Origin of the sequence: Micromonospora sp. NPDC005252 (assembly GCF_042872475.1) — a bacterium.
GTDB lineage: Bacteria > Actinomycetota > Actinomycetes > Mycobacteriales > Micromonosporaceae > Micromonospora.
Map to the genome: position 1 here is coordinate 721,370 of NZ_JBIAKN010000001.1, position 56,491 is coordinate 777,860.

Below are 56,491 nucleotides of genomic sequence, written 5' to 3' on the forward strand. Positions count from 1 at the left end.
CGTACCAGGCCGCCCCGCAGTCCGCGCCGCCGTTCCAGGCCGCCCCGCAGTCCGCGCCGCCGTTCCAGGCCGCCCCGCAGTCCGCGCCGCCGTTCCAGGCCGCCCCGCAGTCCGCGCCGCCGTTCCAGGCTGCTCCGCAGTCCGCCCCGCCGTTCCAGGCTGCTCCGCAGTCCGCCCCGCCGTTCCAGGCTGCTCCGCAGTCGGCGCCGCCGTTCCCGCAGTCCGCGCCCCCGGCCAACCCCGCTCCGCAGTCGGCGCCGCCCGCGCCGCCGTTCGGGCAGCCGCCGTCGGCCGACCCGACCCAGACGATCCCGCGTCAGTCCGCCGAGCCGGCGTCGGCCGACCCCACCCAGGCCATCCCGCGCCCGGCCGGCCCCGACGCCGACCGCACCCAACACATCAACCCGGGCGAGCACCCCGACCAGACCCGCTGAGCCGCCAGCCCTCCGGGCTGGTGATGTTCGGGTCCTCCTTTGCTCTGCTTCAACCGAGGCAACACCCGGCGTCCGAATATCGGACGCACGGTGTTGCGTAGGTTGAAGCAGAGCAAAGGAGCCGCAGGTGGTGCCCGCCCCCTCCACCGACGCATCAAGTGATCATGGGGTGCGGTTTCCCACGCTGCGGGCCGGGTCTGGTGGGTCGGGCCCGCGCTGCGCATAGGCTGAGCGGATGGTTGATCGCACCCACTCCGGTCCGAGCGAGGCGAGCGTGCGGCGGGCCCTGGGCCGGGCCGCGACCGGGCGCGCGCTCGACGTCGACGAGGCGACCGCGCTGCTCGCCGCCCGTGGCGACGCGCTCGACGAGCTGCTCCGGACCGCCGGTGGGATCCGCGACGCCGGGCTTCGTGACGCCGGGCGGCCGGGCGTGGTCACGTACTCGAAGAAGGTCTTCATTCCGCTGACCCGGCTCTGCCGGGACCGTTGCCACTACTGCACGTTCGCCACCGTGCCGCACCGGCTGCCGGCGCCGTTCCTGGACCGCGACGAGGTGCTGGCCATCGCCCGGGCCGGTGCCGCCCAGGGCTGCAAGGAGGCCCTGTTCACCCTCGGTGACCGGCCGGAGGAGCGCTGGCCGGCGGCCCGGAGCTGGCTCGACGAGCGCGGCTACGACTCCACTCTGGACTATCTGCGCGCCTGCGCGGTGGCCGTGCTGGAAAAGACGGGCCTGCTGCCGCACCTCAACCCGGGCGTGCTGTCCTGGTCGGAGCTGCAACGGCTCAAGCCCGTCGCCCCGAGCATGGGCATGATGCTGGAGACCACCGCGACCCGGTTGTGGTCCGAGCCGGGCGGCCCGCACTACGGGTCGCCGGACAAGGAGCCCGCGGTCCGGCTGCGGGTGCTCGACGACGCGGGACGGGTCGGGGTGCCGTTCACCACCGGCATCCTCATCGGCATCGGGGAGACCCCGGCCGAGCGGGTGGACGCGCTGTTCGCGATCCGCCGCGCGCACCGGGAGTACGGCCACCTCCAGGAGGTGATCGTGCAGAACTTCCGCGCCAAGCCGGACACGGCGATGCGCGGCATGCCCGACGCGGAACTGCACGACCTGGCCGCCACGGTGGCGGTGGCCCGACTGCTGCTCGGCCCGAAGGCCCGCATCCAGGCCCCGCCGAACCTCATCGCCGGCGAGTACGCCCTGCTGCTGCGCGCCGGCATCGACGACTGGGGCGGCGTCTCCCCGCTCACCCCGGACCACGTCAACCCGGAACGCCCGTGGCCGCAGATCGAGGAGTTGGCCCGGCACACCGAGCTGGCCGGGTTCACGCTGCGGGAGCGGTTGACCATCTACCCGGAGTACGTGCGCGCCGGTGACCCGTGGCTCGACCCGCGGCTGCTGCCCCACGTGAACGCCCTCGCCGACCCGGCGACCGGCATGGCGGTCGAGTCGGCCCTCCCGCAGGGGCGCCCCTGGCAGGAGCCGGAGGAGACGTTCGGCGGGCGCACCGACCTGCACGCCACCATCGACACCACCGGCCGCACCGACGACCGGCGCGGCGACTTCGACAGCGTCTACGGCGACTGGTCCGAGGTCGCCGGCAAGGTCACCCCCGAGGCGGCGGCGCAGCGAGCGGGCGTACCCCCGGCGCTGGCCGGCAGTGGTGCGGACCGTGACCTGGCGGCCGGGCTGCGGCTGGCGGCCGACGACCCGGCGGCCCTGCTCGATCCCCGGCACACCGACGCGGCGCTGGCGCTGTTCGGCGCGGACGGGCCGGCGCTGGACGAGCTGTGCCGGCTCGCCGACGACGTGCGCCGCGACGCGGTCGGCGACGACGTCACCTACGTGGTCAACCGCAACATCAACTTCAGCAACGTCTGCTACGTGGGCTGCCGGTTCTGCGCGTTCGCCCAGCGTGAGCGGGACGCCGACGCGTACCGGCTCTCCGTCGACCAGGTCGCCGACCGGGCCGAGCAGGCGTGGGCGGCCGGTGCCAGCGAGGTGTGCCTCCAGGGCGGCATCGACCCGAAGATGCCGGTCACCGGGTACGCCGACATCGTGCGCGCGATCAAGGCCCGCGTGCCGGAGATGCACGTGCACGCGTTCTCCCCGATGGAGATCGTCACCGCCGCCGCGAAGGCCGGTGTGCCGGTGCGCGAATGGCTGACCCAGCTGCGCGAGGCGGGGCTGGACACCATCCCGGGCACCGCCGCCGAGATCCTCGACGACGACGTGCGCTGGGTGCTCACCAAAGGCAAACTGCCGGCCGCCGCCTGGGTCGAGGTGGTCAGCACGGCCCACGAGCTGGGCATCAGGTCCAGCTCCACCATGATGTACGGCCACGTCGACCACCCCGGACAGTGGCTGGCGCACTTCCGGGTGCTGGCCGGCGTGCAGGACCGCACCGGCGGGTTCACCGAGTTCGTGGCGCTGCCGTTCGTGCACACCAACGCGCCGATCTACCTGGCCGGCATCGCCCGCCCGGGGCCGACCTGGCGGGAGAACCGGGTGGTGCACGCCATGTCGCGGCTGCTGCTGCACGGCCGGATCGACAACATCCAGTGTTCCTGGGTGAAGCTCGGCGACGAGGGCACCGTGGCGATGCTCCAGGGTGGCTGCAACGACCTGGGCGGCACGCTGATGGAGGAGACCATCTCCCGGATGGCCGGCTCCGGCAACGGGTCGGCGCGTACCGAGGAGCAGTTGCGGGCCATCGCGAAGGCCGCCGGTCGTCCGGCGCGCAAGCGATCGACTGCGTACGGTCACGCTCCGCGCTGAAGTCGAACCTTTTCCCGCCGTCGGCCGTACCAAGCGGTGCCGGCGGCGGTCGCGGCGAGGACCGCCGCCGGTGTTCCCTCAGGGGCCCGGCGGCGTCACCTCGACGGCACCGGACCCGTCCGTCACCGCGGGCGCGTACGCGCCGCCGCCGGAAAGGTTGCCCATGACCAGTGATCAGCGGAAGCGGCCCTGGCCGCGACTGACCCGCCGGCAGACGTTGACCGCCGCGGCCAGCGCCACCCTCGGCGCCGCCGCACTCACCGTGCCGGGTCTGTCGGCCGCGCAGAACGCGCCGGGCGCGGCAGGTCGGGACGACGAACCGATCGTCGTGCACCTGCGCGACGCCGCGTCCGGAACGATGGACGTCTTCGTCGGTGAATCCCGGATCGAGGTACGCGACCGCGGCCTGGCGGACCGACTGCGGCGCGCAGCCCGGCGCTGACCCGCACGCTCCGCCCGCCATCAGTCCCCGCCCAGTGAGGTTGGTCCGCCATGTCTTCCCACCGCGAGGCTCCGGAGATTGCCAAGGATCCGGTCGCCGACAGCTCCGACCTTTACGCGTTCGTCAGCCCCGACAAGCCCGACACGGTCACGTTGATCGCCAACTACGTGCCCTTGCAGCTCCCGTCCGGGGGGCCGAACTTCTTCGAGTTCGGCGACGACGTGCGCTACGAGATCCACATCGACAACGACGGTGACGGTCAGCCCGACGTCACCTACCGGTTCGAGTTCACCACCGAGATCACCAACCCGAACAGCTTCCTCTACAACACCGGGCCGATCGACTCGCTGGACAGCAAGAACTGGAACCGCCGGCAGTTCTACAGCCTGACCCGGGTGACCGACGGCCGGGAGCACCGGCTCGCGCACAAGCTGCCCTGCCCGCCGTGCAACGTCGGCCCGCTGTCCACCCCGAAGTACGCCGACCTCGTCCGGCAGGCCACCTACACGCTGTCGACGGGGGAGCGGGTCTTCGCCGGCCAGCGCGCGGACGGCTTCTTCGTCGACCTGGGGGCGATCTTCGACCTCGGCACGCTGCGGCCGTTCCAGCAGCTGCACGTCGCCGGGAAGAAGATCTTCAAGGCCGAGGGGGAGCCGGTCAACGCCACCGACCGGATGAACGTGCACAGCCTCGCCGTGCAGGTGCCGCTGAAGCAGGTGCGCCGCCGCGCCAGCCGGTACGGCGCGGGCGACCCGGCGTCGGTGCTCGGTGTGTGGACGTCGGCGTCGCGCCGGCAGGTCCGGGTGCTCGGCGACCGGGTCGCGCAGGACACCTCCACCGGCCCGCTCACCCAGGTCTCCCGGCTGGGCAATCCGCTGTTCAACGAGGTCATCGTGCCGATGTCCAAGAAGGACCTGTGGAACTCGCTGCCACCGTCGGAGGACAAGCGGTTCGCGCAGTTCGTCGAGCGGCCCGAGCTGGCCGCGCTGCTGCCGGCCCTCTACCCGGACGTCTTTCCCAACCTGGACAAGCTCAACAAGTCGAAGAAGGCCCGGGCCGACCTGGTGGCGATCCTGCTCACCGGCGTACCGGCTGGGCTGATCGAGGGCTTCACCAACGCGACCGGTGACGTGCAGGCCGACATGCTGCGGCTGAACACGGCGATCCCGCCGACCCGCCGGCCGGACCGGTTCGGGGTGCTCGGCGGTGACCTGGCCGGCTTCCCCAACGGGCGGCGGGTCGGCGACGACGTGGTCAGCATCGCGCTGCGGGCGATCGCCGGGGTGACCGTCCCGCTGGTCGACAAGACGTTCCGCCCGGACGCGGCGGCCGCCGCGGTCACCCCCGGGTTGAGCGCCGCCGACGTGACGGCCCCGTTCCTCGCGAACTTCCCCTACCTCGGTACGCCGTACGACGGGTTCAACAACCCGCCGGCGTCGTCCTGACCTTCGGCGGGGGAGCAGCGGATGCACGAGCACACGTACGGGCCGTCGGAGACGGGGAGTGTCGTCCTCGAACTGGGTGGTGACACCGGTGCCCTGATCGTCTACACCGGTCGGGAGTTGCACGGCCGGGAGATCGAGATCAGCCGCGGCGATGATTGGCGGGTCCACTCGGCGGTACGGGAGCGTCGGGTGCGGGACGGGTCGTTCCACAGTGCGGTCTATCCCGATCTGCCTGCCGGTCTGTATACCGTCTGGTGGGACGAGGACACGTCCGCCGGCATCGTTTCTGTCCATGGTGGAGGGATAGCCGAGTTCGCGTGGCCCAGCAGCGGTTTTGGGGCCGCCGGCTGACCTCGAAGCGCCACTTTTCACTCGCACCCCGTCCACATTGTGGGCGGGGTGCGAGTGCTGTCCACGGCTCGACGGGCGGTCTGCGCCGCGCCGCGTTAACCTGTCCCCCACCAAGATCAGCTTTGCGAGAGGGGGCTGGTGCTCTCCCGGCGGTGGCCCGTCGGGGGGAGCGCCACGGCAGAAAAGTCGGGCAACTCGCCGGAGAGGGCGTTACTCGGCCGGGGTCTGAATCGATAGGGCAGGTTGCGAGGCTGGGACGGTCCTGGTGGCCGACCAGGGGTGTCGGGAGGGCGACTCCATTATCAAGTTTGGCTTGACGGCGCACGCATTACACGCGTGTAATTTGAATGGGGTTGTTCGCACGGAACGCAACAAAAGGGACCGGACGAACAAACACGCCTTTCGCGTGGGGGGTTGCAGCGGCGATGACGCCGGTGCGCGACAAGGAGGCATTTGATGGACGGCCAGCTTGAGGTGGCCGACCTGCTCGGAAACGCGCCGGAGTGGCAGGAGCGGGCCCTGTGCTCGCAGACCGACCCCGAGGCGTTCTTTCCCGAGAAGGGCGGCTCGACCCGCGAGGCGAAGCGAATCTGCTCGCGCTGCGAGGTCAAGACCGAATGCCTCGAATACGCTCTCGGCCACGACGAGCGGTTCGGCATCTGGGGTGGGCTCTCCGAGCGGGAGCGGCGCAAGTTGAAGCGGCGGGCCGCCTGAGCGGTGCAGGGTCGGGGCGGTGGGGGCCGCCCGGCTCAGCCGTCGTACGGGCGCGTACGGCTCAGGCCAGCTCGTCCGGGTCGACCCCGAGCAGGTTCGCCACCTGTTCGATGATCACGTCGTGGACGAGGTCGGCGAGATCCTCGCGGTCCATGGCGCGGAACTCCAGCGGTCGCCGGTACAACACGATGCGCGGCGGCACCTCCTGGCGGCCGGGGCGGCCGGGCAGCAGCCGGGCCAGCGGCACCTCGCCGTCCTCCAGCACGTCGGAGTCGTAGACGTTCAGATCCGGTGGGACGTCCTCGACGGCGAACTCGACACCGGCCAGCTCCTTGGCGAACCGCCGCTCCAACGTCTCGACGGTGTCCAGCACCAGATCGTCGAAGACCTCGGCCTTGGTCCGCGCCAACGGCACGGTCGCCGGCACCAGACGCCCGCGCAGGCCACGCCCGTGCCGGTCGCGGTGCGCACGCCGGCCGGGGCCGGGGCGGCGGTGTTCCGGGCTCGTCATGACGCAAAGGGTAGTCCCCGTGCCGGGCCGGCCAGCGGCAGCGGCACTCCTCTGGCGCGGCGCGACCCGAACCGGGAATTGTGATCACCGCGACGGGCGTGTCGCAACGCGAAGCGATGCGCCGGACCCGGTAATGGAGATACCCTGCCGCCGTGAGGTCACCACGGCGCTGCTCCCGTAACGGCTGCCCCCGGCAAGCGGTCGCCACATTGACCTATGTCTACAACGAGTCGACCGCCGTGGTGGGCCCGTTGGCGGCGTTCGCCGAGCCGCACACGTACGACCTGTGTGAGCAGCACGCCCGCAGCCTCACCGCGCCGCGCGGCTGGGACGTGGTGCGGCACGAGGGTGAGTTCGAGCCGCCCCCGCCCACCACGGACGACCTGGTGGCGCTGGCCGAGGCGGTTCGCGAGGCCGCTCGCCCGGCCCCCCGCCCCCCGGAGCACGACCAGGCCCACCCGGAAGGCCCCCACCAGACGGGCCGCCGAGGCCACCTCCGAGTAATCCCCCCAAACCACTAACCCCCCACCCGGCCCGCCCAGCGCGGTCAGTGCCCCAGGAGGCGGGACAGGGTTTTGGCGCGGTGGGAGGGGCGGTTGGTTCGGTTCTCCTTGGCGTCGGCGCTGGTCATGACGCGCAGAGCCGTGTTCATCGCCAGCCAGCGCAGGGGTTCCGGCTCCCAGCGGGGCGAGCTGTGGTTGACCCAGGGCAGGCTGGTCAGCTCGCTGCGCTCGCCGCGGATCAGGTCGGCCAGGGTGCGGCCGGCGAGGTTGCTGGAACCCACCCCGTCCCCGACGTAGCCGCCCGCCCAGGCCAACCCGCTGGCCCGGTCGAATCCGACCGAGGCGGCCCAGTCCCGGGCCACCCCGAGCGGGCCACCCCAGGTGTGGGTCACCGGAACGTCCGGCCCGAGCACCGGGAACAGTTCACCCAGCGTCCGCCGCAGCGCCGCGAAGACCCGTGGCTCCCGGTCCTGGCCGGGAGAGACCCGGGACCCGAAATGGTACGGAGCACCGCGCCCGCCGAAGGCCAGCCGACCGTCCGCCGTCCGCTGGCCGTAGATGATCACGTGTCGGTGGTCGGAGAACGTCTCCCGATCCGCCAGGCCGATCCGCTCCCAGGTCTGCGCCGGCAGCGGTTCGGTGGCCACCATCAGTGAGTACACCGGCGCCACCGTGCGTCGCAGGCCGGGCAGCATTGGCGTGTACCCCTCGGTGGCCCGTACCACCACCGACGCCCGCACCGTCCCCGACGCGGTGACCGCCGCGCCGGACCGGATCGCGGTCACCGTGGTCTGCTCGTGGATCCGCACCCCGAGTCGCTCCACCGCCCGCGCCAGACCACGCACCAGCTTCGCCGGGTGCACGACCGCGCAGTGCGGGGTGTACGTCCCACCGCGTACCCCCTCGGCGCCGCACCGGGCCGCGGCCTCGTCGGCGTCGAGGAGCGCCAGGTGGTCCGCGCCGAAGCCGAACGCGCGGGCCTCGTCCACGGCGGCCCGGGCCCGGGCGAGCTGCGGGCCGGTGCGGGCGAGCGTGACGGTGCCGCCGTCGGCCCAGTCGCAGTCGATGCCCTCGGCCGCGACCACCCTGCCCACCGCACGGACGGTGTCGTGCAGTGCCCGCTGCATGGCGACAGCCGCGTCGCGGCCGTGCCGGCGGGCCAGCCCGGTCAGTGACGTGGGAAAGAGCGCCGAGCACCAGCCGCCGTTGCGCCCGGACGCCCCGTACCCCGCGATCTCCCGCTCCAGGACGACGACCCGCAGCGTCGGATCGGCCTGGGCCAGGTGGTACGCCGTCCACAGCCCGGTGTAGCCGGCGCCCACGATCACCACGTCGGCGTCCGTGTCGCCGGGCAGCGCCGGCCGCGGCGTGAGCGGCTCGTCCAGGCTGGACAGCCAGTACGACAGATTCTCGTAGCCCATGGTCAGAGCCGCGACCACGCCTCGGTCAGCACCGTGCGGAGGATCTGCTCGATCTCGTCGAAGTGCTGCTGCTCGGCGATCAGCGGCGGGGCGAGCTGGATGACGGGGTCGCCCCGGTCGTCGGCCCGGCAGTAGAGACCGGCCTGGAACAGCGCGGTCGACAGGAAGCCGCGCAGCAGCCGCTCCGACTCGGCCTCGTCGAACGTCTCCCGGGTCGTCTTGTCCTTGACCAGCTCGATGCCGTAGAAGTAGCCGTCGCCCCGCACGTCGCCGACGATCGGCAGGTCGTGCAGCTTCTCCAGGGTGGCGCGGAACGCGTCCTCGTTGGCCCGTACGTGCCCGACGAGATCCTCGCGGGCGAAGACCTCCAGGTTGGCCAGGGCCACCGCGCAGGACACGGGGTGTCCGCCGAACGTCACCCCGTGGGCGAACATCCCGGTCTCGGTGAGGAACGGTTCCATCAGCCGGTCGCTGGCGATCATCGCGCCGAGCGGGGCGTACCCCGAGGTGATGCCCTTGGCGGTGGTGATGATGTCCGGCTGGTAGCCGTAGCGCACGGCGCCGAAGTACTCGCCGAGCCGACCCCAGGAACAGATCACCTCGTCGGAGACGAGCAGCACGTCGTACGCGTCGCAGATCTCCCGGACCCGCTCGAAGTAGCCGGGCGGGGGTGGGAAGCAGCCGCCGGAGTTCTGCACGGGCTCCAGGAAGACCGCGGCGACGGTGTCCGGCCCCTCGCGCTCGATGGCCCGGCCGATCTCGTCGGCGGCCCAGCGGCCGAACGCCTCGGCGTCGTCGCCGTGCTCGGGCGCCCGGTAGAAGTTGGTGTTCGGCACCTTGATCCCACCGGGCACCAGCGGCTCGAAGTCGCTCTTGATGCCGGGCAGGCCGGTGATCGACAGCGCGCCCATCGAGGTGCCGTGGTAGGCGATGTAGCGGCTGACCACCTTGTGCTTGTTGGGCTGACCGGTGCGCTTGAAGTAGGCCCGGGCCAGCTTCCACGCGGCCTCGACGGCCTCCGAGCCGCCGGTGGTGAAGAAGACCCGGTTGAGGTCGCCCGGGGTGAGCGAGGCGATCTTCTCGGCCAGCTCGACGGCCTTCGGGTGCGCGTACGACCACAGCGGGAAGTACGCCAGCTCACCGGCCTGCTTGGCGGCGGCCTCGGCCAGCTCGGTGCGGCCGTGACCGGCGTTGACGACGAACAGCCCGGCCAGCCCGTCGAGGTAGCGGCGGCCCTGCGCGTCCCACACGTACGCGCCCTCGCCGCGCACGATGGTCGGCACCTCGCCGGCGGTGTAGCTCGCCATCCGGGTGAAGTGCATCCAGAGGTGGTCGGTGGCGTTGGCCATGTCAGCCCCATCGGTCGTCGGGCCGGTCAAAGGGGTGAAGCCGGCCGCTCTGCCAACGGTTATCGCACAGCACGACCCGGGAAAGCAAGTGTGATCGGTAGTGCCTAAGCCTAAGGACGACGGATTCGGCGAGAAATTGCCCTAGCTGCGACGGAATCCGCACGGGCGTCGGCCCTGCTCGTCGTGCCCAGCGGGCGCGCCGGGCTGCCCGCTGACCCCTGGTCGGCCTCCTTTGCTCTGCTTCAACGGACGCAACAGTGCACGTCCGGTATCCGGACGCGGGGTGTTGCGCCGGTTGAAGCAGAGCAAAGGACGCGAGCGATGCCCTGCCGGCCCGGCTCGCCGGCCACGATCCACTCCGTATCGCCGATGTCGCGGTGTCGGGGCGGAGTTGATACCGCGATATCGGCGATGTCGAGTGGATCAAGTGAGTCGATCAGAGGAGTGGAGCAACGGGTCGAGCAGCCGGGACGGGGGTGGGGCGCCCTGGGGGCAGTTGCGGAGCGTTCTGGATGCGCGTCAACACGTCCACCGCAACACGCCGGTAGGCGGCGGACAGCGACACGCAGCGTGGCTATCGTGCGCCGCAGTGTGCACCCGGCGGGCGGGAGGATCCGGTGGCGAACGAGGCGTTGCGGGTGGCGATGGCCGTGGCAGGGGAGACGGTCGAGTCGCTGGCCGAGAAGGTCGACGTCCACCCGAAGACGGCGGCGCGGTGGCTCGCCGCGGGGCACATCCCGCATCCGCGTACCCGGATCGCGGTGGCCGAGGTCCTGCGCCGGGACGCGGCCGATCTCTGGCCGGAGCCGTTCCGCCGTCGATACCTGCCGTGGTTCCGACCGTGGGCCGAGCTGGAACAGGACGCCACCTCGATCCGCTCCTACCAGCCGCTGCTCGTGCCGGGCCTGCTCCAGACCGAGGGGTACGCCCGCGCGATCCTGAACACCGGCGGACTGGTCCCGCCCTCCGAAGTGGACCAGATCGTGGCCAGCCGCATCGACCGCCAGGCGGTGCTTCGCCGCGACGCCCCACCCCAGCTCGTCGCGGTGCTCGACGAGGTGGTGCTCCGCCGGCCGGTCGGCGACGGCTCGGTGATGGCCGGGCAGCTCCGGCACCTCGCCTCGGCGGGGGAGTGGGAGCACGTGCAGGTCCGGGTCATTCCCGCCGAGAACCCATGGCACACCGGGTTGGCCGGCCCCTTCGTGCTGGGCAGGCTGCCCGACGGGACCGAATTGGCGTATCTCGACAACCAGCTCCGCGGTCAGATCGTGACCGATCCTCTCGACGTCGCTAACCTGGGACGCAGGTGGGAGAGCGTCACCGGTGAGGCGTTGCCCCAACGTCAGTCGATCGAGCTGATCAGGGAAGTGGCTGCGACATGGACATGACCGACGCGCGCTGGCGCACTGCGACCCGTAGCAGCAACAACGGTGGCGACTGCGTCGAGGTGGCCGACAACTTGCCCGGTCGGGTGCTGGTGCGCGACAGCAAGGACCGCGACGGTGGCACCCTGACCTTCGCGCCGACCGCCTGGACGTCGTTCGTCGACGCAGTCCGGGCAACGGCACGCTGATCCACTCGGGTTCACGGAAACCGGGGTATCGGAGCGGCAGGGACACCCCGACTTCCTGAAAGCCGAGTCGATCAAGCCCCTAGTCGATCAAGCGCCATCAAAAGCGCGTCAGGCCGTACCCCAGGTGTAGGTCTGCTTGCGGAGTTTGAGGTACACGAACGCCTCGGTGGCGAGCACGCCGGGCACCGCGCGCAGCCGTTGCAGGATCTCCAGCAGGTGGTCGTCGTTGCGGCAGACCACCTCGGTGAGCAGGTCGAACGACCCGGCGGTGATGACCACGTAGTCGACCTCGTCCAGCTCGGCCAGCCGGTCGGCCACCGCCTCCAGGTCGCCGTCGGTACGCAGCCCGATCATCGCCTGGCGGGGGAAGCCGAGCTGGAGCGGATCGGTCACCGCGACGATCTGCATGACGCCCGAGTCGAGGAGCCGCTGGACCCGCTGGCGGACCGCCGCCTCGGAGAGGCCGACCGCCTTGCCGATCGTCGCGTACGGCCGTCGGCCATCCTCCTGGAGCTGTTCGATGATCTGCTTGGCCACGTCGTCCAGCAGAGCGTGACTGGCACCTTCACGTACGGCGACGCGTCGACCGCCGTTGCCGTTCTCGTGCTGCCGGTTCGTCATCGTGCGCTCCCCATGTCCCGAATCGTGATGTCGTGCGTGTGTCCCCGCGCAGTCTGGCGTATTTCGTCGTGCATCGCTAACCCCGCAACGGAATCCCTTGTGAGAGAGGGTCTCTCATGTCAGGATCAGTCGTCCCTGGTACTTGAGCCTCCCGACATTCCCGCCGGCGCGCGCCTCCCCCGTCCCGCCCGCCGACGATGACCCCTAGGAGTCGTCATGCGTACTCCCCTCCGGCCCCTCTCCCGGCGTGGACTGCTCACCGGCACTCTCGGATCGGCCGCCCTGCTCGCTGCGGGCGGCAGCCTCGCCGGCTGCGGCACCAAGGGCGCCCAGCAGACCGAGGCCGGCTGCGTCAGCGAAGACCTGTCCGGCACCGAGAAGAAGCTTGCCTTCTCCAACTGGCCGCAGTACATGGACGTCGACGAGAAGGACGAGTCCAAGCGGCCGAGCCTGGACGAGTTCATCACAAAGACCGGCATCCAGGTCACCTACACCGAGGACATCAACGACAACAACGAGTTCTTCGGCAAGGTGCAGAACCAGCTGGCCGCCTGCCAGAGCACCGACCGGGACATCATCGTGCTGACCGACTGGATGGCCGCGCGGATGATCCGGCTCGGCTGGATCCAGAAGCTCGACGCGGCGAAGATCCCGAACGTCCAGGCGAACCTGTTGCCGTCGCTGCTCAACCGCTCGTTCGACACCGAGAACCGCATCTCGATCCCGTGGCAGTCTGGCCTGGCCGGGTTGGCGTACAACGGCAGCGTCACCAAGGAGCTGCGGACCGTCGACGAGCTGCTGACCCGCCCCGATCTCAAGGGCAAGGTGACGGCGCTCAGCGAGATGCGCGACACCATGGGCCTGCTGCTCGGCTCGAACGGGCACGACCCGTCGAACTTCACCGCCGCCCAGTTCGACGACGCGCTCAACAAGCTCAAGAAGGCCGTCGACTCCGGGCAGATCCGCAAGTTCACCGGCAACGACTACGCACCCGACCTGGCCAAGGGCGACATCGCAGCGTGCATCGGCTGGTCCGGGGACGTCATCCAGCTCTCCAGTGAGAACGAGAAGGTGCAGTTCGTCGCCCCGGACTCCGGCGTGATGCTGTTCAGCGACAACATGATGGTCCCGAACAAGGCCACCCACAAGGGCAACGCCGAAGCGCTGATCAACTACTACTACGAGCCGGCGGCAGCGGCGAAGCTCGCCGCGTACGTCAACTACATCTGTCCGGTCAAGGGCGCCCAGGCCGAGATGGAGAAGATCGACCCGGAGCTGGCCGCCAACCCGCTGATCTTCCCCGACGAAACGCTGCTGGCGAAGTCCAAGGTGTTCATGGCCCTGGACGAAAAGCAGGAGAAGGAGTACGAGGGCAAGTTCCAGCAGGTCATCGGGGCGTGACGGGGATGACACGCGAGACACCCGCAGGCGATCTGCGCCTGGCCGACCTCACCAAGCGGTTCGGCATCTTCACCGCCGTCGACGACCTCAGCCTGACGATCCCGCAGGGCTCGTTCTTCGCGCTGCTCGGCGCGTCCGGCTGCGGCAAGACCACCACCCTGCGGATGATCGCCGGGCTGGAGGAGCCGACCAGCGGCCAGGTGCTGCTCGGCGACACCGACATCGCCCGGCTGCGGCCGTACAAGCGGCCGGTCAACACGGTCTTCCAGAGCTACGCGCTGTTTCCGCACCTCACCATCTTCGAGAACGTGGCCTTCGGGCTGCGGCGGCGCGGCATCCGTTCGGTCGACGACCAGGTCCGGCGGATGCTGTCGCTGGTGCAGCTCGACGGCTTCGGCCCGCGCCGTCCGGCGCAGCTCTCCGGTGGCCAGCAGCAGCGGGTCGCGCTGGCCCGCGCTCTGATCAACCAGCCGCAGGTGCTGCTGCTCGACGAGCCGCTGGGCGCGCTCGACCTCAAGCTGCGCCGGCAGATGCAGATCGAGCTGAAGCGCATCCAGACCGAGGTCGGTATCACCTTCGTGCACGTCACCCACGACCAGGAGGAGGCCATGACCATGGCCGACACCGTCGCGGTGATGAACGCCGGCCGGATCGAGCAGCAGGGCGCCCCGGCCGACCTCTACGAGTTCCCGGCCACCGCGTTCGTGGCGAACTTCCTCGGCCAGTCCAACCTGCTCGCCGGCGAGGCCGCCGGCACGAGCGGCGGCGAGGTCGCGGTGACGGCGCACGGCGCGCGCTTCTCGGTGCCCGCCGGCCGGTCGCGCGCCGACCGGGGTCCGGTCCACCTGGGGGTACGCCCGGAGAAGCTGCATCTGGTCGGCTCCGCCGACCAGGTCCCCCAAGGACACCAACACCTCACCGGGGTGGTCACCGACGCCTCCTACGTGGGGGTCAGCACGCAGTACCTGCTGCGCACCGGTTGGGGCACCGAGCTGTCGGTCTTCGTGGCGAACAACGGCGCGGAGGCGCGGGTGCCGGTGGGCAGCGAGGCCGTGGCGTACTGGGATCCGCGCCACGCGTTCCTGCTGGCCCGCGACGCCGCCGACACCGACCGGACCACGCCGGTGCTCGACGAGCCGGTGGGCGCGTCGTCATGACCCTCCTGGCCCCCACCAAACCGGGGCAGCTGCCGCCGCCACCGGCCGCCCGGTCCGGGCGGTTCCGGCTCCTGCCGTACCTGTTGCTGCTGCCCGGCGCGGTCTGGCTGCTGGTGTTCTTCGGCGTGCCGCTGCTGCAGCTCGCCGCGGCGAGCCTCTACGACCCCAGCGGCTCGCTCTCCACCGGGTACGCGATGACGTGGGCGTTCGGCAACTACCCGGACGTCGTGCAGGCGTACTGGCCGCAGCTGCTGCGCTCGTTCGGCTACGCCGGGCTGGCCCTGGTGCTGGCGCTGCTGCTCGGCTACCCGTTGGCGTACGCCATCGCGCAGAAGGCCGGCCGGTGGAAGAACCTGCTGCTGGTGTGCGTGGTCGCGCCGATGTTCACCAGCTTCCTGGTCCGCACGCTGGCCTGGAAGACGATCCTGTCGGACAACGGCGCGCTGGTCGGCCTGCTGCGTGACGTGCACCTGCTCGCGCCGGACGGCCGGCTGCTGGCCACGCCGTTCGCTGTGGTGCTCGGCCTGACGTACAACTTCCTGCCGTTCCTGGTGCTGCCGCTGTACGCGAGCCTGGAGCGGCTGGACCCCCGGCTGTTGGAGGCGGCGAGCGACCTGTACGCGAGCGGCGTCCAGGCGTTCCGCCGGGTGACCCTGCCGTTGTCCATGCCCGGCCTGGTCGCCGGCACGCTGCTGTTCTTCATCCCGGCCAGCGGCGACTACATCAACGCCGAACTGCTCGGCACCCCGAACGAATACATGATCGGCAACGTCATCGACTCGGCGTTCCTGGTCCGGCTGGACTACCCGCAGGGCGCCGCGCTGTCGTTCCTGCTGATGGCGGCGATCCTCGCGGTGGTCTTCGGCTACCTGCGCAGGGCCGGCACGGAGGAGGTGCTCTGATGCGGGTCTCCCGTTGGCTGGCCGATCGCTGGGTGATGATCGTGGCGCTGCTGGTGCTCGGCTACCTCGCGCTGCCGATCCTGGTGGTGGCCGGGCTGTCGTTCAACCGCCCGTCGAGCCGCCTGTCGTACGACTTCAACGAGTTCACGCTGGACAACTGGCGGCAGCCCTGCGCCACCTCCGACATGTGCGACGCGGTCGTGCGCAGTGTGCAGATCGGTTTCATCGCCACGGTGGTCGCCACAGTGCTCGGCACCCTGATGGCGTTCGCGCTGGTCCGGCACCGCTTCCGCGGCCGGTCCGGCATCAACGTGCTGATCTTCCTGCCGATGGCCACCCCGGAGCTGGTGATGGGCACGTCGCTGCTGGCCCTGTTCGTCTCGGCCGGGGTGCCGCAGGGCTTCTGGACCATCGTCATCGCGCACGTGATGTTCTGCGTGTCGTTCGTGGTGGTGACGGTCAAGGCGCGGCTCGCCGGAATGGACCGGCGGCTGGAGGAGGCCGCCATGGACCTCTACGCCAACGAGTGGCAGACCTTCCGGCGGATCACCCTGCCGCTGGTGCTGCCCGGCATCGTGTCCGCCGCGCTGCTGGCGTTCTCGTTGAGCTTCGACGACTTCATCATCACGAACTTCAACGCCGGCACGACAGTCACGTTCCCCATGTACGTCTGGGGCGCCGCCCAGCGGGGCATCCCGCCGCAGGTCAACGTCATCGGCACCGCGATGTTCGCCATCGCGCTGCTGCTGGTCGGGCTCAGCTCGCTGCGCGGGCGGCGTGCTCGCCGCGCCGCGCTGCTGGCCGGCCCGGTGCCGCAGGCGCGTCGCTCGTCATGACCGTCCTGGATGCGGGCCGCCCGACCGGGCCGCCGTCATGACCCTCCCGCATACCGGCCGGGCGCTTGCCGACGCGGCGCCCGTGCCGTACTGGCTGGACCGCCCGGAGCGCCCCGACCCGCTGCCGCCGCTCACCGGCGCGCAGACCGCCGACCTGCTGGTGATCGGCGGCGGGTACGGCGGGCTCTGGGCCGCCCTGGAGGCCAAGCGGGCCGAGCCGGACCGTGACGTGCTGCTCGTCGACGCCGGGACCTGCGGGTGGGCCGCCTCCGGGCGCAACGGCGGGTTCTGCGCCGCCTCGCTCACCCACGGCCTGGCCAACGGCGTCGACCGGTTCCCCGGCGAGATCGGCGAGCTGGAACGCCTCGGCCGCGCCAACCTGGACGCGATCGCCGCCACCGTCGCGGAGTTCGACATCGACTGCGACTTCGAGCGCACCGGCGAACTGGCCGTCGCCGTCGAGCCGTACCAGCTCGACGGGTTGGCCGCCGACGCCGAGCTGGCCCGCCGGTACGGCCACCGGGTGCGGCTGCTCGACACCGACGAGGTGCGTGCCGAGGTGAACTCGCCGACGTACCTGGGTGGCATGGTCGACGCCGACCGGGTCGCCATGGTGGACCCGGCGAAGCTGGCGTGGGGTCTGCGCCGCGCCTGCGTCGACCTCGGCGTACGCGTGCACGAGCACACCCGGGTCACCGGGCTGCGCGCCGACGGCCCGGCCCTGCGCGCGGCGACCGCCGGCGGGCTGGACAACGCGCCCGGCTCGGTACGCGCCCGCCGGGTCGTGCTGGCCACCAACGCGTTTCCGCCGCTGCTGCGCCGGCTGCGCGCGTACGTGGTGCCCGTCTACGACCACGTGCTGATGACCGAGCCGCTCAGCCCGGCGCAGCGCGACGCGATCGGCTGGCGCAACCGCCAGGGCCTGGCCGACACCGGCAACCAGTTCCACTACTACCGGATCACCCGCGACGGGCGGATCCTCTTCGGCGGCTACGACGCCGTCTACCACTACGGCAACCGGGTCGCCCCGAAGCTGGAGCAGCGCCCGGCCACCTTCACCGCTCTCGCCAACCACTTCTTCACCACGTTCCCGCAGCTCGCCGACGTGCGCTTCAGCCACCGCTGGGGCGGCGTCATCGACACCTGCACCCGGTTCTGCCCGTTCTACGGGACCGCGTTCGGCGGTCGACTGGCGTACGCGGCCGGCTACACAGGCCTCGGCGTCGGCGCCACCCGCTTCTCGGCCCGGGTGCTGCTCGACCTGCTGGCCGGCGGGGACACCCCGCTGACCCGGCTCGATCTGGTCCGCCGCAAGCCCCTGCCGTTCCCGCCGGAACCCGTCCGCGCGGTCGGCATCAATCTCACCCGCCGGTCGATGGCCCGCGCCGATGCGCGTGAGGGCCGTCGCGACCTGTGGCTCCGTACTCTCGATCGTCTTGGTTTGGGGTTTGATTCCTGATGCGTGTCCTGCTCGTCGGCGCCGGTGGCGTCGGCTCCGCCGCCGTAGCCATCGCCGCCCGACGCTCCTTCTTCGAGACGATGGTGGTCGCCGACCATGACCCGGACCGCGCCGCCCGCGCGGTGGCCGGGCACGGCGACCGTTTCGTCGCCGCCCAGGTGGACGCCTCCTCGGCCGACGCGGTCACCGCGCTGTGCCGGGAGCACCGGATCACCCACGTGCTCAACGCCGTCGACCCGCGCTTCGTCATGCCCATCTTCGACGGCGCGTTCGCGGCCGGCGCGGACTACCTCGACATGGCGATGTCGCTGTCCCACCCGCACCCGTCCCGCCCCTACGCCGAGACCGGGGTGAAGCTCGGCGACGACCAGTTCGCCGTCGCCGACCGATGGGCGGCGGCCGGCCGGCTCGCGCTCGGCGGCATCGGCATCGAGCCCGGCCTGTCCGACATCTTCGCCCGGTACGCCGCCGACGAGCTGTTCAGCGAGATCGACGAGATCGGCGTCCGGGACGGGGCGAACCTGACCGTCGACGGCTACGACTTCGCACCCTCGTTCTCCATCTGGACCACGATCGAGGAGTGTCTCAACCCGCCCGTGGTCTGGGAGGCCGACCGGGGCTGGTACACCACCGAGCCGTTCAGCGAGCCGGAGGTCTTCGACTTCCCGGAGGGAATCGGCCCGGTCGAGTGCGTCAACGTCGAGCACGAGGAGGTGCTGCTGATCCCGCGCTGGGTGAAGGCGAAGCGGGTCACCTTCAAGTACGGCCTCGGCGACGAGTTCATCGACGTGCTGAAGACGCTGCACAAGCTCGGCCTGGACTCGACGACGCCGGTCAGCGTGCGCGGCGTGCAGGTGTCGCCGCGGGACGTGGTCGCGGCCTGCCTGCCCGACCCGGCCACCCTCGGCGACCGGATGCGCGGCAAGACCTGCGCCGGCACCTGGGTGCGTGGCCTGGGCCCGGACGGGCAGCCCCGGGAGGTGTACCTCTACCACGTGGTCGACAACGAGTGGTCGATGCGCGAGTACGGCCACCAGGCGGTCGTCTGGCAGACCGCGGTGAACCCGGTGGTGGCGCTGGAACTGCTCGCCACCGGCGCGTGGTCCGGCGTCGGCGTGCTCGGCCCGGAGGCCCTGCCCCCGGTGCCGTTCCTCGACCTGCTGACCAGCTACGGCTCGCCCTGGGGGATGGAGGAGCGATGAGCCGCTACGGTGCCATGTACGGCCCGGACATCACCTTCCTCGGGGTGGACCGGTGCGCACTCGACGACCCGTCGTCGTACGCGGACGCCGACATCGTCATCGTCGGCGCACCCTTTGACGGCGGCACCTCGCACCGGCCCGGCACCCGGTTCGGGCCGTCGGCGATTCGCCAGGCGTGCTACCTGGCCCACGACGGCTCCCGCCCGTCCCTCGCGCTGCGCGTCGACGCGCTGCGCGACCTCCGGGTGTACGACGCCGGCGACGTCGAGATGTTCTCCGGCGACATCGAACGGTCACTGGCCGCTCTGGAGGCGGCCGTCTACGCAGTGTCGTCCTCCGGCGCCATCCCGATCGTGCTCGGCGGGGACCACTCCATCGCGCTGCCCGACGCGACCGGCGTGGCCCGCCAGCACGGGCACGGTCGGGTGTCGCTCGTGCACTTCGACGCGCACGCGGACACCGGCGAGATCGAGTTCGGCTCGCTGCACGGGCACGGCCAGCCGATGCGTCGCCTCATCGAGTCTGGCGCGGTACGCGGCGACCGGTTCCTCCAGATCGGGCTGCGCGGCTACTGGCCCGGCCCGGACATCCTGTCCTGGATGGCCGAGCAGCGGATGCGCTCGTACGAGATGACCGAGCTGGTCGCCCGCGGGCTGGACCCGTGCCTCACCGAGGCGTTCACGATCGCGGTCGACGAGTGCGAGGGGGTCTTCCTCTCCGTCGACGTGGACGTCGTCGATCCCGGGATGGCCCCCGGCACCGGCACCCCCGAACCGGGTGGCCTGACCTCCCGGCAACTGCTCGACGCGGTCCGCCGGGTCTGCTACGAGCTGCCGGTGGTCGGGGTGGACGTGGTCGAGGTCGCGCCGCCGTACGACCACGCCGACATCACCGCCTACCTGGGCAACCGCGTGGTCCTGGAGGCACTGTCGGCGATCGCCCGACGCCGGCGCGACGCCGCGGGCGGGTCACCGTGGAACCCCCACCAACCCCTCCTGGACGCCCGCTGACCAGCGCATTGACGGCAACTCGACACGTCGACGCCGGACCCGGACCTCCTCTGTGGAGCGGTCGTTATCGTGGCCAATAATTGGTGATTCGCGGATTTGCTGCCTGAATGCGCGGCACGATCAGCCGTGCCCGGTCCGGCCAAGTGGTTGCCTGACCTGTCGTCCCGTCGCCGGTCACGAGCGCGATGGTGGATATTGCACGCAGTGTTTGCGACGACACTCATCGACGTGACGATGCAACCACCGCCGAATCCTGGCCCGCCGCACGTGCCGCCGTTCGGCCCTGGGCCCCGCCTGCCCGCCGCCCAGAGCTGGTTCCGCCGGGCCAGTCCCGCCAGCCGCGTCGCCGTCATCCTCGGCTCGGTGGCCCTGTCGTTCCTGCTGCTCTGCTGCGCCGGCACCGCGATTGTCAGCGCCCTGGCCGGCGAACCGGAGCCCACCCGCACCGGCACCGCGGCCGAGCAACCGCAGCAGCCCATCGTGGCGGCACCCGCCGAGCCGACCGAGGAGGCCCCCGCGCAGGAGGTGTCGCCGGTCGCCGCACCCTCCACCGCGTCGGTCTCGCCGAGCCCGTCCAGCGCCGCGCCGGTGGTGCAGGTGACGACCGTGACGGAGCGGGCCACGATCCGGTACGCCGAGCGGACCGTGAAGGACTCCTCCCTGGCCGAGGGCAAGCGGGTCGTCCGAACCAAGGGCGTCAACGGTACGAAGACACTGACGTACGAGGTGACCACCACGGACGGGGTGCGGACGGCCCGGAAGCTGGTGAAATCCGTTGTGACGAAGCAGCCGTTGACCCAGGTCGTCGCCGTCGGCACCAAGAAGGCCGCGCAGGCGAAGTGCGACCCGAACTACAGCCCCTGCGTCCCGATCGCCAGCGACGTCGACTGCCTGCCAGGCAGCGGCAACGGCCCCGCCTACGTTCGCGGCCCGGTCAAGGTCATCGGCACCGACATCTACGACCTCGACCGCGACAACGACGGCTACGGCTGCGACTAACCGCGCCGCGTCAGCCCTGCCCCGGTTGCCCTGAACCGAGTCGATCATGGAGTTGTGGTGCCCGGTAGACGATGGTTCAGGAGTTCTGTCCGGCACCACAACTCCTTGATCGACGCTGTGGTGGAGGTCGATGCGCATAGCACGGGTGGGCTTTGTTTGGGGGTTGTGCACAGGGCGCTCGGGTATCCACAGATTCCTGGGTCGGGGCGGAATGCCTGGGGCGGGGCGCGGCAGTCTCTGCCGCATGGCACAGGATCAGTATCGATACGCGGAGTTACTCGCCGCCGGCCTCAGTCGGGAGCAGGTGCGCAGGCTGGTTGGGCTGTCCCGCCTGCACCGGTTGACGCGGAGCGTCTACACGCCCTCGGCCGACCCAGCCGCGCGACTGCCGGCGATCTTTCGGCGGTTGCCTGAGACTGCCGTCGTCGGCTTCCATACCGGTGCACAGTTGCACGGCTTCGGCGACGTCCGCAGTTTCGACGTGCACATCATTGTGCCGGCCGGCGAGAACGTCCCGCAGATGCGGGGAGTCGTCGCCCACGAGGCGGTGCTGCCGGTACGCGATACGGTGCTGCTGGGCGGAGTGCCCTGTGCCCCGGCCGCCCGTTGCGCGGTCGACCTAGCCCGGTCACTGCGCCGAATGGACGCGATGCCGCTGCTGGACCTGTGCCTTCGCGTGGGTGCCTGCCGATCCGAGGAACTCAGGGCGGAGGTCGCTCGGCACAAACGCCTCCGTGGCGTCTGCCAGGCGCGTGAACTCGTGCCACGCGCCGACCCGCGGGCGGAGTGCCGGCAGGAGAGTCAGCTTCGCCTGGTGTTGATAGATGGCGGCCTGCCACCGCCGGAGCCACAGGTCTGGGTCCCGGACGGTCATGGAGTGCCGCTCTACCGCCTCGACCTCGGTTACCGGCGCCGCAAGGTCGGCGTCGAGTATGACGGATCGTCCCATTTGGACCGCGACCGTCTCCGGCATGATCGTTCCCGATCGAACTGGCTAGCCGCAAACGGCTGGAAAATCCGCCACTTCACGGACCTGGACCTCTACCGCCGCCCCAACCACATCATCAAAACCCTGATCCCCCTCCTCCACCCCTAACTCCCTCCCCGCCCCACGCTCCCCAGGGCCGATCATGGAGTTGTGGTGGCTGACGAAAGGTGTAAAGCATCCCTTGCTGCCCACCACAACTCCATGATCGACGGGGCGGGGGCGGCCCACACGCAGCGGTCGCGGGTGACCTAGGCGGCGAGGCGGGAGCGGATGAGGAAGCGGAGACCGTCGGGGGCCTCCAGGGAGAAGCCGCTGCCCCGGCCCGGGACCACGTCGACGGTGAGCCTCGTGTGTTTCCACAACTCCCACTGGGCCGACGACATCCAGAACTCGACCGGCTCCGGCACACCGTCCACGGCGAGCGAGGCGAGCAGGACATCGGACGATCCGGTGCGGAACTCGCCTGCCGGGTAGCACATCGGGGCACTGCCGTCGCAGCAGCCGCCGGACTGGTGGAACATCAGCGGCCCGTGCCGCTCCCGCAGCGACCGGATCAGATCGGCCGCCGCGGGGGTCACGGAGACGATGGACATCAGAAGAAGCCGAGCTTCTGGGTCGAGTAGCTGACCAGCAGGTTCTTGGTCTGCTGGTAGTGCTCCAGCATCATCTTGTGGTTCTCCCGGCCGATGCCGGACTGCTTGTACCCGCCGAACGCGGCGTGCGCCGGGTACGCGTGGTAGCAGTTGGTCCACACCCGCCCGGCCTGGATCGCCCGCCCCGCCCGGTACGCGGTGTTCATGTCCCGGGTCCAGACGCCCGCGCCCAGCCCGTACAGGGTGTCGTTCGCGGTCTTCACGGCGTCGTCGAGGTCGGCGAAGGAGGTCACCGAAACCACCGGTCCGAAGATCTCCTCCTGAAAGACCCGCATCGAGTTGTCGCCCTCGAAGATCGTCGGCTGGACGTAGTACCCGCCGGACAGCTCCCCGCCCAGATCCGCGCGGGCGCCGCCGGTGAGCACCTTCGCACCCTCCTGGCGGCCGATGTCCAGGTAGGACAGGATCTTCTCCAGCTGGTCGTTGGAGGCCTGCGCGCCGACCATCGTGTCGGTGTCCAGCGGGTGGCCCTGCACGATCCGGCCGGTCCGCTCCACCGCCGCGGCGAGGAAGTCCGAGTAGTGGCCCTGCTGGATCAGCGCCCGCGACGGGCAGGTGCAGACCTCGCCCTGGTTGAGGGCGAACATGGTGAAGCCCTCGAGCGCCTTGTCGAAGAAGTCATCACGGGACGCGCTGACGTCGTCGAAGAAGATGTTCGGGCTCTTGCCGCCCAGCTCCAGGGTGACCGGCTTGATGTTCTCACTGGCGTACTGCATGATCAGCCGCCCGGTGGTGGTCTCACCGGTGAACGCCACCTTGGCGACCCGTGGCGAGGACGCCAGCGGCTTGCCGGCCTCCACGCCGAAGCCGTTGACGATGTTGAGCACGCCCGGCGGCAGCAGGTCCGCCACCAGCGACAGCCAGTAGTGGATCGAGGCCGGGGTCTGCTCGGCCGGCTTGAGCACCACGGCGTTGCCGGCGGCCAGCGCGGGCGCCAGCTTCCAGGTGGCCATCAGGATCGGGAAGTTCCACGGGATGATCTGCCCGACCACGCCGAGCGGCTCGTGGAAGTGGTACGCGACGGTGTCGTCGTCGATCTCGCCCAGCGAGCCCTCCTGCGCCCGGATCGCCCCGGCGAAGTAGCGGAAGTGATCGATGGCCAGCGGAATGTCGGCAGCCAGCGTTTCGCGGATCGGCTTGCCGTTCTCCCAGGTCTCGGCGATGGCCAGCGACTCCAGGTTGTCCTGCATCCGGTCCGCGATGCGGTTGAGGATCAGCGCCCGCTCGGCCACCGAGGTGCGCCCCCAGGCGTCGGCGGCGCCGTGCGCGGCGTCCAGGGCCTTCTCCACGTCCGCGGCGGTGCCCCGGGCCACCTCGGTGAAGGTCTGCCCGGTGACCGGGGTCGGGTTCTCGAAGTAGCCACCGCCGTGCGGCTTGACGTACTCGCCGCCGATGAAGTGGTCGTAACGGGACTGCCAGTGGGTGGGCGCGTCGTAGCGCGTCATGGTTACCTCCGCCGTCGTGGTGCGGTGTCGGCGGCGAGGCTAGTTTCGGGGACGTTGCAGCAACGTTGCGCGTGGTAGGTCGTACTCCGTGGCGAGCTGGTGGATGCGGGCGAGCGCGAGCGGCCGGCGGGCCGCGCCCACCGGTAACGCCCGCGCCAGGGCCTGCCACGCGGTCAGGTCGTCGGCGCCGGCGGGCGTCGCGGTCCACGCCGCGAGCAGCGCCGGGTCCGCGGCGGCCAGCACGGCCGCGCGGAGCTGGCCGTCGATGAGCCGGCGCAGTCGCGTGACTCCCGGCGCGTCCGAGCCGGGCAGCAACGGCCCGGAGTACGCGTCGAGCGCGCCCGCCGGATCGCCCTGGTCCAACCGGTCGGCGACCGTGGTGAAGTCGGCGCGGACGGTGCCGTGCAGCCGGTACGGGCGGGAGTCGAGCAGCTCGGGGCCGAGCACCCGGCGCAACCGGGACAGCTCCGCGCGCAGGGTGACCGGCAGGAGCCGGTCGTCTCCGTACACGTCGAGGCCGAGCTGTTCGCCGGTGCGCCCCTCGGGATGGTGCAGCAGCAGCACCAGCAGCTCGCTGTGCCGGCGGCCCAGCCGGATGCGCCGCCCGTCGACCCGCAGTTCCGCCTCGTCGCGGCCGAGCGCGGTCACGGTGACGACGCCGGGCTCCACCGGTCGGTCGGTGGCGAGCTGCGCCTCGGCGGCCCGGGCGGTGGCGCGGACCAGCGCCAGGCTGTGCGGGTTGGCCAGGTGGTCGCCGCCGGTGATGTCGACCGCGCCGAGCAGTCGCCCGGTGGCCGGGTCGTGGATCGGCGCCGCCGCGCAGGTCCAGCGCTGCACCGGCCGGATGAAGTGCTCGGTGGCGAAGATCTGCACGCTGTGGTCGACGGCCAGTGCGGTGCCGGGGGCGTTGGTGCCGGCGTGCCTCTCGTCCCACAGGGCGCCGGGCACGAAGTTCATCCGCTCGGCGTGCCGGCGCACCCCCGGGTGGCCCTCCACCCAGAGCAGCCGCCCGTACGCGTCGCAGACCGCCATCAGGTGCGCGCCGTCCTGGGCGATGCCGCCGAGCAGGTCCCGGAAGAGCGGCAGCACCTGGGCCAGCGGGTGCGCGGCCCGGTAGCTCGCCAGCGCGTCGTCGGTCAGGTCGACCGGCGGAGTTGCCTCCGGGTCGAGTCGGGCGGACCGTTCCCACGACCGGCGTACCACCTCCCGCACCCGGCGCGGCGCGGCGCCGGCGGCGAGGAACGCCTCGTGGGCCGCGCCGACCTGCGCGATCCGCTCGGCCGGATCGACGCCGAATTCCAGGGCGAGCCACGGGTCAGCCATGGGGCGACCTCCTCGGTCCCCATCGTGACGCAGCTCACCCTCGATCGCCAACCACACCAGGTGCGGACCCGTCGAACTGGCCGCCACGGCGATCGGTGCCCGTGTCGGCTGAACGGTAGGTCCCTCCCGTCCGTACCACGCGGTGAAGAACACACCGAGGACGGGAGTGACGGCGATGAGGGTGCAGCGCAAGCACGTGCTGGCGGCGACCGTGGCGGTGCTCGCCGCGGCGGGAGTGGCGGTGGGGACCGGGTTCGGGTTCGCCGACACCGCACCCGCGCAGCAGTCCGTCTGCTCGGGCTCGGTCACCTTCTCGGCCGAGGGCGGGGCCCCGGCGGCGACCAGTGACCGGTTCCCGGTGGGCACGCGGCTGCGGGTGACCAATCTGGACAACAACCGGGCGGCCACGGTGACGGTGACCGGCCCGTCGGGCAGTTGTGTGCTGCTCAACGCCGCCGCGATGGAGCTGGTGCGGGAGCCGGGCAAGAACGTGATCCGCCGCAACGTGGTGCAACGGCTCGACGGCGAGGCCGTTCCGCCCGCCGCGCCGCCGGCCGCCGGCACGGTCCGACCCGGCGCAGCGTCTCCCGGAGCGCCCGGCCCGGCGCCCCGCTCGGCCTGCTCGGGGGCGATCACCTTCTTCGCCGAGAATGCCGCGCCGGCGGCGACCAGCGGGCAGTTTCCGGTGGGCACCCGGCTGCGGGTGACCAACCTGGACAACAACAAGGCCACCACGGTCACGGTGACCGGCCCGTCGGGCAGCTGCGTGCTGCTCAACACCGCCGCGATGGACCAGATCCGCGAGCCGGGCAAGAACCTGGTCCGCCGCAACACCGTCGAGGTGCTTCGCTGACCCTGCCGTGCGGAAGGGCCCCTTCTCGGGAAGGGCCCCTTCTCGGGAAGGGGCCCTTCCCTCGGTCAGCCGAAGGCGGCGTCGAGGATGTCGGCACCTCTGGTCAGCTGCTCGTCGGAGATCACCAACGGGGGCAGGAAGCGCAGCACGTTGCCGTACGTGCCGCAGGTCAGGGTGAGCAGGCCGGCGGCGTGGCACGCGGCCGAGATGGCCGCCGTGGCGGTCGGGTCGGGGACGAGGGTGCCGGGCTGCACCAGCTCCACGGCGAGCATCGCGCCGCGCCCGCGTACCTCGGCGATGCGGGGGTCCCGCTCGGCGATGGCGCGGAGCCGGGGGGCCAGCACGGACTCGATCCGACGGGCCGCGCCCGCCAGGTCCAGCTCGTGCATGGTCTCGATGGTGGCCAGCGCGGCGGCGCAGGCGATCGGGTTGCCGCCGTACGTGCCGCCGAGCCCGCCGACGTGCACCGCGTCCATCAGCTCGGCCCGACCGGTCACCGCCGCGAGGGGCAGGCCACCCGCGATGCTCTTGGCCAGGGCGACCAGGTCCGGTTCGACGCCCTCGTGCTGGCAGGCGAACCAGTCGCCGGTACGGCAGAAGCCGGTCTGGATCTCGTCGGCGACGAACACCACGCCAGCCGCTGTCGCCCAGGCTCGCAGCGCCGGCAGGAAACCGGGCGCGGGCACCACGAAGCCGCCCTCGCCCTGGATCGGCTCGATGAGCAGCGCGGCGACGTTCTCGGCGCCGACCTGCTTCTCGACCATCTCGATGGCCCGCGCGGCCGCCTCGGCGCCGGAGAGGCCGCCGTCGCGCAGCGGGTACGACATCGGCACCCGGTAGATCTCTCCGGCGAACGGCCCGAACCGGTGCTTGTACGGCATGTTCTTCGCGGTCAACGCCATGGTCAGGTTGGTCCGGCCGTGGTACGCGTGGTCGAACACCACCACGGCCGGTCGCCCGGTGGCGTGCCGGGCGATCTTGACGGCGTTCTCCACCGCCTCGGCCCCGGAGTTGAACAGGGCCGAGCGCTTCTCGAACCCGCCCGGTGTCAGCGCGTTGAGCTGCTCGCACACCGCCACGTACGACTCGTACGGCGCGACCATGAAGCAGGTGTGGGTGAACCGTTCCACCTGCGCGCGGACCGCCTCGACCACCCTCGGCGCGGAGTTGCCGACGCTGGTGACGGCGATGCCGGCGGCGAAGTCGATCCACTCCCGCCCGTCGACGTCGGTGAGCGTGCCGCCCGACGCGGAGTCCACGTAGGACGAAATGACACTGCCCACGCCCCGGGCGACGGCACCACCGCGCCGCTTGTGCAGTTCTTCGGAGGATGTCATCGCCTCAGCCCTCGATGTTGTGCATGACGTGCTTGATCCGGGTGTAGTCCTCCAGGCTGTAGACCGAGAGGTCCTTGCCGTGCCCGGAGTGCTTGAAGCCGCCGTGCGGCATCTCGGAGACGAACGGGATGTGCGTGTTCACCCAGACGCAGCCGAAGTCCAGCCGCCGGGTCATCCGCATCGCCCGGCCGTGGTCCCGCGTCCAGACCGAGGCCGACAGGCCGTAGTCGACGCCGTTGGCCCAGCGCACCGCCTCGTCCTCGTCGGAGAAGCGCTGCACGGTGATGACCGGCCCGAACACCTCGTCCTGGATGATCTCGTCGGACTGGCGCAGCCCGGACACCACCGTCGGCGCGTAGAAGTAGCCGCGCTCACCCTGCCGGGAGCCGCCGGTCTGGATCGCCGCGTGGTCGGGCAGCCGGTCCACGAAGCCGCTGACCCGGGCGAGCTGGTTGGCGTTGTTCAGCGGGCCGTAGAGCACGTCCGCGTCGTCCGGTGCGCCGGTCTTCGTGTTGCGGGCCTGCTCGGCCAGGGCCGCCACGAAGTCGTCGTAAATGCCCGGCCCGGCCAGCACGCGGGTCGCCGCCGTGCAGTCCTGACCGGCGTTGAAGTAGCCGCCCAGCGCGATGGCCTCGGCCGCCGCCGCCACGTCCGCGTCGTCGAAGATCACCACCGGGGCCTTGCCGCCCAGCTCCAGGTGGGTCCGCTTCAGGTCGGGGGCCGCCGCGGCGGCCACCTCCATGCCCGCGCGCGTCGAGCCGGTGATCGACACGAGCTGGGGGGTCGGGTGCGACACGAGGGTACGACCGGTGTCCCGGTCGCCGCAGACCACGTTGAACACCCCCGGCGGGAAGAACTCGGCGGCGATCTCGGCGAGCAGCAGCGTCGACACCGGCGTGGTGTCCGACGGCTTCAGCACCACCGTGTTGCCGGCGGCGAGGGCCGGGGCGATCTTCCACACCGCCATCATCAGCGGGTAGTTCCACGGGGTCACCTGGGCGCAGACACCGATCGGCTCGCGCCGCACGTACGAGGTGTGCCCCGCCAGGTACTCGCCGGCGGACCGCCCCTCCAGCAGGCGGGCTGCCCCGGCGAAGAACCGGAACTGGTCCACCGCCGGTGGCAGCTCCTCCTCGGCGGTGAGCTGGCGCGGCTTGCCGGTGTTGCGGACCTCGGCGTCCACCAGTTCGGCCGCGCGGGCCTCCACGGCGTCGGCGAGCCTGAGCATCGCCCTCTGCCGCTCGGCCGGGGTGACCTCCCGCCAGCTCTCGAACGCGGTGGCGGCGGCGGTCATCGCCGCGTCGACGTCGGCGGCCCCGGAGACCGGCGCCTGGGCGAACACCTCGCCGGTGCAGGGGTCGACCAGATCGGCGTACCCGCCGTCGGCCGGTTCGACGTAGGAGCCGTTGACGAAGTTGCGCAGCTGCTGCTGGTCACTCATGACGGGATCACTCCGAGGGGGGCCGGGGATGCGGTGTGCGGAGGTTATCGCAATCTTCCTGCCATCTTCGCTACTGAATTCGCGGCAGACAAGGGATACGGCGACTGTTTCCGTCGGCGGTTGTCTCGTCTACGCTGCACGGCGTGGAGCCCGCAGACTTCTTCGTCGCCTCCCGTCCCGCCTCCGGTGAGGGCGAGCTGACCGTTCACCATCCGTACGACGGCCGCACGGTGGGGCGTACCACCTTTGCCACCCGCGACCAGGTCGACGCCGCCGTCGCGGCGGCGGCCGGTGTGGCCGCGCAGGCCGCGGCCCTGCCCGCGCACGCCCGGGCGGCGGCCCTGGACCACGTGTCGCGGCGGCTCGCGGAGCGCGCCGACGAGGTCGCGGCGCTGATCACCGCCGAGAACGGCAAGCCGGTGAAGTGGGCGCGCGCCGAGGTCGGGCGGGCGGTGTCCACCTTCCGGTGGGCCGCCGAGGAGGCCCGGCGCTTCTCCGGTGAGCTGCAACGCCTCGACACCGACCCGGCCGCCAGCGGGCGGATCGCCCTGGTCCGGCGGGTGCCGAGAGGGCCGGTGCTCGGCATCGCGCCGTTCAACTTCCCGCTCAACCTGGTCGCGCACAAGGTCGCGCCGGCCATCGCGGTCGGTGCGCCGATCATCGTCAAGCCGGCCCCGGCCACGCCGCTGTCCGCGCTGCTGCTCGGCGAGCTGCTGGCCGAGACCGACCTCCCCGCCGGCATGTTCTCGGTGCTGCCGCTGCCCAACGACCGCGCCGCCGAACTGGTCGCCGACCCCCGGCTGCCGGTCGTGTCGTTCACCGGGTCGGGGCCGGTCGGCGCGGCCATCCGCCGGCAGGTCCCGGAGAAGCACGTGACGCTGGAGCTGGGCGGCAACGCGGCAGCGGTGATCTGCGCGGACTGGGCGGCCGACGAGGACCTGGACTTCGCCGCGCAGCGCATCGCCACCTTCGCCAACTACCAGGCCGGCCAGTCGTGCATCGCCGTGCAACGCGTGTACGTGCACCACGCGCTGCATGCCGACTTCCTGCCCCGGCTGGTCGCGGCGGTCCGCGCCCTGCGCACCGGAGATCCCGCCTCGGAGCTGACCGACGTCGGGCCGATGGTGTCCGAGGAGGCGGCCCGCCGGGTCGAGACGTGGGTGGCCGAGGCGGTCGGGGCCGGCGCCACCGTCGAGGTGGGCGGCGTGCGGGACGGCGCGACGTACCCCCCGACCGTGCTCACCGGTGTGCCCGCCGATGCCAAGGTCGTCGCCGAGGAGGTGTTCGGGCCGGTGCTGGTGGTAACCCCGGTCGCCGACGACCAGGCCGCGTTCGCCGCGGTCAACGGCTCGGCGTACGGGTTGCAGGCCGGCGTGTTCACCCGGCGCCTGGACGTGGCCTTCTCCGCCGCGCGGGTCCTGGAGGTGGGCGGCGTGATCGTCGGCGACGTGCCGTCGTACCGGGCCGACCAGATGCCGTACGGCGGGGTCAAGGGCAGCGGCGTCGGTCGGGAGGGGCTACGCAGCGCGATGGACGACTACACCGAGGTGCGGGTCATGGTGCTGACCGGGCTGGCGCTCTAGCTCGGGTCCGCCGGCCAGGTGCCGTCGTCGCCGACCCGGGCGGGGGCGCGGCCGAGCAGCAACGTGGTGAGCGCGGCGTCGATGGTGTCGCCGAGGAACCACTCGCCGGCCTGGTCGAGGGCGAAGACCCGGCCGCGCTCGTCGACGGCGAGGATGCTGTCCTGCTGCTCGGTGCCGATCGGAAAGAGCCGCACGCCGAGCACCGCGCCGAAGTCCGCGAGGGTGTCGGCGGTGTGCGCGATGGTGTGCGGGCGGATGTCGAAGCGCGAGATCCACACCTGCGCGCCCGGGCCCCGCCGCGCGCCGACCAGGCTGGGGAACGCGGTAAGCGCCTCCACGGCGGCGGGAAAGACCTCGTGCTGGTGGACGGCCCCCGGCACGGCGGTGACGTCCCGCACGCCGGCCGCGGCCATGATCTGGTCACCGATGTGCGGTCGCCAGCCCGCCGCCACCAGCGCGTTGGCCACCTCGGGCGAAAAGCGGCCCGGGTCCGGGTCCGGCTCCGCCGGTGCGAGCCACGTCTCGGTGTAGGCCCGCGCCGACTCCGGTAGAACGTTGGCGCTCACCAGGAAAGAGATGCACGAGTCGCAGGGTCGCTCCGCGGCGCCACCGGCCGGGTCACCCGGCTCGCGGATCCGGAAGATCTCGAAGCGCGCCGCCTCCAGCAAGGCTGCCGCCTCGGCCCGCCCCATCGGCTCGATGCCCTCGGCGGCCCGGCGGTGGTCGTACTCGTGCAGCACGTCGGAGACCACGATCAGCTCGGCGTGACACTCGGCGCCGCGGACCAGCTCGCCCGGAGGCCGCTCGTCCAGGTAGCTGCGGACGAGTGGGTGGTGGTTCAGCGCGACGGCGCCCTTCGTGCCCTGGGCCGTCCAGATGCGACCGTCGAGGGTCAGGTGTGCCACCGTGTTCGGCATCGGCGCGCGACGGATCTCCCGGATCAGCAGACTCGACGCGTCGACGGTGCGGGGGGCCGTCGGCCCGCTGGGCTGACTGCGCCGGTACAGGTCCGCCACCACCTCGGTGGGCACGCGGGGCCAGGTGGTGACCTTTCCGGTCCGCCTGTCGATGACGGTCGTCGGCAGATCGCCGGGGATCGCCCGCACCTCGCTCGACACGATCGAGGTGACGACGAAGCCGAGGTCGAACTCGTCGACCACCGGGGTGCACTCGTGGCCGAGGCGCTGCGAATCCCGGCGCGCCCACGCGGACGCGAGCTGCTCGGCCTGCTGACGGTCGATCACACATCGAAACTACCGGACTACACGAATCGATGGCGGCCGGTATGGTCTTCCCTACCGACGGTGACGGGAGGAGCGGCGGTGAGCGAACGCGTGGACCGGGACGCCAATCGCGAGCTACGGGCCCGATTCGACGACGTGTACGGCCAGTATCAGCAGCTCAGGTCCGGTTTGGACACTCTGCAGGCGCGGCTCGCCCAACTGCGGGTGACCCGGCGCTCGCCGGACGGCCACGTCACGGCGACCGTCGGCGCGCAGGGTCAGCTGGTCGAGGTCGTCCTGGCCCCGGCGATCTACCGGGACCGCGACGCGGAGGCGCTGAGCCGGAAAGTCACCGAAACGGTCCACGCCGCCGTGGCCGCCGCCACCCAGGCCACCCAGGACCTGGTCGCCGAGACCATGCCGGCCGGTGCCGGCTCGGCGGAGTTCCTGCGTACCGGCGATTTCGGCGCGTTGCTCGGCCGCGCGGACGCCGTGCTCGGGCGCGGCGAGGGGCCGGCATGACCGACGGTCAGCTCTGGCTCGACGCGTCCCGCGCGCGGCGCGGTGGCGCCGACCTGGCCCTGTCCGGCGAGGCGGTGACGGCCAGCCGGGCAGCGGAGGGCGGCGAGATCGAGGCCGCCAGCGGCGCCCGCCCGTGGGGGCGCGACGACATCGGCGCCGCGTTCGAGCGCAGCTACCGCGGCATCGAGCAGACCGTGCTGCGCGCCTGGGCGGGCGTCGGGCAGCGGCTCACCGAGCTGAGCGCCGACGTGGTCAGCGCCGTCGACGCGAGCGTGCAGACCGACCAGAGCAGCGCCGCCCGGCTCGACCGGGCCGCCGACCAGCGCTGACGGCGGGTCGATCCGGATGAGCGTGCTGCCCAGCCCGATCCCGCACCCGCTCGACTACGCGCCCTGGGACGTTCCCGGCTGGATCTACGAGGCCCTCGACTGGGCGGTCGGCGTGCAGTGGCCCGAGGGGAACGAACGGGCCGTCTGGGACGTCGCCGACCGGTGGTACGCGGTCGCCGGCGTCCTCGCCGGTCCGCACGCCGACGCCGCAGCGGCCGCCACCGAGGTACGCAGCGGATACGGCGGTGTCGGAGCCGTCGACGCCGCGTTCGAGGCGGCCTGGCGTGGGATCACCGAGGGTGCTGACGCGCCCCTGCCGGTGCTCCTCGCGGTCACCGCCGATCTGGGTCGCCTGGTCGAGGAGTGCGGCTGCGACATCGAGGGCGCCAAGCTCGAAGTCTGGATCGAGTTGGGCATCCTCGTCATCGAGCTGCTCTCGGTGGCGGTGGCGGCGCTGCTCACCGCGGGTGCCGCATCCCCGGCCGCCGGCGCGGCCATCACCGCCACCCGGCTGCTGATCCAGCAGATCTTCAAGCGTCTGATGGGCCAACTGGCGAGCAAGGCGCTGCGGCGGGGGCTCAAGGAGGCCGGCGAGCGCGCCGCCAAGGAGGTCGCCAAGGGTGGCGTGCGCGGCCTCGCCAAGCGAGCCACCCGGGAGGGGCTGGAGGAGGCGGCCGAGGAGTCCGGGATCAGCCTGGCCACCCAGGCGTACCAGAACTCCACGGGCCGGGCGCACGGCGTGGACCTGACCGACCTGGGCGCGTCGGCGGTCGGCGGGCTCGCCGGGGGAGCGGTCGCGCCACTGGCGGGCCTGGGCCGTCACGCGACCGGCCGCGCGGCGCGCATCGGCGAGCACCTGGGTCGGGAGATGACCGGCGAGATGTTCGCCGAGAGCGCCGCCAGCATCGCCACCGGGCAGGGCCTGACCTCGGTGGAGGACGCGGTACGCGCCGCCGCGTCCGGGGCCACCGGGTCGGCGACCGGGCAGACCGACCACGCCCTGCAGGCCCGGCTGCACGCGCAGGCCAACGCCCTCGCCGGAGCGTCCTTCACCGGCCCGTCCCTTCCGATCCCCACCGCGCCTCCGCTGGATGCCTCGCCCCCGGAAGCCGCGTCTTTCTCGCCGGCGTCTTCTGCTCCGGGGCCGCTGTCTGGGGCTGCGTCCTCCCCGGGGTCTCCGGTGGCGGATGTCGCCCAGCAGGCGGGGGCGGACGTTGTCGGCTCGCCGGTGCCGGCGGCACCCGACGCGACGTCGTCGGGCGTTGGGCACGGCACGAGTCCGGCGCTCTCCGCTGTCGCGGCGGATCCCACGCTCTCGGCCGTCGCGGCCCCGGGGCTTCCTGCTGTCGCGGCGGATCCCCTGCTCTCGGCGGTCACCGCGCCCGTGGCCGGCGCCGTTGACCCGAACGGCGGGCCGGTGGCGGGTGCTGGGCCGGCGGTCGGCGCGTCGCCGGGGATCGCCTCGGGTGCGGTCGCCCCGGGCACCAACGGCACGGTTGCCGTGCCCCCGTCGACCGGCCCGTCGCCGGCTTCCGTGCCTCCGTCGACCCTGCCGTCGGCCTCCGTGCCTCCGTCGACCCTGCCGTCGGCCTCCGTGCCTCCGTCGACCCCGCCGTCGTCGGCTTCGGTGCCGCTGTCGACCGGCCCGTTAGCGGGGGGCCTTTCCCCGTCGGCGGCGGCGAGCACCGTGGGGCTGGCGACGCCGGTCGCGTCCGCCGGTCCCGCGTCGACCGTCGCCCCCGGAACGGCGTTTCCGTTCACGTCCACCGGCCCGGTGGCCGGTACGACGCCCGATGCCGCCGGCAGGCCCGGCGGTGGCGCGGTCACCGGTGCGGCGGTGGGCCGGCACGCCGTACCCACGCGGTTCTCGACGCGGGAGGCGCCCGCGCCGGCCCGCGTACCCCGGCAACGGGCTCGCGGCCGGGCCTCGGTTCCCGTCGACGTGCTCGCGTTCGGCGACCCGTCGGTGTCCGTGACCGAGAGCGACGGGTACGCCGCTCGGTGGGTGGCCGAGGCGGAGGCCGCCGAGCGGCGGCGCTACCAGGGCCACTACGAGTCGCAGCGGACCGGGTTCGAGAACAATCGCCGGCAGGCGGAGGCCGCCCGCCTGCGGACCCGCGCCGCGGAGCACGACCGCAGGGCTGTCGAGTACGCGAACTACGCCCGACAGTTGCACCAGGCGGGGCACCGGCAGTGGGCCGACGGCTGGCAGCGGGCGGCGAACGACGAGACACGCGCGTACGCCCAATGGCGTGACCTGGCCGACGACGTGCTGGCGGGCATCAGGGCGCCGGCGGTCGTGGACCTCGCCGACGGCGCTTTCGCGCACGCCAACAGCGACGTGGGCGCGCTCGCGCTCGGCGCGGTGGAGACCGCCGGCCCGTCCCGGCTCACCGGCGACGACGTACCCCCGTCGATCGACGACTCCCGGCCGTACGGGCAGCCGGGCGGGCTCCGGCCGCCGCTCGCCCTGCACCAGGTCGACGTCGAACGGCAGATGCCCCGTGACCTCGACGGCGCTGTCCTGCGTACCGCCGACCCCCGCCGGGGCGGCTGGTTCCGCCTCCTGAACGACGGCGGCCCCCAGGCCGACGCCACCCGGGGCATCAACTGCCTGGACTGCACCCTGTCGCTGTTCGAGACCTGGGTGCACGGGCGGCCGCGGGTGTCCGCGCCGCGCACCTTCGACGGCTACCTGGACGGCGACACCCGACGCCCGATCCGCGGTGAGGCGGGTGGCCCGGGCCGGGTGGAAGACGTGACCGGCGGCCGTTTCCAGCGCGTCCTCGCACCGCCATCCGACCAACGGGCTCACCCGGCGCAGGCGCGGCAGGCCGCCGACCGGGGGTACGCCAACCTGCACGACCAACTGCTGCTGGGCGGCCACGGCAGCTACGCGTTCCTGATCACCGAGTGGGCGGGCGGCGGCTCGCACGCCTGGGTGGCGCTCAACCAGAACGGCACGGTCCTCTACGTCGACCCGCAGACCGGCCTCGTGCGGGACCGGCCGCTCTACCCCGACGTGGTCGGCATCGACGCACTCGTGCTGGGCGGGGACGGCCGGCCGATGCCACTCGGCGGGCTGCCCCGAGGCCGGTTCAGTGAACGTCCCGACCTGCCGACCCACCCACCGGCGTACGACGACGGCGGCCATGGCGACCCGTACATCAACCGGATGTACCTGCTGCTCGACGGGCCGGGCTCGGTGGCGGGTGCCCCGAGTGGGTCGCCCGGTCCGGCTGCGGACAGGCCGACGGCGGGCCGCGACCCGGCTGAGGTGCTCGCGCTGGCCGACAGTCTGGACGAGGTCTTCTCGGCCGGGGTGAGCCCGGGTGAGTTCGCGAGGGCCCTGGATCCACCGACCCTGCGGCGGCTGGTGCCCAGCCTCGACGACGCGGCCGCGCAGGACGGGTCGCGGCTGCTCACGGATGCCCGGGTCCGCGACATGCTGGATACCGCCCTGCGAGAGCCACCCGCCAGCGAGCCGAAGCTGGCCGAGACGTTGGCCCGGCAACTGGCGCAGGCGCCGGACCTGGCGCGGATCATCCTGGCCAGCCCCGAATTGGCGACGTCACTGACGGCGCGGCCGTTGACGCTGCATCACCTGGCGAGCCACCAACAGGCCATCGATGCCCTCGCCGACGTGCTCGACGACATCGCCCAGCAGGAGCCGGCAGGTCCGGCTGCGGCCGACCGGAGGGCATCCCAGCCGCAGCCGACACCTCTGACCGACGAGCAGCGACGGATCAGCGCGAGTATTCAGGTGCCCGACGATCCGCCGACTCAGCCAGCATTCGACAGGCGTCAACGAGGCGACCGGTCCTACCGCGAGCGCTACCTGGACGACCTCTATTTGGCGGCTGCTGTCGCTCAGGTGGAGCTGAATCAGTTGGCGATGTCGCTCGCGCAGGTTGGTGACCGTCGTGTCGGTGAGCCCGGCTGGCGCTCCCAACCCAAGGACCGCCGCCGGGCCGAGGACAAGGTGAACAAGTACGGGGGTGACGCGTCCAAGTTGTTCGACCTCGCGGCCGCCAAGGTCGAATTTCGCAGGCCCGACGACCTCTACGCGGCGCTCGGACGAATACGCGACCATCCTGACGTCGTGATCGTGCGTTGTCAGGACCGGTTCATGTCTCCCCAGGACAGCGGCTACCGGGACGTACAACTCGTACTGCGGACCCGGGACGGCCATCTCGCCGAGTTCCGCCTGCACCTGGCCGCGCTCGACGCGGTGGCGGTCTGGGAGCATGCGCTGTATGAGGTGCGCCGTGACGTGGACGCCCTGGCCCGGGCCGAGGGTCGAGCCATGAACAGTCGCGAGAGCGCGATCGCAGATGGCATCCTCCGCCGCGAGCAACAGTTGTTCTGGGAGGCACTGCTGTCGGCCTACGAGGGGAACGCTTGATGGCGCACATGCCAGGTCTGGTGCTCCCGGCTTACTACCTCTATTACCAGTCGCCAGTGAAGATCGTGGAGACGTCCGACGGCGGTGCCAGGGTATGGCGGGTATCCATCGACACCGGGGGTTGGCAGGAAAAGAATGACCTCTTTGGCGAGATTGTCTTCGACGTCGGAGGAGAGGTATTTCGCCAAACTGCGGAAGAGTTCGTGCAGGAAGTTGAGCGTTTCCGGGCGCACTATCTGGTCGGCGAAGGGCCGATCTTCGCCCTCTACGAGACCGTGCAGGCACTCCGGGATGTGGCGGAGGCGGAAGGGCGACCGTTGACTCCGAAGGAACAGGCTCTGATCCGGGGGATTCGCCAGCGGACGTTCGTGATGTTCGAGGAGCAGCTTCGCGCAGCCGGCGATCCGGGTGCTGATCCCGAGTTGGCGACGTGACCCACGGTGCCGTCGGCGCAGGCTGACGGGCGCGCGGCGGTTGCCGAGGTGGACGGTTATCGACAAGAGTCGTCGTATGGCTGACTCACGCGCCGAGGCGACGACCTCCGACGGCGAACCCACGCGGACCTTCGGTTGGTCGTACCTGTTCGTTCATCCGGACGACGACCCGCGCTCGGATGGCAACTTCGCCGACGAGCGGACGGTGCTCGTCGAGTACCTGCGTGACCAGCGCCTCACGTTCGAACTCAAGTGTGACGGCCTGAACGCCGAGCAGTTGGCCCGGCGGGCGGTGCCGCCGTCGACGATGTCGCTGCTCGGGCTGATCCGACATCTGGCCGAAGTGGAGCGCGGTTGGTTCCGCAGGACCATGGCCGGCCAGGTCGCGCCCAAGCTGTACTGCTCGGACGACGATCCCGACGGCGACTTCGACGGCGCGGTGGCCGATCCGGCCGTGGTCGACGAGGCGTACCTCACCTGGCGTACGGAGGTCGAGTTCTCCGAGCGCTTCGTCGCCGAGGCAGCGGATCTGGGAGTGCAGGGACGGCAGCGGGACGGCAACGTCATCGTGCTTCGTCGGCTGCTGGTGCACATGATCGAGGAGTATGCGCGGCACAATGGCCACGCCGATCTCCTGCGCGAGCGCATCGACGGAAGGGTGGGTCAGTGATGGCCGAAGGGTCCGACATCCGGTTGACGCGGGCGCAGGAGCGCTATGAGCAGGCGGTCTTCGGCGGCGACGCGAAGTCGTTGGACGAGGCGGAGCGGGATCTCGTGGCGTTGGAGGCGGACACGGCTCTGGCCCGGGGCCGGCTCCTGCATGCCCGCTTCCTGGAGACCGGTGCGGAGGACGCGGCCGAGCTGCGGCTCTTCGAGCGGGCGGCGCAGCTCTACCGCGAGCTGGGTGACGCTCATGGCGAGGGGGAGTCGCTGTTCTGGGTGGGCACGGTCCACCAGGTGATCCGCCAGGACCAGGCGACCGCCGACCCGGCCTTCGCGCGGGCGCGTGAGCTGGCGACCGAGGCGGGCGACGAGCTGACCCTGTCGTACGTGCTGCGGCACCTCTGCTTCGGTGAGCAGGCCGCCGGTCGGGTCGACGCGGCGCGGGAGTTGCTGGCGGAGTCGACCCGGCTGCGCCGGGAGCTGTCCTTCACGCCGGGGGTCGCGGCGAACCTGATCGGTCTGGCGGACCTGGCGGCGACCGACGGTGACCGGGATGCCGCCCGCGAGCTGCTCGACGAGGCGGCCGAGCTCGCGGCCGGCAGCGGTGCGCACGGTGTTGCCCGGTGGGTGCAGGAGGCCCGCGACGAGCTGAAACTCGCCTGATCACGAGTAGGACAAGTAGCCGACGAGGTGACCGACGCCCTCGCCGACGGGCTTCGCCGAGCGTGATCGACTCGACATCGCCGATATGGGGGTGTCCGAGGACGTGGGATACCGCGATATCGCCGAAACCGAGTGGATCAAGGCCGGGGGCCGGTGTGGATCAAGGGTGGGCGCTGATGTCTGGTGGATCAACGCCGGACCTGGGGTACGTGCCGCGCAGCGAGGCGGAGGCGGTGGCCGTACAGGAGGAGTTGCGGCCGCTCGTCGACCTGGTCGGGCCGGGTCCGGCCGCGCCCGCGACGGTGGCCGGCCTGGACGTCGCGTACGCCGAGAGCGGCGACCTCCTCGCGGCGGCCGTGACCGTGCTGGACGCCCGGACGTTGGCGGTGGTGGATTCGGCGGTCAGTGTGGGCCGGCCTTCGTTCGGTTACGTGCCGGGGTTGTTCGCCTTCCGCGAGCTGCCGGCTCTGCTCGCCGCGCTGGACACGCTGACGACCAGCCCGGACCTGCTGGTCTGTGACGGGCACGGCGTGGCCCATCCGCGCCGGTTCGGGCTCGCCTGTCACCTCGGGGTGGTCACCGGCCTGCCCGCGATCGGCGTGGGCAAGACGCCGCTGGTTGGCGAGTGGGATCCACCGGCCGCCGAGCGGGGTGCCTGGTCGGCGCTGCGCGACGGAGGTGAGGTCGTGGGCCGGGTGCTGCGGACCCGGGACGGGGTGAAGCCGGTCTTCGTGAGCGTCGGGCACCGGATGAGCCTGGACAACGCGACCGCGCAGGTGCTCGCGTTGACTCCGCGCTACCGCCTGCCCGAGACGACCCGTACCGCCGACCGGCTGTGCCGCGACGCCCTCGCCGGGATCACGCACTCCAACCTGGACGAATTGGGCGGTGGAGCCCTCGGAGGCTCTACCGACGGAGATCGCCGAGCGTGATCGACTCGACATCGGCGATATCGGGGTGTCCGAGGCCGTGGGACACCCCGATATCGCCGATACCGAGTGGATCAAGGCTCGGTGGCCGCCGGGCCGGTCGTAAACCGTAACGCCGGACACATGCGGGCCGCTCTATGACCGGTGGCGGGGGTAGGCCGGTAGTAGCCTGGCCGCGGACCCCACCCGGGGAGAACGGTGAGGTGATCATGACGGTGCGTCGACGCGCGGCACGGCTCGCGACGGTCTGCGGTCTGCTGGTCGGCCTGGTGATGCTCGGTGCGTCACCCGCGCTGGCCGACGAGGACTCGGTCCGTGTGGGGTCGGCCAGCAGCTTCGCCGCCGGGGGTTCGGCCCAGGGGGTGAACGTCGCGGTGCGCAAGCGCTCCGGCGGCTGCGTCCTGCTGCGTACCGCCCTGGGTCTGCGCCTTGAGGGTCTCCAGCCGAGCCAGGTGGCGGTCCAGGTGAACGCGGGCGGGCACTGGGTTCCGGTGGCCGTCGGCGGCGGTGACGGCAACGTGGAGACCGGGCAGACCGCACCGGCGAAGCCGACCCTGTGCAAGGGCAAGGGCATCACCGTGCGGTACCGGGTGGCGTTCGCCGCCGACGCGCCGGGCGGCCAGCTCTACGTGACCGGTGTGGCTCTGACCGCTGCCGGCCAGCAGTTGGGGCAGGGCGCCGACACGGCGAAGGTCACCGGGCGGCTCTCCCCGTCGCTCACCCCGACGCCGTCGAAGAAGCCGACCCCGACCCCCAGTCCCACCGAGGTCGCGGCGGCCGGCGAGGTGGTGAACCCGGCCGCGCTGGGCCCGACGTCCGCCGCGCCCAGCGTGACCGCGGTGGCCGCCGAGTCCGGCGGTGGTTCGCCGATCATGTTCTTCGGCATCGCGATGGTGGCGGTCGGCCTGCTGCTCATCGTGCTGCTGGTGCGCCGCTCCCGGCAGGACCGCACGCCGTCCGACGAGCCCGGCCCGCTGCCGGGCAACCCCGGTGGCACCACCTACCGCTCCGGCGGTGGGTCGCCCGCCGTGCCCGGTCAACCCGGCCCGGTGTACGGCCAGCAGCCGTCGACCGCCGGCCAGGTGCCTCCGCCCCGCCCCGCCGGCGGAGGGGTCTACGGGGCGCGACCCGTGCCGCCGACTCCGGACGCCACGCAACCGATGCCGGGTGCTCCGGCTGGTCCGGGTGCCCGGCCGCTGCCCGGTGACCCGCCCACGCCGCCCGACGGTGGCGATCACACCGTGTTCATGCCTCGGCTCCCCGGCTGACCGGGGCCGGGCCCGGACGCTCCGATACGCTCAGGTTCGTTGGAAACCTGCGGCCAAGGAGCGGAACTAGTGTCTGATCTGTCCCAGATCGTGAAGGCGTACGACGTCCGAGGGACGGTGCCGGACCAGTGGGACGAACGGGTCGCCGAGGCGCTCGGGGCCGCCTTCACCCAGCTGCTCAACGCCAGTGACGAGCCTGGCGACGCGGTTGTCGTCGGGTACGACATGCGGGCCAGTTCGCCCGGCCTGGCCGCCGCGTTCGCCGCCGGGGTGCGGGCCGAGGGCCGCTCGGTGATTGAGATCGGGCTCGCCTCCACCGACCTGCTCTACTTCGCCTCCGGCTCGCTCGACCTGCCCGGCGCGATGTTCACCGCCAGTCACAACCCGGCGCAGTACAACGGCATCAAGATGTGCCGCTCCGGCGCCCGGCCGATCGGCCAGGACAGCGGGCTGGCGGAGATCCGGGAGCGGGCGCAGGCCCTGCTGGACTCCGGGGCGTCGCGCCCGGCGGGTGAGCCGACCCGCCCGGCCGAGCGGCGGGACCTGCTTCCCGACTACGCCGCGTACCTGCGCAAGCTGGTCGACCTCTCCGGCATCCGGCCGCTGAAGGTGGTGGTCGACGCCGGCAACGGGATGGGTGGCTTCACCGTCCCCACCGTGCTCGGCGACGCCGCCCTGTCGCCCCTGCCGTTGGAGATCGTGCCGCTCTACTTCGAGCTGGACGGCAGCTTCCCCAACCACGAGGCGAACCCGCTGGACCCGGCGAACCTGGTCGACCTCCAGCGTGCCGTGGTCGAGCACGGGGCCGACATCGGCCTGGCCTTCGACGGGGACGCCGACCGGTGCTTCGTGGTGGACGAGCGCGGCGAGCCGGTGTCGCCGTCGGCGATCACCGCGCTGGTCGCGGCGCGTGAGCTGGCCAAGCACCCGGGCTCCACGGTGATCCACGGTCTGATCACCTCCAGTGCGGTCGCGGAGATCATCCGCGAGCACGGTGGGGAGCCGGTGGTCGCCCGGGTCGGGCACTCCTTCATCAAGGCGGAGATGGCCCGCACCAACGCGGTCTTCGGCGGCGAGCACTCCGCGCACTACTACTTCCGGGACTTCTGGTTCGCCGACACCGGAATGCTCGCCGCGATGCACACCCTGGCCGCCCTGGGCGAGCAGTCGCAGCCGCTGTCGGTGCTGGCCGGCGAGTACGAGCGCTACATCGCCTCCGGCGAGATCAACTCGACGGTCGCCGACCAGGCCGCGGCGGTGGCCGAGGTGCGTGCCGCGTACCCGGACGCGACGGCCGACGAGATGGACGGGCTGACGCTGCGTTTCCCCGACGGCGCCTGGTTCAATCTGCGTGCCTCCAACACGGAGCCGCTGCTGCGGCTCAACGTCGAGGCGCCCACCCGCGAGCGGATGGTCTCGCTGCGGGACGAGGTGCTCGGCCGCGTTCGCCGATAAGATCGCCTGCGCCGGTCGGCACCGCCGCCGGTGACCCCGCACTCGTGGAAGGAGCCGCGCCATGGCCCTGGATCCGCAGTTGCTCGAGATCCTTGCCTGCCCGGACACGCACCACGCCCCGCTCACCTACGACGCGGAGGCGCAGACGTTGACCTGCACGGAGTGCGGCCGGATCTTCGAGGTCCGCGACGACGTGCCGGTGCTGCTGCTCGACGAGGCGCGTGGCGGCCCCGGACTGCAGTCATGATCGACGGTACGGCCGGGGTCAGCGGGCGTCGTGACGCCGACGAGGCCCTGCTCGACAACCCGGACGCGCTGGCCGAGCACGACCCGGGCGGCATGCTGCGGCACACCGCGTCGGCCGGCGCCCAGGTGCGCGAGAGCGCGGCGTTGGCCGCCGAGGCGAACCTGGCGGTGCTCGCCGACGACGGGCGTCCCCGGGCCGTGGTGATCGCCGGCATCGGCACCGCCGGGCGTACCGGTGACGTGCTGGCCACGGTCGCCGGGCCGCGCTGCCCGGTTCCGATCATCGGGCACCGCAGCGCGGGCGTACCCGGTTGGGTGGGCGCCGCCGACGTGGTGATCGCGGTGAGCGCGTCCGGTCGGAGCCCGGAGGCGTTGGGCGCCGCCGAGGCCGCGCACCGTCGCGGTGCCCGGCTGGTCGCGGTGGGCGCCCCGGACTCGCAGTTGCAGTCGGTGGCCGAGCGGGCCCGCGCGCCGTTCATCCCGGTGCCGCGCCGCGCGCCGGCCCGGGCCAGTCTCTGGGCGCTCACCGTGCCGGTGCTGCTCGCCGCGCGTTCGCTCGGGTTGGTGAAGGTCAACGAGGCGGACCTGGCGGAGACGGCGGCCCGGCTGGACGCGGACGCCGACCGCTGCCGCTCCGCCGCCGAGTCGTTCGTCAACCCGGCCAAGTCGCTGGCGCTGGGCCTGGCCGGCTCGATCCCGATCGTGTGGGGCTCGTCCCCGCTGGCCACCGTGGCGGCCCGCCGCTTCGGTGACACCCTGTCCGCCAACGCCCGCTACCCGGTGGTCACCGGGGCGCTGGGCGAGGCCGGGCGGGGCCGGGTCGGGCTGCTGGACGGGGTCTTCGGCGGCCTGGCCGAGGGGGAGCGGGACATCTTCGCCGACCCGGCGGAGGACGACGGCGAGGGCACCCGGCTGCGGCTGGTCCTGCTGCGCGACGGCGGCCTCAACGCCGAGGACGACACGGACGAGCCGCTCGCGGTCGAGGAGCGCCGCGCGGACGCGGTGCAGACCCTCGCGGAGCGCCGTGGTGTGCGCTGCGACGTGGTGACCGCCGAGGGTGGGTCGGCTCTGGAGCGGCTTGCCTCCCTGATCGCCGTACCGGACTTCGCCTCGATCTACCTTGCTCTGGCACACGGATTGGACCCGATGGCCGTCCCGGCCATCACCGAGATGAAGGAGCTGTCGAACCAGTGAACGTACGCAGGGGGCGGCGCGTCACGTACGTCACCACGACGCGAAGCGGAGTGGCGGCGTGAGCGCGAACGGCGGGACGAAGGCGATCGTCGCCGCCCTGCTGGCCAACGTCGGCATCGCTGTCACCAAGTTCATCGCGTTCCTGCTCTCCGGGTCCTCGTCGATGCTGGCCGAGGCGGTCCACTCGGTCGCCGACTCCGGTAACCAGGGTCTGCTGCTGCTCGGCGGGAAGCGGGCGAAGCGCGCGGCCACCCCGGAACACCCGTTCGGGTACGGCCGGGAGCGCTACATCTACGCGTTCATCGTGTCGATCGTGCTGTTCAGCATCGGCGGCCTGTTCGCCCTCTACGAGGCGTACCACAAGTGGTCGCACGCGGAGGGCATCACCGAGTGGCAGTGGCTTCCGGTGGCGGTGCTGCTGGCGGCGATCGCCATGGAGTCGTTCTCCTTCCGGACGGCGATCAAGGAGTCCAACCACATCCGGGGCAACCAGTCCTGGGTGCGCTTCATCCGGCGGGCCAAGGCGCCGGAGCTGCCGGTGGTGCTCCTGGAGGACTTCGGCGCGCTTGTCGGTCTGGTCTTCGCGCTCTTCGGCGTCGGCATGACGCTGATCACCGGCAACGGCCGGTGGGACGCCGCCGGCACCGCGATGATCGGCATCCTGCTGGTGGTCATCGCCATCGTGCTGGCCATCGAGACCAAGAGCCTGCTGCTCGGTGAGGGCGCCGAGCAGCAGGACCTGGCCGCCATCGAGCGGGCCATCACCGAGGGCCCCGAGGTGGAGCGGATCATCCACATGAAGACGCTCTACCTGGGCCCGGAAGAGCTGATGGTGGCCGCGAAGATCGGCGTGCCGGCCTGCGAGAGCGCCCACGACGTGGCCCGTGGCATCAACGCCGTGGAGGCGCGAATCCGCACCGCGGTGCCGATCGCCCGGGTGATCTACCTGGAGCCGGACATCTACAGCGCCGCCGCCGCGGCGGCCGGCACCGGCACCGCCGCCGACACCGCCGTACCGCAGCCCGAGGACGCGTCGGGCGAGGCGGTCGGGCGGCCCGGGGGCTGAGACGGTGGAACCGCTGTACGGACCGATCCGGGATTACGCCTGGGGGTCCCGCTCAGCCATCGCGATGTTGCAGGGTCGACCGGTGCCCAGCACCGGCCCGGAGGCGGAGCTGTGGCTGGGCGCCCACCCCGGCGCCCCGGCCAGGGTGGAGCGCGCCGGCCTGCGGGTGAGCCTCTGTGACCTGGTGCGCGACGAGCCGGGGCAGTGGCTGGGCCAGCGGGTGACCGACCGGTTCGGCACCCGGCTGCCGTTCCTGCTCAAGGTCCTCGCCGCCGACGCGCCGCTGAGCCTGCAGGCCCACCCGGACGCCGAGCAGGCCCGGGTGGGTTTCGCGGCGGAGGCGGGCCGGCCGGCGGGGGAGCGCAACTACTCCGACCCGCACCACAAGCCGGAGTTGCTGGTCGCGCTCACCCCGTTCGAGGCGCTGTGCGGCTTCCGGGATCCGGCCGAGTCGGCCGAGGCGCTCGCCGCGTTCGGCGTACCGGCGTTGGGGCCGGTGGTCGACGCGCTGCGGGCCGGGCCGGCGGGGCTGCGCACGGCCGTGCGGACGCTGCTCGGCTGGCCGGTCGCCGAGCGCGACGGGCTGCTGCGTGCCGCCCTGGCGTCGGCGGCCGACGGCCCGGACGCGGAGCTGGCCCGCCGGTTGGCGACCGTCTATCCGGGCGACCCGGGCGTGCTGGTGGCGCTGCTGCTGCACCACCTGCGGCTGGTGCCGGGAGAGGCGATCTGGATGCCCGCGGGCAACCTGCACGCGTACCTGAGCGGCTGCGGCGTGGAGATCATGGCGGCCAGCGACAACGTGCTGCGCGGGGGTCTGACCCCGAAGCGGGTGGACGTCGACGAGCTGCTGCGGGTGCTGCGTTTCGAGGTGCTCGACGATCCGGTACGTGCCGCGCAGCCGATCGCCCCGGGCGTGGACTGCTGGCCGGTGCCGGTGGACGACTTCGCGCTGCACCGGGTGCGGGTCGGCGCGGCCGTGCCGGAGGTCACCGTGGCGCTGCCCGGCCCCCGGGTGGTGCTCTGCGCTGCGGGCTCGGTCACGGTCGACGACGGGACGGGCGCGCTGACGCTGGCGTCCGGCCAGGCGGCGATCGGCACGGCGTCCGGTGAGCCGCTGCGGGTCGGCGGCGACGGTGAGGCGTACGTGGCGACGTCGGGGCTGCGCTGAGCCCGACACAAGTCCGACTTTCCCGGAATAGCTTGACGCGCCCCTGGCTGAATGTGACTCTATGAGTACGCAGCGTTATCGCGACGACGGTCCGACAACGTGCGGGGAACCAAACCGGGGGGATGCACGGGGCGGGCGGAAGTGGGCAGCGGGTCTGTCCACCACCGACCGCCCCGTGCGCTGTCCGCAGCCCGTCCCCCGGCGCCCGTCGCCAGCGCGCGTAAGGTGGAGGATCGGCGCAGACATCGTTCGACAGGAGCTTTCATGACCAGCACCCTCCCGGCGGCCGCCAGCGGTACGCCGTCCGAGGCCCGGCCGAGCACGCTCGCCGAGGGCGACTTCAAGGTGGCGGATCTGTCGCTCGCCGAGTTCGGGCGCAAGGAGATCCAGCTCGCCGAGCACGAGATGCCCGGCCTGATGGCGATCCGGCGGGAGTTCGCCGAGGCGCAGCCGCTCACCGGCGCCCGGATCACCGGTTCGCTGCACATGACCATCCAGACCGCCGTCCTGATCGAGACGCTGGTCGCCCTCGGCGCGCAGGTCCGCTGGGCGTCCTGCAACATCTTCTCCACCCAGGACCACGCCGCCGCCGCGATCGTCGTCGGCCCGAACGGCACCCCCGAGGCCCCCGCCGGCGTCCCGGTGTACGCCTGGAAGGGCGAGACCCTTCCGGAGTACTGGTGGTGCACCGAGCAGGTGCTCGTCTGGCCGGACGGGCAGGGCCCGAACATGATCCTCGACGACGGCGGCGACGCCACCCTGCTGGTCCACAAGGGCGCGGAGTTCGAGAAGGCCGGCGTCGTGCCGCCGGTCGAGTCCGCCGACTCCGAGGAGTACGGGGTCATCCTCGAACTGCTGCACCGCTCGCTCGCCGAGGACGGCCAGCGCTGGACCCGGATCGCCGCCGGCATCAAGGGCGTCACCGAGGAGACCACCACCGGCGTGCACCGCCTCTACGAGATGCACCGCGCGGGCACGCTGCTCTTCCCGGCCATCAACGTCAACGACTCGGTGACCAAGAGCAAGTTCGACAACAAGTACGGCTGCCGCCACTCCCTGATCGACGGCCTCAACCGGGCCACCGACGTGCTGATCGGCGGCAAGATGGCCGTCGTGATGGGCTACGGCGACGTGGGCAAGGGCTGCGCCGAGTCGCTGCGCGGCCAGGGCGCCCGGGTCGTGGTGACCGAGGTCGACCCGATCTGCGCGTTGCAGGCCGCGATGGACGGTTACCAGGTCGCGACCCTGGACGACGTGGTCGAGCAGGCGGACATCTTCATCACCGCCACCGGCTGCTTCGACGTCATCACCAACGAGCACATGGCCCGGATGAAGCACCAGGCCATCGTCGGCAACATCGGCCACTTCGACAACGAGATCGACATGGCCGGCCTGGCCAAGCGCTCGGACGTCGAGCGGATCAACATCAAGCCGCAGGTCGACCTGTGGCGCTTCGCCGACGGGCACGCCATCATCGTGCTGTCCGAGGGGCGTCTGCTGAACCTGGGCAACGCGACCGGGCACCCGAGCTTCGTGATGTCGAACTCGTTCGCCAACCAGACGATCGCCCAGATCGAGCTGTTCACCAAGACCGAGGAGTACCCGGTCGGCGTCTACGTGCTGCCCAAGCACCTGGACGAGAAGGTGGCCCGCCTGCACCTGGGCGCGCTCGGCGCCAAGCTGAGCAAGCTCACCAAGGAGCAGGCCGCGTACCTGGGCGTCTCGCAGGAGGGGCCGTTCAAGCCGGACCACTACCGCTACTGATCGACATCTCTTCGAACCGGGTCGGCTGTTCGCAGCCGGCCCGGTTCGTCGTTCCCGCCAGGGCGGGACGGGACGTCAGCCGGAGCGGGAGTCGCGGCGGCTGGGGCGGAACCACGTCCACGCGCACCAGGCCAGCCAGCCCAGGGACACGACGGTGGCCAGTGCCCGCAGGCGCAGCGCGCTGAGCAGCAGCACCACGGCGAGCACCGCCAGCCACGGCAGGAAAGCCTTCACGGCAGGGATCCTCCCACGCTCGGACGGTGACCGGTTCGTGGCGGCCGCCGAAGACCAGGTCACAGCGAGAGTGAGCTTGTCATGAACGACTTGACGAGGTCCCGGAACTGGAGGAAGGTATGGCTGCCCTAAGTTAGCTGAGGCGCGCCTAATGAACACGGAGCCAGAATGTTCGCCACCTACCTGATCGGCCTGCGGGAGGGCCTGGAAGCGACCCTGGTGGTCAGCATCCTGGTCGCCTTCCTGGTGAAGTCGCAGCGCCGGGACCGGTTGCCGCAGGTGTGGGCGGGCGTCGGCCTTGCCGTGGCGCTCTCGGTGCTCTTCGGCTGGCTCATCGAGTACACCTCGACCTCGCTGCTGTCCCGCTCCGAGGACCGCGAGCTGTTCGAGGCCATCACCTCCGTCGCGGCCGTGGTGTTCGTCACCTGGATGATTTTCTGGATGCGCAAGGCGGCCCGCACCATCGCGGGCGAGCTGCGCGGCAAGCTCACCGAGGCACTGGCCGTCGGGTCGCTCGCCGTCGCCGGGATGGCCTTCCTCGCGGTGATCCGGGAGGGCCTCGAAACCGCCCTGATCTTCTACTCCGCCGCCCAGGGCGCGGCCGGCGACAGCGGGCCGCTGCTCGCGCTGATCGGCGGCATCCTCACCGCCGTGGTGCTCGGCGTGCTGCTGTACGCGAGCGCCCTGCGGATCAACCTCAGCAAGTTTTTCACCTGGACCGGTGCCCTGCTGATCCTGGTCGCCGCCGGCATCCTCAAGTACGGCGTGCACGACTTCCAGGAGTCCGGTGTCCTGCCCGGCCTCAACGACCTGGCCTTCGACATCACCAGCACGCTCGACCCGACCACCTGGTACGCGGCGCTGCTGGCCGGGATGTTCAACGTGACCCCCGCGCCCACCGTGCTCGAGACGATCGCCTGGATCGCGTACGCCGTGCCGGTCCTGGCGCTCTTCCTGCGCCCAACCCGGCGTACCCCCGCACCGGCCGCGGCCACCGCGGCGCCGGCTGCGCCCTCCGCGGCGGCACCCCCCGCGGCCTCGGCGCCCGCCGTCGCCGCGTCGGCGGCCGAGTCGACGTCTCCGGACGCCACGAGCATCACCACCGTCACCGAGCGCGGGGCCGACACCGGCGCCGAGGCCGAGGCCGCCGCGGCAGCAACGCCGCAGCGTGCCTGACCCCACGAGGAGAGACAGCCCAGATGCGTACCACCCGATTCTTCGCGCTGGCCGCTGCCGGCGTGCTGGCGACGACCGGCGTCGCCGCGTGCTCCGACTCCAAGAAGGATGAGGCGGGCGCGGCCGGCGGCGCGATCGTGGTCAAGGCCACCGACACCGCCTGCGAGGTCGGCACGACCGACCTCGGCGCCGGAACCGCCACCTTCAAGATCACCAACTCGGGCGCGAAGGTCACCGAGTTCTACGTGTACGCCTCCGGCGACCGGGTGATGGGCGAGGTGGAGAACATCGCCCCCGGGCTGAGCCGCGAGCTGCACGTCGAGCTGCCGGCCGGGACGTACGAGACGGCCTGCAAGCCGGGGATGAGCGGCAAGGGCATCCGGGGTGCGCTCAAGGTCAGCGGGTCCGCGCAGCCGCTGACCGCCGACGCCGCCCTGGCCGGGGCCACCGACAACTACCAGCGCTACGTCAAGAGCCAGACCGGCGCGTTGCTGGAGAAGACCGAGGAGTTCGTCGCCGCGGTGAAGGCTGGCGACGTGGCGAAGGCCAAGGCGCTCTACCCGGTCGCGCGCACCTACTGGGAGCGGATCGAGCCGGTGGCCGAGATCTTCGGCGACCTCGACCCCAAGATCGACGGCCGCGAGGAGGTCATCGAGGAGGGCATGGAGTTCACCGGCTTCCACCGAATCGAGAAGGACCTCTGGCAGTCCGGCGACATCAGCAAGGACGGCCCGATCGCGGACCGGCTGCTGGTCGACGTCAAGGAGGTCGTGGCGAAGGCCAACGCCGAGAAGCTCTCCCCGCTCCAGCTCGCCAACGGCGCGAAGGAGTTGCTCGACGAGGTCGCCAGCGGCAAGATCACCGGCGAGGAGGAGCGCTACTCGCACACCGACCTGTGGGATTTCGCCGCCAACCTGGACGGTTCCAAGGCGGCGCTGTCCGCCCTCCGGCCCGCGTTGGAGCAGCGCTCGCCGGAGCTGGTCAAGCAGCTCGACACCGAGTTCGCGAACGTCGAGGCGCAGCTCGGCAAGCACCGCGACGGCGACGGGTGGAAGCTGCACACCGCGTTGAGCAAGGCTGAGCTCAAGGAGCTCTCCGACGGCATCAACGCGCTCGCCGAGCCGATCAGCAAGGTCGCCGCAGTCGTCGCCCGGTGACCGGGACGCAGGGGGAGTCGAGTCGATGAGCGCAAGCAGGTTGACGCGCCGACGGGCCATCACGCTCGCCGGCGCGGGGGTGGCCGGAGTCGCCGGGGTGGCCGCCGGCGCGGGCGCGCTGGTGGGCGACTCCCGTGGCCCGGCGGCGGCCAGCGACCACCCGGCGGGCGCGGTCCCGTTCCACGGGGAGCACCAGGCCGGCATCGTCACCCCGGCGCAGGATCGGCTGCACTTCGTCGCCTTCGACGTGATCACCAAGGACCGGGCCCGCCTGGTCGAGATGCTCCAGGAGTGGACGGCCGCCGCCGTGCGCATGACGGCCGGCCGCGACGCCGGGGTGCTCGGCGCGGTCGGCGGCATGCCGGAGGCCCCGCCGGACGACACCGGTGAGGCGCTCGGCCTCCCGCCGTCGCAGCTCACCCTGACCATCGGCTTCGGCCCGACGCTGTTCCGCGACGCCGACGGACGGGACCGCTTCGGCATCGCCGACCGCCGCCCGGCCGCCCTGGCCGAGCTGCCCAGGTTCCCCGGTGACGCGTTGCAGGCCCCGATCTCCGGTGGCGACCTGTGCGTGCAGGCGTGCGCCAACGACCCCCAGGTGGCGGTGCACGCGATCCGCAACCTGGCGCGGATCGGCATGGGGGTGGTCAGCGTCCGCTGGTCGCAGCTCGGCTTCGGCCGTACGTCGTCGACGTCCCGGGACCAGGCGACCGCCCGCAACCTGTTCGGCTTCAAGGACGGCACGGCCAACCTCAAGGCCGAGGAGACCAACCTGCTCCGCGACCAGCTGTGGGTGCAGCCGGGCGACGGGCCGGACTGGATGACCGGCGGGTCGTACCTGGTCACCCGCAAGATCCGGATGCTCGTGGAGACCTGGGACCGGACCTCCCTGGCCGAGCAGGAGGAGATCGTCGGTCGGACCAAGGGCAGCGGCGCCCCGCTCGGGCGCAGCAAGGAATTCGACGAGCCGGACTTCGCGGCACGCGGGGACGACGGCAAGCCGCTGATCGCCGAGCACGCCCACGTCGCCCTGGCCCACCCGAGCCGGAACAACGGCGCGCACCTGCTGCGGCGGGGCTACAACTTCGTCGACGGCTCGGACGGTCTCGGCCGGCTCGACGCCGGCCTCTTCTTCATCGCCTACCAGCGGGACCCGCGCCGGCAGTTCGTGCCGATCCAGACCCAGTTGGCCCGCCATGACGTGATGAACGAATATCTGCGGCACGTCTCCAGCGGCCTGTTCGCCTGCCCGCCCGGAGTGCGCGACGGTGGGGACCACTGGGGCCGCGCGCTCTTCGGCTGAGCGCTAGGGCCTGTTTCATAAGAACTGGCCGGCCTGCGGCGGGCGCCCGGACTCCGCCTCGGCTCGACCGCCCTTATGAAACAGGCCCTAACCGGATCGCGGCGGCGACCCGTCGTCCGGATGGCGACAGCGCGGCCGGCCGGGGGCTACGGTGGCGCCGGACGGCGCCGAGGGGGGATCATGGTGGGAGCCGGCCCGGGAACCGATCCCTGCGCTGGACCTCGCACCACGTGGCGCCGCCGCCGCGGGTCGCGGTGACTGGTTTGCCGGCGGCACTATCCGTGCCGGCTGACGCCGGTCCCACCGAACTGAACGGGGATGCAATATTAATCCCATGAGAGCCCGGGTACTGGTGGTCGACGACGACCCCGCACTCGCCGAGATGCTCGGCATCGTGCTGCGCAGTGAGGGTTTCCTGCCCTCGTTCGTGGCCGATGGCGAGCGGGCGTTGGCCGCCTTTCGTGACAGTCGGCCGGATATCGTCCTGCTCGACCTCATGTTGCCCGGAATGAGTGGTATCGACGTGGCGCGGTCGATCCGTGCCGAATCCGGCGTGCCGATCGTCATGCTGACCGCCAAGAGCGACACGGTGGACGTCGTCCTCGGCCTGGAGTCCGGTGCCGACGACTACGTGGTCAAGCCGTTCAAGCCCAAGGAGTTGGTGGCCCGGATGCGGGCCCGGTTGCGCCGTGGCGAGGACGTGGCGCCGGAGATGCTGACCATCGGCCCGCCCGGCAACCAGATCACCATCGACGTGCCGGCCCACACCGTGAGCCGCAACGACGAGGAGGTGAAGCTGACGCCGTTGGAGTTCGACCTGCTGGTCGCGCTCGCCCGCAAGCCGCGTCAGGTCTTCACCCGCGAGGTGCTGCTGGAGCAGGTCTGGGGTTATCGGCACGCGGCCGACACCCGACTGGTCAACGTGCACGTGCAGCGGCTGCGCGCCAAGATCGAGCCAGATCCGGAGCGGCCGGAAATCATCCTCACCGTGCGGGGCGTGGGCTACAAGGCGGGCACCGGATAGCCTGGTCACACTGTGTCGACCTCGCCGCCCCCGCACCCCCAGACCACGGCAGCCCGCCGGCTCAACGCCGGCCGGGACCTGTGGCGCGCGCTGAGTGGCCGGGGCGCGCGGCTGGTGGCCCGGGCGCACCAGACCTGGCGCCGCTCGCTCCAGGTCCGGGTGGTGACCATCACGCTGGTCGCCTCCAGCCTGCTGGTGGGCGGTTTCGCGTACCTGATCGCTGACAAGATCACGACGATCCTGCTCGACAACGCCCGCACCGACGTCCAGTTGCGGGTCAAGGGCGGCGCGGGCTACGCGGCCAAGCAGGTCTCCCTCTACGGTCAGCCGCAGGAGGCGCAGCTTCAGGAGACCATCGAGGGCACGGTCAACTACCTGGCCGGCGGCGACCCACAGCAGACCAGTGGCGTGGTGGTGGCCATCACCGCCGCCGACTACCCGACCGTGATCCAGACCCGCACAGCGCCGGCGGTCAACGTCCAGCCCCTGCTCAGCAAGGAGCTGCGAGCCGCGGTCGCCAGCGGCAAGGTGGCCAGCCAGATCCAGACCGGTCGGCTCACCGGCGAGCCGACGAAGTACCTGGTCTACGGCTCGCCGGTGCCGACCCGCTTCGGGCAGATCGAGCTCTACTACCTGGTGCCGCTGACCCGCCAGGACGCCACCGCCGCGGACGCCCGAGCCACCGTCGTCGCCACCGGCATAGCCCTGGTGGTCCTGCTGGGTCTGCTCGCCGCCCTGGTCACCCGGCTGGTGGTCAACCCGGTCCGGGTCGCCGCGCGTACCGCCCAGCGGCTCTCCGCCGGCCTTCTCGACCAGCGGATGGTGGTCAACGGCGAGGACGACCTCGCGCTGCTGGCCGCCTCGTTCAACCAGATGGCGACCAACCTGCAACGGCAGATCCTGCGACTGGAGGAGATGTCCCGGTTGCAGCGCCGGTTCACCTCCGACGTCTCGCACGAGCTGCGGACCCCGTTGACCACGGTCCGGATGGCCGCCGACCTGATCTTCGCCGAGCGCGACGAGTTCGACCCGGCGGTGGCCCGCAGCGCCGAACTGCTCCAGGCCGAGCTGGACCGTTTCGAGGAGCTGCTCACCGACCTGTTGGAGATCAGCCGGTTCGACGCGGGCTTCGCCATGCTGGACGCCGAGCCGACCGACCTGGTGCCGGTGGTGCACCGGGTGGTCGACCGGTTGGCCGGCCTGGCCGAGCGGGTGGGCGTGGAGATCGAACTGGACCTGCCGAGCACGCCGGCGATCGCCGAGGTCGACCCCCGCCGGGTCGAGCGGGTGCTGCGCAACCTGGTCGGCAACGCCGTCGAGCACGGCGAGGCCCGGCCGGTGCTGATCACCCTCGGCATCGACGACACCGCGGTGGCGATCACGGTCCGCGACCACGGGGTGGGGCTGAAGGTGGGTGAGGAGAAGCTGGTGTTCAACCGGTTCTGGCGGGCGGACCCGTCCCGGGCCCGGCAGACCGGCGGCACCGGGCTGGGTCTGTCGATCAGCCTGGAGGACGCCCGCCTGCACGGTGGTTGGCTGGAAGCCTGGGGAGCGCCCGGGCAGGGCGCCCAGTTCCGGCTCACCCTGCCGGCCCGCGCCGGTGACCGGCTCACCACGTCGCCGCTGCGGCTGGTGCCCGCCGACGCGGCGCTGCCGTTCGGCGGCCCCCGCGACGGCGGCCCGCTGGCCATCGGGCCGGGCACCGGTGGAGCGCTGGCGATCGGCCCCGCGCCAGCGGGGGACGGCCAGCGGGCGGAGGTGCGCTCGTGAGGGCTCGACCACTGCTGGGCGCCCTCGGCGCGGCGCTGCTGCTCAGCGCGGGCTGCGGCATCCCGGCGTCGTCCGACGTGCGGGTGGACGGCAAGGCCGGCACGGCGACCGAGGCCGGGTCGAGCAACGGCCGAAGCAGCGAACCCCCGTCGCGTACGGCCAGCGGCAGCGACAACGAGGCGTTCGTGCGTAACTTCCTGTCCGCCGCCGCCGGCGAGCCGGACCGGGCGTACGAGCGGGTGAAGGCGTTCATCGCCCCGGAGCACAGGCTCCGCCTGCAGGACAAGAAGGGCAGCGAGGTCGCGCTGACCGTGGTCCGGCTGCGGGAATCGGTCTTCACCTTCAACAGCGACTCGACCACCACGGTCAAGATCTCGGTGCAGCAGATCGGTGTGCTGCGGACCAACGGCACTCTGGCGCCGCCGGTGGCGACCGAGACCGAGTACGAGTTCCGGCTGCGCAGCGCCTCGCTCGGCGGCGCCGACAACGACGAGCGCGCCGGCCAGTACGTCCTCGACCCGCCGAACGTGCTGCTGCTCAGTGACGTCGCCCTGCAGCAGTACTACCAGGACGAGTCGATCTACTTCTGGAGCTCCGACCGCACCCGGCTGGTGCCCGACCAGCGTTATCTGCCGTTCGCTGTGCCGGACGAGCGCCGGGTCAACGAGGTCGTGCGTTGGCTGGTCGGCGGCCCGTCCGACTGGCTGCGGCCGGGCGTCGTCGGCCTGCCCGACGGCACCGAGCTGATCAACAACGCCACCGGCGCGAACAACCGCTGGGAGGTCAACCTGGACATGTCCGGCGACGACCAGAACCGGGTCGACCAGGTGATCACCCAGCTCGCCTGGTCGCTGGGTGACCTGCCGGGCGAGCTGGAGCTGAAGATCCGTAACAACTCACAGCCCGTACAGGACCTCAACGAGCGCCGGCTGGCCCAGCCGCTCTACCCGGTGCGGGAGGGCCCGCAGCGGTTCGGCGTCTACGAGGGCGCGATCCGTCCGCTCGACTTCGTCGGCGAGCCCGGCGGTGTCGTGCCCCTGGCGGCCGAGGTCAACCGCAACATCGTGTCCGCCGGCCTCGCGCGGGGCGCCAACCGGGTCCTGGCCGCGATGGTGGTGACCAGCGGCAAGGACCGGCAGCGACTCGCGGTGGGCGCCGGCGCGGACACGGTGGCCGCGCTCAACCGCGGCGACACGGAGTACGCCTCGATCAGCCGCCCGGTGTGGCTGCGTACCGTCGACTCGCGCCCGGCGCAGGGGCTGGTGGTGGCCGACGGTCGCCTCTACCGCTTCGACGAGGCCGCCCGCATGTCGGAGGTGCCGCTGAACCTGCCCTCGCCGCAGGTCACCGCGGTCGCCGCCGCGCTGGACGGTCAGCGGGTCGCGTTGGTCGCCGGCGGCCGGCTCTACGTCGCGGCGATCAACCTGGACGGCGCCGGGAGCGGGATGTCCGTCGGCCCGCCCCGGGCCCTGGTCACCTCGCTGACCGGTCTGACCGCGGTGGACTGGATCGGCGAGGATCGGCTGGTGGTGGCCGGGTCGGCCGGCCAGCCGGCGATCTACGAGATCAGCGTCGACGGGGCGCTGGAGACCCCGCTGCGCACCGACGTGGGCGCCAAGGTCAACCACCTGACGGCGTACCCCACCAACCGCAGCGTGCGCGTGCCCACCGGGGCGTACATGTACGAGGCGAACAAGGTGGCGTACCGCAGCAGCCCGTTCGAACGGATCGAGCCGGAGAGTGTGCGCGACGTCCCCGCGCCGCCG

50 protein-coding genes and 1 pseudogene (1 of these 51 only partly in view) are annotated in these 56,491 nt (G+C 71.8%); 40 read left to right on the forward strand and 11 right to left on the reverse strand.

What is annotated here, in order from left to right; genetic code table 11:
• The 6 genes and pseudogenes from ACFYPH_RS03500 to ACFYPH_RS03525 all read left to right on the forward strand — a co-directional run.
• Positions 1-434 (forward strand): annotated as a pseudogene (locus ACFYPH_RS03500) (hypothetical protein); the annotation flags it as partial.
• Positions 435-669: 235 nt separating this feature from the next.
• A complete protein-coding gene (locus ACFYPH_RS03505; protein WP_387178565.1) occupies positions 670-3,213 on the forward strand; it encodes a bifunctional FO biosynthesis protein CofGH in 2,544 nt (847 codons plus the stop codon).
• A 163-nt stretch (positions 3,214-3,376) separates the two neighbouring features.
• Positions 3,377-3,655: a hypothetical protein gene (locus tag ACFYPH_RS03510; RefSeq protein ID WP_354854243.1), complete on the forward strand. Its 279-nt coding sequence runs from the start codon at positions 3,377-3,379 to the stop codon at positions 3,653-3,655.
• Positions 3,656-3,705: 50 nt separating this feature from the next.
• Positions 3,706-5,100 (forward strand): DUF4331 domain-containing protein, encoded by a 1,395-nt coding sequence (locus ACFYPH_RS03515; protein ID WP_387178568.1) that lies wholly within the window; start codon positions 3,706-3,708, stop codon positions 5,098-5,100.
• 21 nt (positions 5,101-5,121) lie between these two features.
• Complete coding sequence (locus tag ACFYPH_RS03520; protein WP_387178571.1) at positions 5,122-5,451, forward strand: phospholipase; 330 nt, start codon at positions 5,122-5,124, stop codon at positions 5,449-5,451.
• A gap of 456 nt (positions 5,452-5,907) precedes the next feature.
• Positions 5,908-6,165 carry a WhiB family transcriptional regulator gene (locus ACFYPH_RS03525; RefSeq protein ID WP_007455784.1) on the forward strand — a complete coding sequence of 86 codons (258 nt, stop codon included), beginning with the start codon at positions 5,908-5,910 and terminating at the stop codon, positions 6,163-6,165.
• A gap of 61 nt (positions 6,166-6,226) precedes the next feature.
• Here the strand turns inward: ACFYPH_RS03525 and ACFYPH_RS03530 are convergent, their stop codons facing one another.
• Positions 6,227-6,676 (reverse strand): metallopeptidase family protein, encoded by a 450-nt coding sequence (locus tag ACFYPH_RS03530; protein ID WP_007455785.1) that lies wholly within the window; start codon positions 6,674-6,676, stop codon positions 6,227-6,229.
• A gap of 152 nt (positions 6,677-6,828) precedes the next feature.
• Between ACFYPH_RS03530 and ACFYPH_RS03535 the strand changes: the two genes are divergently transcribed.
• Entirely contained in the window at positions 6,829-7,197 is a 369-nt protein-coding gene (locus tag ACFYPH_RS03535) for a DUF3499 domain-containing protein (RefSeq protein WP_354854249.1), read from the forward strand.
• A gap of 26 nt (positions 7,198-7,223) precedes the next feature.
• Here the strand turns inward: ACFYPH_RS03535 and ACFYPH_RS03540 are convergent, their stop codons facing one another.
• Both ACFYPH_RS03540 and ACFYPH_RS03545 read right to left on the reverse strand, forming a co-directional pair.
• Entirely contained in the window at positions 7,224-8,600 is a 1,377-nt protein-coding gene (locus tag ACFYPH_RS03540; protein ID WP_387179350.1) for an NAD(P)/FAD-dependent oxidoreductase, read from the reverse strand.
• Positions 8,601-8,602: 2 nt separating this feature from the next.
• Positions 8,603-9,949 (reverse strand): aspartate aminotransferase family protein, encoded by a 1,347-nt coding sequence (locus ACFYPH_RS03545; protein ID WP_387178574.1) that lies wholly within the window; start codon positions 9,947-9,949, stop codon positions 8,603-8,605.
• A gap of 644 nt (positions 9,950-10,593) precedes the next feature.
• Between ACFYPH_RS03545 and ACFYPH_RS03550 the strand changes: the two genes are divergently transcribed.
• Together ACFYPH_RS03550 and ACFYPH_RS03555 are read left to right on the forward strand one after the other, a co-directional pair.
• Complete coding sequence (locus ACFYPH_RS03550) at positions 10,594-11,337, forward strand: DUF5753 domain-containing protein (RefSeq protein ID WP_355133672.1); 744 nt, start codon at positions 10,594-10,596, stop codon at positions 11,335-11,337.
• Complete coding sequence (locus tag ACFYPH_RS03555) at positions 11,328-11,522, forward strand: DUF397 domain-containing protein (protein ID WP_355063030.1); 195 nt, start codon at positions 11,328-11,330, stop codon at positions 11,520-11,522. Before ACFYPH_RS03550 ends, ACFYPH_RS03555 begins: the two co-directional genes overlap by 10 nt.
• Before the next feature lie 108 nt (positions 11,523-11,630).
• Here the strand turns inward: ACFYPH_RS03555 and ACFYPH_RS03560 are convergent, their stop codons facing one another.
• Entirely contained in the window at positions 11,631-12,143 is a 513-nt protein-coding gene (locus ACFYPH_RS03560; RefSeq protein ID WP_354854255.1) for an Lrp/AsnC family transcriptional regulator, read from the reverse strand.
• Between the two features lie 216 nt (positions 12,144-12,359).
• Between ACFYPH_RS03560 and ACFYPH_RS03565 the strand changes: the two genes are divergently transcribed.
• From ACFYPH_RS03565 to ACFYPH_RS03605, 9 genes are all read left to right on the forward strand, one after another.
• Positions 12,360-13,544 (forward strand): extracellular solute-binding protein, encoded by a 1,185-nt coding sequence (locus ACFYPH_RS03565; RefSeq protein ID WP_387178578.1) that lies wholly within the window; start codon positions 12,360-12,362, stop codon positions 13,542-13,544.
• A gap of 5 nt (positions 13,545-13,549) precedes the next feature.
• The gene (locus tag ACFYPH_RS03570; RefSeq protein ID WP_387178581.1) at positions 13,550-14,701 is read left to right on the forward strand and encodes an ABC transporter ATP-binding protein; all 1,152 of its coding nucleotides are present in this window, start codon (positions 13,550-13,552) and stop codon (positions 14,699-14,701) included.
• On the forward strand, positions 14,698-15,603 hold the full coding sequence (locus ACFYPH_RS03575) for an ABC transporter permease (RefSeq protein ID WP_354854261.1): 906 nt from the start codon (positions 14,698-14,700) through the stop codon (positions 15,601-15,603). Before ACFYPH_RS03570 ends, ACFYPH_RS03575 begins: the two co-directional genes overlap by 4 nt.
• Complete coding sequence (locus ACFYPH_RS03580; protein ID WP_355063034.1) at positions 15,603-16,439, forward strand: ABC transporter permease; 837 nt, start codon at positions 15,603-15,605, stop codon at positions 16,437-16,439. Before ACFYPH_RS03575 ends, ACFYPH_RS03580 begins: the two co-directional genes overlap by 1 nt.
• Before the next feature lie 37 nt (positions 16,440-16,476).
• Positions 16,477-17,898, forward strand: coding sequence for an FAD-dependent oxidoreductase (locus ACFYPH_RS03585; RefSeq protein WP_355063036.1), 1,422 nt, complete (start codon positions 16,477-16,479; stop codon positions 17,896-17,898).
• Positions 17,898-19,100, forward strand: coding sequence for a saccharopine dehydrogenase C-terminal domain-containing protein (locus ACFYPH_RS03590; RefSeq protein WP_355063038.1), 1,203 nt, complete (start codon positions 17,898-17,900; stop codon positions 19,098-19,100). Before ACFYPH_RS03585 ends, ACFYPH_RS03590 begins: the two co-directional genes overlap by 1 nt.
• Positions 19,097-20,110: an agmatinase gene (speB, locus tag ACFYPH_RS03595; RefSeq protein ID WP_387178586.1), complete on the forward strand. Its 1,014-nt coding sequence runs from the start codon at positions 19,097-19,099 to the stop codon at positions 20,108-20,110. Before ACFYPH_RS03590 ends, speB begins: the two co-directional genes overlap by 4 nt.
• 234 nt (positions 20,111-20,344) lie before the next feature.
• Positions 20,345-21,109: a G5 domain-containing protein gene (locus ACFYPH_RS03600; RefSeq protein ID WP_354854317.1), complete on the forward strand. Its 765-nt coding sequence runs from the start codon at positions 20,345-20,347 to the stop codon at positions 21,107-21,109.
• A gap of 244 nt (positions 21,110-21,353) precedes the next feature.
• Positions 21,354-22,205 (forward strand): DUF559 domain-containing protein, encoded by an 852-nt coding sequence (locus ACFYPH_RS03605; RefSeq protein WP_387178589.1) that lies wholly within the window; start codon positions 21,354-21,356, stop codon positions 22,203-22,205.
• A gap of 140 nt (positions 22,206-22,345) precedes the next feature.
• Here ACFYPH_RS03605 and ACFYPH_RS03610 read toward each other — a convergent pair whose 3' ends face one another.
• From ACFYPH_RS03610 to ACFYPH_RS03620, 3 genes are read right to left on the reverse strand one after another with little or no spacing between them, the layout of a single operon-like run.
• A complete protein-coding gene (locus ACFYPH_RS03610; RefSeq protein WP_387178592.1) occupies positions 22,346-22,690 on the reverse strand; it encodes a DUF779 domain-containing protein in 345 nt (114 codons plus the stop codon).
• Positions 22,690-24,195 (reverse strand): aldehyde dehydrogenase, encoded by a 1,506-nt coding sequence (gene adh, locus ACFYPH_RS03615; RefSeq protein WP_387178595.1) that lies wholly within the window; start codon positions 24,193-24,195, stop codon positions 22,690-22,692. Before adh ends, ACFYPH_RS03610 begins: the two co-directional genes overlap by 1 nt.
• A gap of 39 nt (positions 24,196-24,234) precedes the next feature.
• Positions 24,235-25,518, reverse strand: a complete 1,284-nt coding sequence (locus ACFYPH_RS03620) for a GAF domain-containing protein (protein ID WP_387178598.1) — start codon at positions 25,516-25,518, stop codon at positions 24,235-24,237.
• A 175-nt stretch (positions 25,519-25,693) separates the two neighbouring features.
• Here ACFYPH_RS03620 and ACFYPH_RS03625 point away from each other — a divergent pair, with 175 nt between their 5' ends.
• Entirely contained in the window at positions 25,694-26,371 is a 678-nt protein-coding gene (locus tag ACFYPH_RS03625) for a hypothetical protein (protein ID WP_354854277.1), read from the forward strand.
• Positions 26,372-26,436: 65 nt separating this feature from the next.
• Here the strand turns inward: ACFYPH_RS03625 and gabT are convergent, their stop codons facing one another.
• Together gabT and ACFYPH_RS03635 are read right to left on the reverse strand one after the other, a co-directional pair.
• Positions 26,437-27,708, reverse strand: a complete 1,272-nt coding sequence (gene gabT, locus ACFYPH_RS03630; protein ID WP_355132905.1) for a 4-aminobutyrate--2-oxoglutarate transaminase — start codon at positions 27,706-27,708, stop codon at positions 26,437-26,439.
• Positions 27,709-27,712: 4 nt separating this feature from the next.
• Positions 27,713-29,149 (reverse strand): gamma-aminobutyraldehyde dehydrogenase, encoded by a 1,437-nt coding sequence (locus tag ACFYPH_RS03635; RefSeq protein ID WP_354854280.1) that lies wholly within the window; start codon positions 29,147-29,149, stop codon positions 27,713-27,715.
• Positions 29,150-29,292: 143 nt separating this feature from the next.
• Here ACFYPH_RS03635 and ACFYPH_RS03640 point away from each other — a divergent pair, with 143 nt between their 5' ends.
• The gene (locus tag ACFYPH_RS03640) at positions 29,293-30,732 is read left to right on the forward strand and encodes an aldehyde dehydrogenase family protein (RefSeq protein WP_363935235.1); all 1,440 of its coding nucleotides are present in this window, start codon (positions 29,293-29,295) and stop codon (positions 30,730-30,732) included.
• On the opposite strand, the gene ACFYPH_RS03645 is transcribed toward ACFYPH_RS03640, so the two are convergent.
• Positions 30,729-31,976, reverse strand: coding sequence for an SUKH-3 domain-containing protein (locus tag ACFYPH_RS03645; RefSeq protein WP_387178603.1), 1,248 nt, complete (start codon positions 31,974-31,976; stop codon positions 30,729-30,731). The two genes, ACFYPH_RS03640 and ACFYPH_RS03645, sit on opposite strands and share 4 nt — an antisense overlap.
• Positions 31,977-32,054: 78 nt before the next feature.
• Here ACFYPH_RS03645 and ACFYPH_RS03650 point away from each other — a divergent pair, with 78 nt between their 5' ends.
• The 14 genes from ACFYPH_RS03650 (at position 32,055) to ahcY (ending at position 48,061) form a co-directional block, all read left to right on the forward strand.
• Positions 32,055-32,477 (forward strand): YbaB/EbfC family nucleoid-associated protein, encoded by a 423-nt coding sequence (locus ACFYPH_RS03650; RefSeq protein WP_387178606.1) that lies wholly within the window; start codon positions 32,055-32,057, stop codon positions 32,475-32,477.
• Positions 32,474-32,806 carry a hypothetical protein gene (locus ACFYPH_RS03655; RefSeq protein WP_387178609.1) on the forward strand — a complete coding sequence of 111 codons (333 nt, stop codon included), beginning with the start codon at positions 32,474-32,476 and terminating at the stop codon, positions 32,804-32,806. Before ACFYPH_RS03650 ends, ACFYPH_RS03655 begins: the two co-directional genes overlap by 4 nt.
• Before the next feature lie 16 nt (positions 32,807-32,822).
• Complete coding sequence (locus tag ACFYPH_RS03660) at positions 32,823-37,211, forward strand: toxin glutamine deamidase domain-containing protein (protein WP_387178612.1); 4,389 nt, start codon at positions 32,823-32,825, stop codon at positions 37,209-37,211.
• 56 nt (positions 37,212-37,267) lie between these two features.
• Positions 37,268-37,645 carry a hypothetical protein gene (locus ACFYPH_RS03665; RefSeq protein ID WP_387178615.1) on the forward strand — a complete coding sequence of 126 codons (378 nt, stop codon included), beginning with the start codon at positions 37,268-37,270 and terminating at the stop codon, positions 37,643-37,645.
• Between the two features lie 76 nt (positions 37,646-37,721).
• Positions 37,722-38,315, forward strand: a complete 594-nt coding sequence (locus ACFYPH_RS03670; RefSeq protein ID WP_387178618.1) for a DinB family protein — start codon at positions 37,722-37,724, stop codon at positions 38,313-38,315.
• The gene (locus tag ACFYPH_RS03675; RefSeq protein ID WP_387178621.1) at positions 38,315-38,971 is read left to right on the forward strand and encodes a tetratricopeptide repeat protein; all 657 of its coding nucleotides are present in this window, start codon (positions 38,315-38,317) and stop codon (positions 38,969-38,971) included. The genes ACFYPH_RS03670 and ACFYPH_RS03675 overlap by 1 nt, the downstream gene beginning before the upstream one ends.
• Positions 38,972-39,147: 176 nt before the next feature.
• A complete protein-coding gene (nfi, locus tag ACFYPH_RS03680) occupies positions 39,148-39,903 on the forward strand; it encodes a deoxyribonuclease V (RefSeq protein WP_387178624.1) in 756 nt (251 codons plus the stop codon).
• Positions 39,904-40,109: 206 nt separating this feature from the next.
• Positions 40,110-41,168, forward strand: a complete 1,059-nt coding sequence (locus ACFYPH_RS03685; protein WP_355063059.1) for a hypothetical protein — start codon at positions 40,110-40,112, stop codon at positions 41,166-41,168.
• 69 nt (positions 41,169-41,237) lie between these two features.
• The gene (locus ACFYPH_RS03690; protein ID WP_387178627.1) at positions 41,238-42,623 is read left to right on the forward strand and encodes a phosphomannomutase/phosphoglucomutase; all 1,386 of its coding nucleotides are present in this window, start codon (positions 41,238-41,240) and stop codon (positions 42,621-42,623) included.
• A 61-nt stretch (positions 42,624-42,684) separates the two neighbouring features.
• The gene (locus ACFYPH_RS03695) at positions 42,685-42,870 is read left to right on the forward strand and encodes a Trm112 family protein (RefSeq protein WP_354859020.1); all 186 of its coding nucleotides are present in this window, start codon (positions 42,685-42,687) and stop codon (positions 42,868-42,870) included.
• On the forward strand, positions 42,867-44,063 hold the full coding sequence (locus tag ACFYPH_RS03700) for an SIS domain-containing protein (RefSeq protein ID WP_234587712.1): 1,197 nt from the start codon (positions 42,867-42,869) through the stop codon (positions 44,061-44,063). The genes ACFYPH_RS03695 and ACFYPH_RS03700 overlap by 4 nt, the downstream gene beginning before the upstream one ends.
• A 58-nt stretch (positions 44,064-44,121) precedes the next feature.
• Positions 44,122-45,129, forward strand: a complete 1,008-nt coding sequence (locus ACFYPH_RS03705; RefSeq protein ID WP_354859023.1) for a cation diffusion facilitator family transporter — start codon at positions 44,122-44,124, stop codon at positions 45,127-45,129.
• A 4-nt stretch (positions 45,130-45,133) separates the two neighbouring features.
• A complete protein-coding gene (gene manA / locus ACFYPH_RS03710) occupies positions 45,134-46,297 on the forward strand; it encodes a mannose-6-phosphate isomerase, class I (RefSeq protein WP_387178632.1) in 1,164 nt (387 codons plus the stop codon).
• A gap of 264 nt (positions 46,298-46,561) precedes the next feature.
• The gene (gene ahcY / locus ACFYPH_RS03715; RefSeq protein WP_354859028.1) at positions 46,562-48,061 is read left to right on the forward strand and encodes an adenosylhomocysteinase; all 1,500 of its coding nucleotides are present in this window, start codon (positions 46,562-46,564) and stop codon (positions 48,059-48,061) included.
• A 75-nt stretch (positions 48,062-48,136) separates the two neighbouring features.
• On the opposite strand, the gene ACFYPH_RS03720 is transcribed toward ahcY, so the two are convergent.
• Positions 48,137-48,295 (reverse strand): hypothetical protein, encoded by a 159-nt coding sequence (locus tag ACFYPH_RS03720; protein ID WP_354859030.1) that lies wholly within the window; start codon positions 48,293-48,295, stop codon positions 48,137-48,139.
• A gap of 168 nt (positions 48,296-48,463) precedes the next feature.
• On the opposite strand from ACFYPH_RS03720, the gene efeU reads away from it, so the two are divergent.
• The 6 genes from efeU to ACFYPH_RS03750 all read left to right on the forward strand — a co-directional run.
• Positions 48,464-49,471 (forward strand): iron uptake transporter permease EfeU, encoded by a 1,008-nt coding sequence (gene efeU, locus ACFYPH_RS03725; protein ID WP_387178637.1) that lies wholly within the window; start codon positions 48,464-48,466, stop codon positions 49,469-49,471.
• Positions 49,472-49,494: 23 nt separating this feature from the next.
• Positions 49,495-50,628: an iron uptake system protein EfeO gene (gene efeO / locus ACFYPH_RS03730; RefSeq protein ID WP_355132929.1), complete on the forward strand. Its 1,134-nt coding sequence runs from the start codon at positions 49,495-49,497 to the stop codon at positions 50,626-50,628.
• 25 nt (positions 50,629-50,653) lie between these two features.
• Positions 50,654-51,931: an iron uptake transporter deferrochelatase/peroxidase subunit gene (gene efeB / locus ACFYPH_RS03735; RefSeq protein WP_387178641.1), complete on the forward strand. Its 1,278-nt coding sequence runs from the start codon at positions 50,654-50,656 to the stop codon at positions 51,929-51,931.
• A gap of 334 nt (positions 51,932-52,265) precedes the next feature.
• Positions 52,266-52,955 carry an MtrAB system response regulator MtrA gene (gene mtrA, locus ACFYPH_RS03740; protein WP_007455837.1) on the forward strand — a complete coding sequence of 230 codons (690 nt, stop codon included), beginning with the start codon at positions 52,266-52,268 and terminating at the stop codon, positions 52,953-52,955.
• 12 nt (positions 52,956-52,967) lie between these two features.
• Positions 52,968-54,725 carry an MtrAB system histidine kinase MtrB gene (gene mtrB, locus ACFYPH_RS03745; RefSeq protein ID WP_355063071.1) on the forward strand — a complete coding sequence of 586 codons (1,758 nt, stop codon included), beginning with the start codon at positions 52,968-52,970 and terminating at the stop codon, positions 54,723-54,725.
• Positions 54,722-56,491: the 5' portion of an LpqB family beta-propeller domain-containing protein gene (locus ACFYPH_RS03750; RefSeq protein WP_354859043.1), read on the forward strand. 48 nt of this gene lie beyond the right edge of the window; the window shows 1,770 of its 1,818 coding nt (coding positions 1-1,770); the start codon lies at positions 54,722-54,724; the stop codon falls past the right edge of the window. Before mtrB ends, ACFYPH_RS03750 begins: the two co-directional genes overlap by 4 nt.

What these genes read in the sequence shown, in the direction of transcription:
- ACFYPH_RS03505 (WP_387178565.1), top strand. Translation starts at nt 670, where the DNA reads ATGGTTGATCGCACCCACTCCGGTCCGAGCGAGGCGAGCGTGCGGCGG.
- ACFYPH_RS03510 (WP_354854243.1), top strand. Translation starts at nt 3,377, where the DNA reads ATGACCAGTGATCAGCGGAAGCGGCCCTGGCCGCGACTGACCCGCCGG.
- ACFYPH_RS03515 (WP_387178568.1), top strand. Translation starts at nt 3,706, where the DNA reads ATGTCTTCCCACCGCGAGGCTCCGGAGATTGCCAAGGATCCGGTCGCC.
- ACFYPH_RS03520 (WP_387178571.1), top strand. Translation starts at nt 5,122, where the DNA reads ATGCACGAGCACACGTACGGGCCGTCGGAGACGGGGAGTGTCGTCCTC.
- ACFYPH_RS03525 (WP_007455784.1), top strand. Translation starts at nt 5,908, where the DNA reads ATGGACGGCCAGCTTGAGGTGGCCGACCTGCTCGGAAACGCGCCGGAG.
- ACFYPH_RS03530 (WP_007455785.1), bottom strand. Translation starts at nt 6,676, where the DNA reads ATGACGAGCCCGGAACACCGCCGCCCCGGCCCCGGCCGGCGTGCGCAC.
- ACFYPH_RS03540 (WP_387179350.1), bottom strand. Translation starts at nt 8,600, where the DNA reads ATGGGCTACGAGAATCTGTCGTACTGGCTGTCCAGCCTGGACGAGCCG.
- ACFYPH_RS03545 (WP_387178574.1), bottom strand. Translation starts at nt 9,949, where the DNA reads ATGGCCAACGCCACCGACCACCTCTGGATGCACTTCACCCGGATGGCG.
- ACFYPH_RS03550 (WP_355133672.1), top strand. Translation starts at nt 10,594, where the DNA reads ATGGCCGTGGCAGGGGAGACGGTCGAGTCGCTGGCCGAGAAGGTCGAC.
- ACFYPH_RS03555 (WP_355063030.1), top strand. Translation starts at nt 11,328, where the DNA reads ATGGACATGACCGACGCGCGCTGGCGCACTGCGACCCGTAGCAGCAAC.
- ACFYPH_RS03560 (WP_354854255.1), bottom strand. Translation starts at nt 12,143, where the DNA reads ATGACGAACCGGCAGCACGAGAACGGCAACGGCGGTCGACGCGTCGCC.
- ACFYPH_RS03565 (WP_387178578.1), top strand. Translation starts at nt 12,360, where the DNA reads ATGCGTACTCCCCTCCGGCCCCTCTCCCGGCGTGGACTGCTCACCGGC.
- ACFYPH_RS03570 (WP_387178581.1), top strand. Translation starts at nt 13,550, where the DNA reads ATGACACGCGAGACACCCGCAGGCGATCTGCGCCTGGCCGACCTCACC.
- ACFYPH_RS03575 (WP_354854261.1), top strand. Translation starts at nt 14,698, where the DNA reads ATGACCCTCCTGGCCCCCACCAAACCGGGGCAGCTGCCGCCGCCACCG.
- ACFYPH_RS03580 (WP_355063034.1), top strand. Translation starts at nt 15,603, where the DNA reads ATGCGGGTCTCCCGTTGGCTGGCCGATCGCTGGGTGATGATCGTGGCG.
- ACFYPH_RS03585 (WP_355063036.1), top strand. Translation starts at nt 16,477, where the DNA reads ATGACCCTCCCGCATACCGGCCGGGCGCTTGCCGACGCGGCGCCCGTG.
- ACFYPH_RS03590 (WP_355063038.1), top strand. Translation starts at nt 17,898, where the DNA reads ATGCGTGTCCTGCTCGTCGGCGCCGGTGGCGTCGGCTCCGCCGCCGTA.
- speB (WP_387178586.1), top strand. Translation starts at nt 19,097, where the DNA reads ATGAGCCGCTACGGTGCCATGTACGGCCCGGACATCACCTTCCTCGGG.
- ACFYPH_RS03600 (WP_354854317.1), top strand. Translation starts at nt 20,345, where the DNA reads ATGCAACCACCGCCGAATCCTGGCCCGCCGCACGTGCCGCCGTTCGGC.
- ACFYPH_RS03605 (WP_387178589.1), top strand. Translation starts at nt 21,354, where the DNA reads ATGGCACAGGATCAGTATCGATACGCGGAGTTACTCGCCGCCGGCCTC.
- ACFYPH_RS03610 (WP_387178592.1), bottom strand. Translation starts at nt 22,690, where the DNA reads ATGTCCATCGTCTCCGTGACCCCCGCGGCGGCCGATCTGATCCGGTCG.
- adh (WP_387178595.1), bottom strand. Translation starts at nt 24,195, where the DNA reads ATGACGCGCTACGACGCGCCCACCCACTGGCAGTCCCGTTACGACCAC.
- ACFYPH_RS03620 (WP_387178598.1), bottom strand. Translation starts at nt 25,518, where the DNA reads ATGGCTGACCCGTGGCTCGCCCTGGAATTCGGCGTCGATCCGGCCGAG.
- ACFYPH_RS03625 (WP_354854277.1), top strand. Translation starts at nt 25,694, where the DNA reads ATGAGGGTGCAGCGCAAGCACGTGCTGGCGGCGACCGTGGCGGTGCTC.
- gabT (WP_355132905.1), bottom strand. Translation starts at nt 27,708, where the DNA reads ATGACATCCTCCGAAGAACTGCACAAGCGGCGCGGTGGTGCCGTCGCC.
- ACFYPH_RS03635 (WP_354854280.1), bottom strand. Translation starts at nt 29,149, where the DNA reads ATGAGTGACCAGCAGCAGCTGCGCAACTTCGTCAACGGCTCCTACGTC.
- ACFYPH_RS03655 (WP_387178609.1), top strand. Translation starts at nt 32,474, where the DNA reads ATGACCGACGGTCAGCTCTGGCTCGACGCGTCCCGCGCGCGGCGCGGT.
- ACFYPH_RS03660 (WP_387178612.1), top strand. Translation starts at nt 32,823, where the DNA reads ATGAGCGTGCTGCCCAGCCCGATCCCGCACCCGCTCGACTACGCGCCC.
- ACFYPH_RS03670 (WP_387178618.1), top strand. Translation starts at nt 37,722, where the DNA reads ATGGCTGACTCACGCGCCGAGGCGACGACCTCCGACGGCGAACCCACG.
- ACFYPH_RS03675 (WP_387178621.1), top strand. Translation starts at nt 38,315, where the DNA reads ATGGCCGAAGGGTCCGACATCCGGTTGACGCGGGCGCAGGAGCGCTAT.
- nfi (WP_387178624.1), top strand. Translation starts at nt 39,148, where the DNA reads ATGTCTGGTGGATCAACGCCGGACCTGGGGTACGTGCCGCGCAGCGAG.
- ACFYPH_RS03685 (WP_355063059.1), top strand. Translation starts at nt 40,110, where the DNA reads ATGACGGTGCGTCGACGCGCGGCACGGCTCGCGACGGTCTGCGGTCTG.
- ACFYPH_RS03695 (WP_354859020.1), top strand. Translation starts at nt 42,685, where the DNA reads ATGGCCCTGGATCCGCAGTTGCTCGAGATCCTTGCCTGCCCGGACACG.
- ACFYPH_RS03700 (WP_234587712.1), top strand. Translation starts at nt 42,867, where the DNA reads ATGATCGACGGTACGGCCGGGGTCAGCGGGCGTCGTGACGCCGACGAG.
- ahcY (WP_354859028.1), top strand. Translation starts at nt 46,562, where the DNA reads ATGACCAGCACCCTCCCGGCGGCCGCCAGCGGTACGCCGTCCGAGGCC.
- efeU (WP_387178637.1), top strand. Translation starts at nt 48,464, where the DNA reads ATGTTCGCCACCTACCTGATCGGCCTGCGGGAGGGCCTGGAAGCGACC.
- efeO (WP_355132929.1), top strand. Translation starts at nt 49,495, where the DNA reads ATGCGTACCACCCGATTCTTCGCGCTGGCCGCTGCCGGCGTGCTGGCG.
- efeB (WP_387178641.1), top strand. Translation starts at nt 50,654, where the DNA reads ATGAGCGCAAGCAGGTTGACGCGCCGACGGGCCATCACGCTCGCCGGC.
- mtrA (WP_007455837.1), top strand. Translation starts at nt 52,266, where the DNA reads ATGAGAGCCCGGGTACTGGTGGTCGACGACGACCCCGCACTCGCCGAG.